The organism is Shinella sp. (assembly GCF_035998705.1).
Taxonomy (GTDB): domain Bacteria; phylum Pseudomonadota; class Alphaproteobacteria; order Rhizobiales; family Rhizobiaceae; genus Shinella.
On record NZ_DASYHH010000029.1, the window covers coordinates 57097 to 114075 of the forward strand.

50 protein-coding genes, 1 pseudogene and 1 riboswitch (2 of these 52 cut by a window edge) are annotated in these 56979 nt (G+C 64.5%); of the genes and pseudogenes, 28 read left to right on the top strand and 23 right to left on the bottom strand.

The window, feature by feature from the left end; genetic code table 11:
- The 4 genes from VGN93_RS27275 to VGN93_RS27290 all read left to right on the top strand — a co-directional run.
- Nucleotides 1-164, top strand: the 3' end of a protein-coding gene (locus tag VGN93_RS27275; RefSeq protein WP_327510104.1) for an alpha/beta hydrolase. It extends 796 nt beyond the left edge of the window; 164 of the gene's 960 nt are visible here — the last part of the coding sequence; its start codon lies off the left edge, out of view; the stop codon is at nt 162-164.
- Nucleotides 161-1105, top strand: a complete 945-nt coding sequence (locus VGN93_RS27280) for a DMT family transporter (RefSeq protein WP_319317365.1) — start codon at nt 161-163, stop codon at nt 1103-1105. Before VGN93_RS27275 ends, VGN93_RS27280 begins: the two co-directional genes overlap by 4 nt.
- A gap of 209 nt (nt 1106-1314) precedes the next feature.
- Nucleotides 1315-2511, top strand: a complete 1197-nt coding sequence (locus VGN93_RS27285) for a CaiB/BaiF CoA-transferase family protein (RefSeq protein WP_327510105.1) — start codon at nt 1315-1317, stop codon at nt 2509-2511.
- Nucleotides 2508-4157 carry a thiamine pyrophosphate-binding protein gene (locus VGN93_RS27290; protein ID WP_327510106.1) on the top strand — a complete coding sequence of 550 codons (1650 nt, stop codon included), beginning with the start codon at nt 2508-2510 and terminating at the stop codon, nt 4155-4157. Before VGN93_RS27285 ends, VGN93_RS27290 begins: the two co-directional genes overlap by 4 nt.
- 184 nt (nt 4158-4341) lie before the next feature.
- On the opposite strand, the gene VGN93_RS27295 is transcribed toward VGN93_RS27290, so the two are convergent.
- Both VGN93_RS27295 and VGN93_RS27300 read right to left on the bottom strand, forming a co-directional pair.
- Nucleotides 4342-4680: a TIGR01244 family sulfur transferase gene (locus VGN93_RS27295; RefSeq protein WP_319317357.1), complete on the bottom strand. Its 339-nt coding sequence runs from the start codon at nt 4678-4680 to the stop codon at nt 4342-4344.
- Between the two features lie 168 nt (nt 4681-4848).
- Nucleotides 4849-5703, bottom strand: a complete 855-nt coding sequence (locus tag VGN93_RS27300) for a DUF4432 family protein (RefSeq protein ID WP_327510107.1) — start codon at nt 5701-5703, stop codon at nt 4849-4851.
- A 270-nt stretch (nt 5704-5973) separates the two neighbouring features.
- Between VGN93_RS27300 and VGN93_RS27305 the strand changes: the two genes are divergently transcribed.
- Nucleotides 5974-7338 (top strand): L,D-transpeptidase family protein, encoded by a 1365-nt coding sequence (locus VGN93_RS27305; protein WP_414714190.1) that lies wholly within the window; start codon nt 5974-5976, stop codon nt 7336-7338.
- Nucleotides 7339-7603: 265 nt separating this feature from the next.
- Here the strand turns inward: VGN93_RS27305 and VGN93_RS27310 are convergent, their stop codons facing one another.
- The 9 genes from VGN93_RS27310 to VGN93_RS27350 all read right to left on the bottom strand — a co-directional run bounded on the left by VGN93_RS27310 (nt 7604) and on the right by VGN93_RS27350 (nt 18396).
- Nucleotides 7604-9127, bottom strand: a complete 1524-nt coding sequence (locus VGN93_RS27310; protein ID WP_327510109.1) for a methyl-accepting chemotaxis protein — start codon at nt 9125-9127, stop codon at nt 7604-7606.
- Nucleotides 9128-9364: 237 nt separating this feature from the next.
- Entirely contained in the window at nt 9365-10081 is a 717-nt protein-coding gene (locus VGN93_RS27315) for a ParA family protein (RefSeq protein WP_327510110.1), read from the bottom strand.
- Nucleotides 10082-10300: 219 nt separating this feature from the next.
- Nucleotides 10301-11446: an iron-containing alcohol dehydrogenase gene (locus tag VGN93_RS27320; protein ID WP_319317342.1), complete on the bottom strand. Its 1146-nt coding sequence runs from the start codon at nt 11444-11446 to the stop codon at nt 10301-10303.
- A 5-nt stretch (nt 11447-11451) separates the two neighbouring features.
- The gene (locus tag VGN93_RS27325; RefSeq protein ID WP_327510111.1) at nt 11452-12831 is read right to left on the bottom strand and encodes an aldehyde dehydrogenase family protein; all 1380 of its coding nucleotides are present in this window, start codon (nt 12829-12831) and stop codon (nt 11452-11454) included.
- A 203-nt stretch (nt 12832-13034) separates the two neighbouring features.
- Nucleotides 13035-14399, bottom strand: a complete 1365-nt coding sequence (locus tag VGN93_RS27330; protein ID WP_327510167.1) for a glutamine synthetase family protein — start codon at nt 14397-14399, stop codon at nt 13035-13037.
- Nucleotides 14400-14477: 78 nt separating this feature from the next.
- Nucleotides 14478-15533: a TRAP transporter substrate-binding protein gene (locus tag VGN93_RS27335; RefSeq protein ID WP_319317337.1), complete on the bottom strand. Its 1056-nt coding sequence runs from the start codon at nt 15531-15533 to the stop codon at nt 14478-14480.
- Between the two features lie 132 nt (nt 15534-15665).
- Nucleotides 15666-16988, bottom strand: a complete 1323-nt coding sequence (locus VGN93_RS27340) for a TRAP transporter large permease (RefSeq protein ID WP_327510112.1) — start codon at nt 16986-16988, stop codon at nt 15666-15668.
- Nucleotides 16985-17494 carry a TRAP transporter small permease subunit gene (locus VGN93_RS27345; protein ID WP_327510113.1) on the bottom strand — a complete coding sequence of 170 codons (510 nt, stop codon included), beginning with the start codon at nt 17492-17494 and terminating at the stop codon, nt 16985-16987. The genes VGN93_RS27340 and VGN93_RS27345 overlap by 4 nt, the downstream gene beginning before the upstream one ends.
- Nucleotides 17495-17631: 137 nt before the next feature.
- Nucleotides 17632-18396, bottom strand: a complete 765-nt coding sequence (locus tag VGN93_RS27350) for an N-formylglutamate amidohydrolase (protein ID WP_327510168.1) — start codon at nt 18394-18396, stop codon at nt 17632-17634.
- Between the two features lie 190 nt (nt 18397-18586).
- On the opposite strand from VGN93_RS27350, the gene VGN93_RS27355 reads away from it, so the two are divergent.
- The 6 genes from VGN93_RS27355 to VGN93_RS27380 all read left to right on the top strand — a co-directional run bounded on the left by VGN93_RS27355 (nt 18587) and on the right by VGN93_RS27380 (nt 24321).
- Complete coding sequence (locus tag VGN93_RS27355) at nt 18587-19465, top strand: MurR/RpiR family transcriptional regulator (RefSeq protein WP_414714195.1); 879 nt, start codon at nt 18587-18589, stop codon at nt 19463-19465.
- Nucleotides 19466-19569: 104 nt separating this feature from the next.
- Nucleotides 19570-20673: an ABC transporter substrate-binding protein gene (locus VGN93_RS27360; protein ID WP_413818649.1), complete on the top strand. Its 1104-nt coding sequence runs from the start codon at nt 19570-19572 to the stop codon at nt 20671-20673.
- Between the two features lie 82 nt (nt 20674-20755).
- The gene (locus VGN93_RS27365; RefSeq protein WP_319317322.1) at nt 20756-21646 is read left to right on the top strand and encodes an ABC transporter permease subunit; all 891 of its coding nucleotides are present in this window, start codon (nt 20756-20758) and stop codon (nt 21644-21646) included.
- Nucleotides 21643-22425 carry an ABC transporter permease gene (locus VGN93_RS27370; RefSeq protein WP_327510115.1) on the top strand — a complete coding sequence of 261 codons (783 nt, stop codon included), beginning with the start codon at nt 21643-21645 and terminating at the stop codon, nt 22423-22425. The genes VGN93_RS27365 and VGN93_RS27370 overlap by 4 nt, the downstream gene beginning before the upstream one ends.
- A gap of 9 nt (nt 22426-22434) precedes the next feature.
- A complete protein-coding gene (locus VGN93_RS27375) occupies nt 22435-23496 on the top strand; it encodes an ABC transporter ATP-binding protein (RefSeq protein WP_327510116.1) in 1062 nt (353 codons plus the stop codon).
- Nucleotides 23497-23601: 105 nt separating this feature from the next.
- Nucleotides 23602-23751: riboswitch (FMN riboswitch) on the top strand.
- Between the two features lie 93 nt (nt 23752-23844).
- A complete protein-coding gene (locus VGN93_RS27380; protein ID WP_327510117.1) occupies nt 23845-24321 on the top strand; it encodes a 6,7-dimethyl-8-ribityllumazine synthase in 477 nt (158 codons plus the stop codon).
- 244 nt (nt 24322-24565) lie between these two features.
- On the opposite strand, the gene VGN93_RS27385 is transcribed toward VGN93_RS27380, so the two are convergent.
- Nucleotides 24566-25357 carry a helix-turn-helix transcriptional regulator gene (locus tag VGN93_RS27385; RefSeq protein ID WP_327510118.1) on the bottom strand — a complete coding sequence of 264 codons (792 nt, stop codon included), beginning with the start codon at nt 25355-25357 and terminating at the stop codon, nt 24566-24568.
- A 195-nt stretch (nt 25358-25552) separates the two neighbouring features.
- Here VGN93_RS27385 and VGN93_RS27390 point away from each other — a divergent pair, with 195 nt between their 5' ends.
- The 5 genes from VGN93_RS27390 (at nt 25553) to VGN93_RS27415 (ending at nt 30544) form a co-directional block, all read left to right on the top strand.
- Nucleotides 25553-26629, top strand: coding sequence for an ABC transporter ATP-binding protein (locus VGN93_RS27390; protein ID WP_327510119.1), 1077 nt, complete (start codon nt 25553-25555; stop codon nt 26627-26629).
- A gap of 38 nt (nt 26630-26667) precedes the next feature.
- Entirely contained in the window at nt 26668-27831 is a 1164-nt protein-coding gene (locus tag VGN93_RS27395; protein ID WP_327510120.1) for a spermidine/putrescine ABC transporter substrate-binding protein, read from the top strand.
- 255 nt (nt 27832-28086) lie between these two features.
- Nucleotides 28087-28953, top strand: a complete 867-nt coding sequence (locus tag VGN93_RS27405) for an ABC transporter permease (protein WP_327510121.1) — start codon at nt 28087-28089, stop codon at nt 28951-28953.
- Entirely contained in the window at nt 28953-29777 is an 825-nt protein-coding gene (locus VGN93_RS27410) for an ABC transporter permease (RefSeq protein WP_327510122.1), read from the top strand. The genes VGN93_RS27405 and VGN93_RS27410 overlap by 1 nt, the downstream gene beginning before the upstream one ends.
- A 5-nt stretch (nt 29778-29782) precedes the next feature.
- On the top strand, nt 29783-30544 hold the full coding sequence (locus tag VGN93_RS27415; RefSeq protein WP_327510123.1) for an SDR family oxidoreductase: 762 nt from the start codon (nt 29783-29785) through the stop codon (nt 30542-30544).
- On the opposite strand, the gene VGN93_RS27420 is transcribed toward VGN93_RS27415, so the two are convergent.
- Complete coding sequence (locus tag VGN93_RS27420) at nt 30541-31263, bottom strand: L,D-transpeptidase (protein WP_327510124.1); 723 nt, start codon at nt 31261-31263, stop codon at nt 30541-30543. The genes VGN93_RS27415 and VGN93_RS27420 overlap by 4 nt on opposite strands.
- A gap of 164 nt (nt 31264-31427) precedes the next feature.
- Between VGN93_RS27420 and VGN93_RS27425 the strand changes: the two genes are divergently transcribed.
- Complete coding sequence (locus VGN93_RS27425) at nt 31428-32027, top strand: YdeI/OmpD-associated family protein (protein ID WP_327510125.1); 600 nt, start codon at nt 31428-31430, stop codon at nt 32025-32027.
- 34 nt (nt 32028-32061) lie between these two features.
- Here the strand turns inward: VGN93_RS27425 and VGN93_RS27430 are convergent, their stop codons facing one another.
- The 6 genes from VGN93_RS27430 to VGN93_RS27455 form a co-directional block, all read right to left on the bottom strand.
- Nucleotides 32062-33108, bottom strand: coding sequence for a GH25 family lysozyme (locus VGN93_RS27430; protein WP_319317284.1), 1047 nt, complete (start codon nt 33106-33108; stop codon nt 32062-32064).
- A 171-nt stretch (nt 33109-33279) separates the two neighbouring features.
- Complete coding sequence (locus VGN93_RS27435) at nt 33280-34938, bottom strand: urocanate hydratase (protein ID WP_327510126.1); 1659 nt, start codon at nt 34936-34938, stop codon at nt 33280-33282.
- Between the two features lie 211 nt (nt 34939-35149).
- Complete coding sequence (locus VGN93_RS27440; protein ID WP_327510127.1) at nt 35150-36238, bottom strand: DUF917 domain-containing protein; 1089 nt, start codon at nt 36236-36238, stop codon at nt 35150-35152.
- Nucleotides 36238-37509: a Zn-dependent hydrolase gene (locus tag VGN93_RS27445; RefSeq protein ID WP_327510128.1), complete on the bottom strand. Its 1272-nt coding sequence runs from the start codon at nt 37507-37509 to the stop codon at nt 36238-36240. The genes VGN93_RS27440 and VGN93_RS27445 overlap by 1 nt, the downstream gene beginning before the upstream one ends.
- A complete protein-coding gene (locus tag VGN93_RS27450) occupies nt 37509-38885 on the bottom strand; it encodes a dihydroorotase (protein WP_327510129.1) in 1377 nt (458 codons plus the stop codon). The genes VGN93_RS27445 and VGN93_RS27450 overlap by 1 nt, the downstream gene beginning before the upstream one ends.
- A 12-nt stretch (nt 38886-38897) precedes the next feature.
- The gene (locus tag VGN93_RS27455; RefSeq protein WP_327510130.1) at nt 38898-40436 is read right to left on the bottom strand and encodes an aromatic amino acid lyase; all 1539 of its coding nucleotides are present in this window, start codon (nt 40434-40436) and stop codon (nt 38898-38900) included.
- A 171-nt stretch (nt 40437-40607) separates the two neighbouring features.
- Between VGN93_RS27455 and VGN93_RS27460 the strand changes: the two genes are divergently transcribed.
- Nucleotides 40608-41765 carry a LysR family transcriptional regulator gene (locus VGN93_RS27460; RefSeq protein ID WP_327510131.1) on the top strand — a complete coding sequence of 386 codons (1158 nt, stop codon included), beginning with the start codon at nt 40608-40610 and terminating at the stop codon, nt 41763-41765.
- On the opposite strand, the gene VGN93_RS27465 is transcribed toward VGN93_RS27460, so the two are convergent.
- On the bottom strand, nt 41762-42736 hold the full coding sequence (locus VGN93_RS27465) for a GlxA family transcriptional regulator (protein WP_414714191.1): 975 nt from the start codon (nt 42734-42736) through the stop codon (nt 41762-41764). The two genes, VGN93_RS27460 and VGN93_RS27465, sit on opposite strands and share 4 nt — an antisense overlap.
- A gap of 114 nt (nt 42737-42850) precedes the next feature.
- On the opposite strand from VGN93_RS27465, the gene VGN93_RS27470 reads away from it, so the two are divergent.
- The 10 genes and pseudogenes from VGN93_RS27470 to VGN93_RS27510 all read left to right on the top strand — a co-directional run bounded on the left by VGN93_RS27470 (nt 42851) and on the right by VGN93_RS27510 (nt 55168).
- The gene (locus tag VGN93_RS27470; RefSeq protein WP_327510132.1) at nt 42851-43765 is read left to right on the top strand and encodes a 3-keto-5-aminohexanoate cleavage protein; all 915 of its coding nucleotides are present in this window, start codon (nt 42851-42853) and stop codon (nt 43763-43765) included.
- A 30-nt stretch (nt 43766-43795) separates the two neighbouring features.
- Nucleotides 43796-43976: pseudogene (locus VGN93_RS31370) on the top strand (riboflavin biosynthesis protein RibD); the annotation flags it as partial.
- A 16-nt stretch (nt 43977-43992) separates the two neighbouring features.
- Nucleotides 43993-45486 (top strand): carnitine 3-dehydrogenase, encoded by a 1494-nt coding sequence (locus VGN93_RS27475; protein ID WP_327510133.1) that lies wholly within the window; start codon nt 43993-43995, stop codon nt 45484-45486.
- Nucleotides 45487-45527: 41 nt separating this feature from the next.
- Nucleotides 45528-46688, top strand: coding sequence for an acyl-CoA dehydrogenase family protein (locus tag VGN93_RS27480; RefSeq protein ID WP_327510134.1), 1161 nt, complete (start codon nt 45528-45530; stop codon nt 46686-46688).
- A gap of 199 nt (nt 46689-46887) precedes the next feature.
- Entirely contained in the window at nt 46888-48948 is a 2061-nt protein-coding gene (locus VGN93_RS27485; RefSeq protein WP_327510135.1) for an acetate--CoA ligase family protein, read from the top strand.
- Entirely contained in the window at nt 48945-49727 is a 783-nt protein-coding gene (locus VGN93_RS27490; RefSeq protein ID WP_327510136.1) for a carnitinyl-CoA dehydratase, read from the top strand. The genes VGN93_RS27485 and VGN93_RS27490 overlap by 4 nt, the downstream gene beginning before the upstream one ends.
- A gap of 276 nt (nt 49728-50003) precedes the next feature.
- Nucleotides 50004-51593 (top strand): ABC transporter substrate-binding protein, encoded by a 1590-nt coding sequence (locus VGN93_RS27495; protein ID WP_319317253.1) that lies wholly within the window; start codon nt 50004-50006, stop codon nt 51591-51593.
- Nucleotides 51593-52702 (top strand): ABC transporter permease, encoded by a 1110-nt coding sequence (locus VGN93_RS27500; RefSeq protein ID WP_413818648.1) that lies wholly within the window; start codon nt 51593-51595, stop codon nt 52700-52702. The genes VGN93_RS27495 and VGN93_RS27500 overlap by 1 nt, the downstream gene beginning before the upstream one ends.
- The gene (locus VGN93_RS27505) at nt 52699-53526 is read left to right on the top strand and encodes an ABC transporter permease (RefSeq protein WP_327510137.1); all 828 of its coding nucleotides are present in this window, start codon (nt 52699-52701) and stop codon (nt 53524-53526) included. The genes VGN93_RS27500 and VGN93_RS27505 overlap by 4 nt, the downstream gene beginning before the upstream one ends.
- Entirely contained in the window at nt 53519-55168 is a 1650-nt protein-coding gene (locus tag VGN93_RS27510; RefSeq protein WP_327510138.1) for an ABC transporter ATP-binding protein, read from the top strand. Before VGN93_RS27505 ends, VGN93_RS27510 begins: the two co-directional genes overlap by 8 nt.
- A 192-nt stretch (nt 55169-55360) precedes the next feature.
- Here VGN93_RS27510 and VGN93_RS27515 read toward each other — a convergent pair whose 3' ends face one another.
- The 3 genes in view from VGN93_RS27515 to VGN93_RS27525 are tightly spaced (each overlapping or abutting the next) and all read right to left on the bottom strand, a layout consistent with a single transcriptional unit that may run on beyond the window.
- On the bottom strand, nt 55361-55714 hold the full coding sequence (locus tag VGN93_RS27515) for a PAAR domain-containing protein (RefSeq protein ID WP_319317242.1): 354 nt from the start codon (nt 55712-55714) through the stop codon (nt 55361-55363).
- Entirely contained in the window at nt 55711-56127 is a 417-nt protein-coding gene (locus tag VGN93_RS27520; RefSeq protein ID WP_327510139.1) for an ACT domain-containing protein, read from the bottom strand. Before VGN93_RS27520 ends, VGN93_RS27515 begins: the two co-directional genes overlap by 4 nt.
- Nucleotides 56124-56979, bottom strand: partial view of an alpha/beta hydrolase gene (locus VGN93_RS27525; RefSeq protein WP_327510140.1) — the 3' portion only. 56 nt of this gene lie beyond the right edge of the window; the window shows 856 of its 912 coding nt (coding positions 57-912); its start codon lies off the right edge, out of view — the gene reads right to left on this strand; its stop codon occupies nt 56124-56126. Before VGN93_RS27525 ends, VGN93_RS27520 begins: the two co-directional genes overlap by 4 nt.

Below are 56979 nucleotides of genomic sequence, written 5' to 3' on the forward strand. Positions count from 1 at the left end.
TGAAAAAATCACGGCTTGAGGACATCACGACGATCGTCTATCGCGGCCTGCGGCACGAAACACTGAAGGAGAGCCGGGCCCTGCGCGACCCCGCCGTCGACGCCTTCGCCGGCTGGTGCCGGCGGGTGGTGACGGAACGGCGCCGCGCACCGGAAAACGCATGACTACATCCGCCATCACGCCGCTGCGCAACGAAATCGGTCTCGGGCTCCTCCTCATGGTGCTCTCGGTGCTCATCTCGCCGATCATCGATATTTTCGCGAAACTCGCGGTCACCTCCGTGCCGGCGACCGAGATCACCTTCGTGCGCCTGCTCTTCCAGATGACGGTGCTGGGGCCGATCTGTCTGATGCGCGGCACATTGTTCGACGTGACCTGGAGGAAGACCGGGCTGCATGCGGCGCGCGGCCTGCTGGTGGCCATCACCATGATCACCTTCGTGACACCGCTCGCCGTCATGGAAGTGGCGGATGCGATCGCCATCTTCTTCGTCGAGCCGATCATCCTGACCATCCTCGGCTCGATCGTGCTGAAGGAGACCATCGGCTGGCGGCGCTACACGGCCTGCGGCGTCGGCTTCTTCGGCTCGCTGCTGGTCATCCAGCCGAGCCTGCAGGAGGTCGGCCCGATCGCGCTTCTGCCCGTCGTCTCGGCCTTTTCGCTGGCGCTGTTCTTCCTGCTGACGCGGCTCGTCTCGCAGAAGGAGGATCCCTGGTCGATGCAGTTCTATGCGGGCCTCTGGGGCGGGCTGTTCTCCGGCCTGCTGCTCGTCTTCGGCAGCGCCACCGGCATCGCCTTCCTGACGCCCGTCATGCCGGACATGGCGAACATGCTCTATATCGCCGCTGCCGCCGTCGCGGCCACCATTGCCGGCGTGCTCGGCGTCTATGCCTATCGCGCGGCCCCCGCCTCGACGCTGGCGCCGTTGCAATATCTGGAGATCGTCTCGGCCACCATTCTCGGCTGGTGGGTGTTCGGCGACCTGCCGGATGCGGTGAAATGGCTCGGCATCGCCATCATCATCGCCTCGGGCCTCTATGTCATCTGGCGCGAGCGGCAACTCAACAAGACAGCGACGACGCCGCCGGTCTCCGCGCCGATCTGAGCATTTGTTTTTGCCGCATTATCCGACGCCGAAGCGATGCCGTTTCGGCTGGAAATGCTCTGACGAAGAAACATCATGTCAGTCTCAGCCGTCATGATGTCCGGCCGGCCTCCGGCTATCGTGCCTGCCGGCTTTTTGTTATCCAAAGCAAAACGGGCGAAAAGCCCGGCGGTCGTCCGTCGCGGCGCCCGCCGAGGAGGGAGTGCACGATGGAGAAGCCGAACCTGCCGCTTTCCGGCATCCGGGTCATCGAGTTGGCGCGGGTTCTCGCAGGGCCCTGGGCCGGGCAGATGCTCGCCGATCTCGGCGCGGACGTCATCAAGATCGAAAACCCGGACGGCGGCGACGACACGCGCGCCTGGGGCCCGCCCTTCGTGACGGGCAAGGACGGTGAAAACCTTTCGGCCGCCTATTACCACTCCACCAACCGGGGAAAACGCTCGATCGCCGTCGATCTCAAGACCGAGGAAGGCCGGGAGACCGTGCACCGCCTGATCGCGACCGCGGACGTGGTGATCGAGAATTTCAAGGTCGGCGGCCTCGTCAAATACGGGCTCGACTACCGGAGCCTCGCCGAAAAACATCCGAAACTCGTCTATTGCTCGATCACCGGCTTCGGCCAGGATGGGCCTTATGCCGCCCGCGCCGGCTACGATTATATCGTGCAGGGCATGTCCGGCTTCATGTCGGTGACGGGTGCGCCGGATGGCGAGCCGATGAAGGCGGGCGTGGCGATCGCCGATATCTTCACGGGCATCTATGCCGTGACCGCCATCCAGGCGGCCCTCATCCACGTCATGAAGACCGGCCATGGCCAGCATGTCGACATGGCGCTGCTCGATGTGCAGTCGGCCGTCATGGCGAACCAGAACATGAATTTTCTGGCCTCCGGCACGGCGCCCCGACGGCTCGGCAATGCGCATCCCAACATCTCGCCCTATGAGGTGGTGCCGACGTCCGACGGCCACATCATTCTCGCCGTCGGCAATGACGGGCAGTTCCGCAAGCTTTGCGGCGTCCTGCAACTCGATGGCGTGGCCGACGACGAGCGCTTCGCCACAAACCGCGCCCGCGTCGCCAACCGCCACGAGGTTCGCCGCCTCGTTACTGGCGCAACGGCCAATGTCACCAAGGCGGAACTGCTCGATGCCTGCGAGCGCGAGGGCGTGCCGGCCGGGCCGATCAATTCCATTGCCGAGACCTTTGAGGACCCGCAGGTCAAGGCGCGCGGCCTGCGCGTCGACCTGCCGGATGCCGACGGCAACCGCATTCCGGGCGTGCGCACGCCGATCGTGTTCTCCGGGACGCCGCTCGTCTACGACCGGCCGAGCCCGAGGCTTGGCGAACATACCGATGCCGTGATGGCGGAACTGCAATCCCTCGAAGCAGGAAAGAAAAGCGCATGAAGACCGGTGGCCAGTTGATCGTCGACGCCCTCGTTGCCAACGGCGTCAGGCGCGTCGCCTGCGTGCCGGGCGAAAGCTACCTCGCGGTGCTCGACGCGCTGCATGACACGGATATCGACGTGCTCGTGTGCCGCCAGGAAGGCGGCGCGGCGATGATGGCGGATTGCTGGGGCCGGCTCACCGGTCAGCCCGGCATCTGCATGGTCACCCGCGGCCCCGGCGCCACCAATGCCTCTGCCGGCCTGCACATCGCGCGGCAGGATTCGATCCCGATGATCCTGTTCATCGGCCAGGTGCAGCGCGATGCGCGCGAGCGCGAGGCCTTCCAGGAAGTGGAATATCGCCGCGCCTTCACCGAAGTCGCCAAGTGGGTGGCTGACATCGACGATGCGCGACGCATCCCGGAATTCATCACCCGCGCCTTCGCCGTCGCCACGTCGGGGCGGCCCGGCCCGGTCGTGCTGGCGCTGCCGGAGGATATGCTGACGGACATGGTCGAAGCTGTAGAGCCGAAGCCCCACATGCCCGTCGAGGCCCATCCGGGCCGCAAGCAGGTGGAGGAACTCGCGACGCTTCTGGAAGCGGCGGAACGCCCGCTCGTCATCCTCGGCGGCACGCGCTGGTCCGAGGCCAGCGTCTCGGCCTTCACGGCCTTTGCCGAGCGCTGGTCGCTGCCGGTCGCCTGTTCGTTCCGCCGGCAGATGCTGTTCGATCACCTGCACCCGAACTATGCCGGCGATTCCGGCATCGGCATCAATCCGGCGCTGGGCAAGGAAATCCGCGAGGCGGATCTCGTCGTGCTGCTTGGCGGGCGCTATTCCGAAATGCCGTCCTCGACCTACAGCCTGATCCAGAGCCCCTACCCGCAGCAGAAACTGGTGCACGTCTATCCCGATCCCTCCGAACTCGGCCGCGTCTATCGCCCGGACCTCGCGATCTCGGCCGCGCCCGAGGATTTCGTCGCAGCCCTCGAGGATCTCGCGCCAAAAACCGCGCCCCGCTGGGCCGCCCGCACCGCCGCCATGCACCAGTCCTACCTGAACTGGTCGACCCCGCCGCAGCATGGCCCCGGTGACGTGCAGATGGGACCGATCGTCGCCTGGCTGGAGGAGAACACGCCGGAAGACACGATCTTCACCAATGGTGCGGGCAACTATGCTACCTGGGTGCACCGCTTCCACCGGTTTCGCCGGTTTGCGACGCAGGCCGCCCCCACCTCCGGCTCGATGGGCTATGGCCTTCCGGCGGCCGTCGCGGCGAAACGCCTGTTTCCCGGGCGCGAGGTCATCTGCTTTGCCGGCGACGGCTGCTTCCTCATGCATGGCCAGGAATTCGCGACCGCCGTGCGCTACAACCTCCCGATCATCACCGTTGTCGTCAACAACGGCATCTACGGCACGATCCGCATGCACCAGGAGCGCGACTATCCCGGCCGCGTCAGCGCCACGGACCTCACCAATCCGGATTTTGCAGCACTGGCCGTCGCCTATGGCGGGCATGGCGAGACGGTGGAGAAGACGGAAGAGTTCGCCGCCGCTTTCCTGCGGGCACGTGCCAGCGGCAAGCCGGCGATCATCGAGGTGAAGCTCGATCCGGAAGCAATCACGCCGACGCGCACGCTGTCGGATATTCGTAGCGGGAAGTAGCTTTTGGGGGGCGATTGCCCCTCATCCCGCTGCCGCGACCTTCTCCCCGCAGGCGGGGAGAAGGGAGATGGGGCAAGGCCCCACTCTCATAAAGCCACACATTGTATGGGAAACCGGTTCAGCATATCCCTTCGCCCCGCTTGCGGGGAGAAGGTGCCGGCAGGCGGATGAGGGGCAATCGCCCTCAGCCGCGAATGTGCTGCGTCTGTTCGTAGATCTTCGTGGAACGCATGCCCGAGCGGCAATAGCCGAGCATCGGGCGCGGCAATTCGTCGAGCGCGTCGACCATGCCGTGCACGGCTTCGGCCGTCACACCCATTGAGCCGACCGGCACATGCGCCACTTCAATGCCGAGTTCCTTCGCACGCGCGGCGATGGCGGAAAATTCCGGTTGGTCCGGCTGCTCGTGGTCGGGGCGGTGGCAGACGATGGATTTGAACCCCAGATTGGCGATCGCGTCGAGGTCCTCGACTTCGATCTGGCCGGAGACGGAATATTCGTCGTTGATCGCGCGGATATCCATGGGTGGTTCCTTTTCGAAAATGGGGCGCTCACCGTTTACGCCCGCGGCGCAGGAGCGTCAATCATGCGAAATCTAGCGTGACCGCGGCACGGGCGCGAAGCGCTTTTGTGTCCGCAATCGCATGGAAACAAAAAGCGTTTTCGCTTTTCGGGCAAAACCAGAAACGCCCTACCGGACCTCGAAGGCCAGCCCGTAACCGACGCTTTCACCGGGCGCGAAATCCGGCGCCTCGCCGGACGCGATCAGCTCCTCTCGGGGCGCAAGGCGATGCGACACGGGCTCGATGCCGAGCACCGCCGCGCCCGCCGACTGGTTCCGCCAGACCTGGAGATAGGGCAAGGTATCGGTGCGGAAACGGATATGCATGCTGCGCCCGCCAAGCGCCGCGATCGGGCCGACCGCGATCTCCGCCCAGCCGTGTTTCGCCGTCTCCGCCGCCGGCACGCAGAAGATCTTCATGTCGCCCTCGTCGAAACGCCACGGCAGGCTGCCGCCGGGCAGCATCGCACCGGTCAGCCGCGTGTTCTCGTCGAAAAGGCAGGCGCCGAAATTGATGTGGTACATGCCGAAGGGCGGCCAGGCTTTTTCGCCGCTGTTGGTGACGACATCCTCCAGCGTGATATGGCCGGTGCGCCGGTCGACGCGCCAGCGGCGGGCGAGATCGGCCGCACCGCCATGGGCAAGCGCCACGGCGACCCGCCCTTCGCACACCAGTTCGCCCTCGTCCTCCTCGATCAGGATGTCGCGCGCCGGGCTGGACGACAGCGAGCCGTGCAGCGGGTAGCGCCGCCCGTCGGCAGCCCCTTCGATCGGCACCGGATGCCGGATATGATCCGGCCCGCAGGTGAACATGAAGCCGGGCAGCGCCCTGTCGATGCGCGGATCGCCATCCGAGGGAACCTTGGAACCGGGCGCGATGTCGACGCCATCGAAGACCGCGCTGGCGATATCGAGCGCCGAGTGCGGCGTGAGGTCGAGGCGGAACGACTGTTCGGGCGTATCGGCGGTGAGGGCAAAGGGCATCCGGGGCTCCGGGAAAGGGACACTGAAAGCGGATATGCTAGGATCAAAGCCGTCGCTAAGCCATGGGGCGTGTGATCTTTCCCTGGGAACCATCGCGGCCCATCACAAGTTTTTGCCATACGCGTTGACCTTACGTTCACCATCGATTCAGATTTTCCATATTAAGGTCTGAATTGAAGTGTTCCGTCCGCGCAATATGTGCAAGCTGGCAGGTCTAGAATCGTGAATTCTATTTTTAAAACAAGCGTTTCGCTTCTTACTGCGGCATCCGTGATCGGATTCGCACTCGCGCCCGCCCATGCGCAGACCTATCTCTCGAACGATACGGTGCTGGTTTCGCCGGAAGGCGACCTGCTCGACTACATTCCCGACGATGCGCGCGTGATGCGCGACAATCGCGGTCGTACCGTCTATGTCGACGGCTGGGGCAATATCATCGCAACGGCGCAGTCCGCCGACCGCTATTTCGCCCGCGGCGATTCCCGCCCGCGGCGCGATCGCTACCGCGCGGTTCAGGGCTATCCCGAAACCAATCCCGACTACTTTCCCCCGGCGCCCGAATCCGAGTTCGGCGACGAGTTGACGACCAGCTCCGTGCCCGAGATGCGCGAGGCCCTGCCGGGCGATATCGAGCGCCAGCAACTGCCGGATACCGATTTCGGCGGCTCGCAGCCCCTGCCCGATTTCGACGGCAACGGCGGCAATGCGGCCCTGCCGGAAAACGGCGTCGACCCCAATGCGGAATTCGTGCCCGGCCCGAAATTCAAGCCGGCAATCGCCATCGGCAAGATGTCCTCGGCCGAGATCACGGCCCTTCAGGTCTTTCTCGACCGCGAGGGTTTTTCGCCGGGCGTGATCGACGGCAAGAAGGGTTCCAACGTCACCAAGGCGATCGAGGCCTGGCAGAGTGCGACGGGCGAGACGCTCGACCCGAACAATGCCGACGACATCCTGGAGCGCCTGCGCCTGTCCGGCGGCCTGGCCTTCACCACCTACGAGATATCAGCCGCCGATGCCGCCGGCCCCTATGTCGCCGCCATCCCGGAAGACTACGCCCAGAAGGCGGCGCTGCCGCACCTCTCCTTCACCTCCACGACGGAGATGCTGGCCGAAAAGTTCCATATGGACGAAGCCTATCTCAAGGAGATCAATCCCGGCGTCGACTTCACCATCCCCGGCACGATCGTCAAGGTCATCGACACCGGCGTGGCGAAAACCGGCAAGGTGGCAAAAATCCTCGCCGACAAGGGCCGCAAGCAGATTCTCGCCTATGATGCGGACGGCACGCTGATCGCCGCCTACCCGGCCAGCATCGGCTCCGCCGACACGCCCTCGCCCTCCGGCCTCGTCACCGTCGAGCGCATCGCGCTCAATCCGGGTTACACCTACAATCCGAAGATCAACTTCCAGCAGGGCGAAAACAACAAGGTGCTGACCCTTCAGCCCGGCCCGAACGGCCCGGTCGGCACCGTGTGGATCGCGCTCTCGAAGCCGACCTACGGCATCCACGGCACGCCGGAACCCTCGAAGATCGGCAAGACCCAGAGCCACGGCTGCATCCGCATGACCAACTGGGACGCGACCGAACTCGCCAAGATGACGAGCCCCGGCGTCACGGTCGAATTCGTCGACTGACGAACGGGGGTAGCCCCTCATCCGGCTGCCGCCACCTTCTCCCCGCAAGCGGGGAGAAGGGATATGACCCGCCGGCTTTTTCAATTCGCGACGTTTTGCGAGATAAATCCCCTCAGCCGCTTGCGGCAGGGTTGCCTGATGAAGGGAAACCGTCGCCCCATCCCCTTCTCCCCGTGGGAGAGAAGGGGAGAATGGCACGGTCGAATCCCATAGGCGAATGCCGTACCTCTCGCGGTTATGCAATCCTTGCAAATTGCCCGCTCAATCAGGCCGCCCGCACATAACCCGCCCCCTGGGCCGGGCGGGCCTCGCCGCTGGTGCGGAAAGCGCTGAGCTGGGCGGCGATGGAGGCGGCCTCCTGCGTCAGCGCCTGGCTGGCGGCATTGGCCTCTTCGACCATGGCGGCATTCTGCTGGGTGATCTGGTCCATGGCGTTGACCGCCTGGTTGACCGCCTGGAGGCCCGTCGCCTGCTCCGCTGTGCTGGAGCGGATGGTGTTGAAGACGGCACTGACGTCCACGACCTGCGACACGATCTGGCGCAGCGACTGCGCGACCTCGTTGACCGAGCGCACGCCGTCCTCGACCTGGCCATGCGACTTGACGATCAGGTTCTGGATGTCCTTCGCCGCGTCCGCACAGCGCTGGGCAAGAGCGCGCACTTCCGAGGCGACGACCGCAAAGCCGCGTCCCGCCTCGCCCGCCCGCGCGGCCTCTATACCGGCATTGAGCGCCAGCAGGTTCGTCTGGAAGGCGATCTCGTCGATCACCTCGACGATATTGGCGATGGCCGAGGACGAGGCCTGGATCTCGCCCATGGCGACGATCGCATGCTCCACCACCTCGCCGCCGCGCTGCGCATTGTCGCGCGCCGCCATGACGAGCGTATTCGCCTCGTTGGCGCTCTGCGCGGTCTGGCGCACGGTGGTCGTCACTTCTTCGACGGCGGCGGCCGTTTCCTCAAGGTTTGCCGCCTGCCGCTCCGTGCGCTTGGCGAGGTCGTCGGAGGCCGCCGCGATCTCCTGGGCGCTGAGATGGATCGATCCGGCACCGACGCCGATATTGCCGATCGCCTGCGCCAGCGTCGACATGGCGTGGTTGAAGTCGTCGCGCAGCGCCTCGTAGGCCTGCGGCAGCGGGCCGGTGATGCGCGCCGTCAGGTCGCCGTCGGAAATGCGCTTCAGCGCCGCGCCGAAACTGTCGCCGACGATCTTGCGCTCCTCGGCCACGACCTGCGCCTGCACCGCCTGCTGCTTGGTGACGTCGGACGTATCCATATAGACCGAGATCGAAAGATCCATGTCGAGGAACATCGCCTTGAGCAGGCTGGAGAACTGTGCGGCAAATTCTTCCGGCGTGATCTCCCGGCGGCTGAAAAGGCCCGGCTTCGGCCAGAGCGACTTCACGGATTCGGCGAGCAGATGTTCGACGATCAGCGCATAACCGCCGATATACCAGCGCGGCTCCAGCCCGATGCGCGCATGCACATGGCCGATCGTCTGCACCTTGGTGGCATAATCGCCGGTGAAATTGCCGGTCGCGATGTTCGCCCAATGGCCGATCTGCGCCTTCTTGGCGCGGTCGATATGGGCGTCGGAGGAAAACAGGCGGTTGACCTCCGGGCTCTTGCGCACGATCGCGTAGAACTTGTCGAGCGCCGGGCCGAGTTCCTTCTCGATGAAGGGTTTGAGGCTGCGCAGCCGCTTCAGGGCCGGCTCGTCGAGGCCGAGATAGTCCAGACGGCGCGCAATGTCGTGGTTCTGGCTGGCATTCTCAAGGGTCGGCTTCATGCTGCTGGTATCCTGACGGCTATGGAAATGGAAAAACAATGTCCATCGGGGCGGCAATGCCGGTCCCGCGACCCGTCATGGGTCCTGCTGGAAGCGCCGGGCCTCCATGGATCAAGCTTTCTGGTGCGATATCACTAGGTTAGCCGTGGTAAATTGTTCATTACCGGCGGCCGTGCAATCTTGCGGAATGGCTGCGCAATTGGTCGCAGCCGTTCTTGTCTTTCGTCAATTTCGGGATCAGGCCGCGCGCGGGATCGTGCGGAAGACGCCGCGTTGCGTCGCTGCGCGCTTGCGCGCCGGCATGAGGCGCAGCACTTCCTCGGCGAAGAGCCGCGCATTCTCGCGCGCCTTGTCGAGATTGCTCACCTTGGCCGGATCCATCGAATAGAGCGTGCCGCCACAGTCGAAAATATCGCGGAAGGCGGTGCGCTCGCCGATCGGCGTATCGAGCACGGTGACGCCGCGGGCCGACAGCAGCGCCTTGATCGTGCTCATGGCGCGGGTCGTCACCATGGCGTTCATGCGGGTGAGCACGACCGAATGGTTGATGCGGATGCCCGCCTTCTCGTCGAGCTGCTTCAAGAGTTCGAGGATCTGCGCGGCCCCGCGCGCATCCATCGCACAGCCCTGCACCGGGATCATCACGTGATCCGACAGGCCGATGGCGGTGGCGACGAGCGCATCGCGCGCACCGGCGAGGTCGATGATGAAATAGTCGGTCGTGTCGCGGTTCTCGCGGATATGGCACTGGATGGAGGCCATGGAGACTTCCGAGATCACGGCGATGTTGCGCTGGCGGCCGGAAATCTCGTGCCAGTGGCTGATCCAGCGCTGCGGGTCGGCGTCGAGAATGGTGACGCGATGGCCCTGGCTTGCAAGCTCCGTCGCAAGGATGAGGGCAGCGGTAGTCTTGCCCGCGCCGCCCTTGGCATTGGCAAATGTGATGACTGGCATGTCGTACCTCAAAAATGCTGCGAGCTTGGTCATCGCTCTCGTCAGGCGACCTGTGCAATGGCGCCCGCTTTCTCAAGCCTTTCAAAACATGGTTAACGAATTGGAAATATGCGCATCGCGAAGACTAAGGAGACGCGACCGGACAAGCGCGTCCGGCAATGCAGAAGCCCGGAAAACCTGCGTTTCCCGGGCTTCTGTCTATTTCTCAACGGTGAGAATTCAGATGCACTCGACGAAGAGGCGCTTGGCGGCGTCCAGCGTCAGTTCCACCGGGTTGCCGCCGGCTGTCGGGTCGACGATCGCCATGGCGGACATCTCGTCGATACGGTCCGTGCCGACGCCGAGCGCCGACAGCTTGTCCGGCACGCCGAGTTCTTCGCGCAGACGCAGCACGTAATCGAAGAAGCCGTCGAAACCGCCGGCAATGCCGAGATAGGCGGCGGCACTGGCGATCTTCGCTTCGATCGCCGGGCGGTTGAAGGTCAACACCGGCGGCATCACGACGGCATTGGTCATGCCGTGATGCGTGTTGTAGATCGCGCCAACCGGGTGCGACAGCGAGTGGATCGCGCCAAGACCCTTCTGGAAGGCGACGGCGCCCATAGCGGCGGCCGACATCATGTTGGCGCGCGCCTCGATATCCGTGCCGTCCTTGTAGGCGCGCGGCAGGTATTCCTTGACGAGGCGAAGGCCTTCGAGCGCGATGCCCTGGCTCATCGGGTGGTAGAACGGCGAGCAATAGGCTTCCAGGCAATGGGCGAAAGCGTCCATGCCGGTGCCGGCGGTGATCACCTTCGGCATGCCGACCGTCAGTTCCGGATCGCAGATCGTGACCGAGGGCAGGAACTTCGGATGGAAGATCACCTTCTTGGTGTGCGTTTCGGAATTGGTGACCACCGAAGCACGGCCGACTTCCGAGCCGGTGCCGGCCGTGGTCGGCACGGCGACGATCGGCGCGATGCCGTCGGAATTGGCGCGCGTCCACCAGTCGCCGACATCCTCGAAATCCCAGACCGGGCGCGTCTGACCCGACATGAAGGCGACCGCCTTGCCGAGATCGAGGCCCGAGCCGCCGCCGAAGGCGACGACGCCGTCATGGCCGCCGGCCTTGTAGGCCGTAACACCGGCATCGAGGTTCTTGTCGTTGGGGTTCGGATCGACATCGGCGAACATCGCCCGGCCGAGGCCGGCGGCGTCAAGGATATCGAGCGCTTGTCTCGTGATCGGCATCGTGGACAGGCCGCGATCGGTGACGAGCAGCGGCTTCTTCATGCCGACCGCCTTGCAGTGATCGGCCAGTTCCTTGATGCGCCCTGCCCCGAACTTGATGGCGGTCGGGTAGCTCCAGTTGGCGGTGATGGTCATGCTCTTCAAGCTTTCCTGAAATGGTAGGATTTCGGTCGCGTGAGATTGTGGAAGCCGATGACGGAGAGCGAGCCGCCGCGGCCCGTTTCCTTGACGCCCGTCCAGCAGAGCGCCGGGTCGAGATAGTCGGCGCGGTTCTGGAACACGGTGCCGGTCTCGAGATCGCGGGCGATGGCGGCCGCGCGGTCGCTGTCCTTCGTCCAGAGCGAGACGGTGAGGCCGTACTTGCAGTCGTTCATCAGCGCGAGCGCTTCCGCGTCGTTCTTCACCTTCATGATGCCGACGGCCGGACCGAAGGTTTCTTCCGTCATGAACTCCATCGAATGATCGACGTCGACGAGCACCTGCGGGGCGACATAGGCGCCGCCGTCATCGGCCGGGAAGAGTTTCGGGTCGACCAGCGCCCTGGCGCCCTTCGAAACCGCGTCGGCGATCTGCGAACGCACCGTCGCGGCAAAGCGCTTGTGCGCCATCGGGCCGAGTGTCGTTTCAGGATCGAGCGGGTTGCCGAGCTTGTAGTTCGATACCCAGGCGACGGACTTTTCGACGAAGGCGTCGTAGAGTTTCTCGTTGACGTAGACGCGCTCGATGCCGCAGCAGCACTGGCCGGAATTGTAGGTGGCGCCGTCCATCAGCGTGTCGACGGCGGCATCCAGGTCCGCGTCTTCCATGACGTAGCCCGGGTCCTTGCCGCCGAGTTCCAGGCCGACCGGCGTGAAGGTGCCGGCGGCGGCGCGCTCGATGGAGCGGCCGCCTTCGACGGAGCCGGTGAAGTTGATGAAATCGAACGCATTGCCGGCGATCAGCGCCGAGGTCGTGTCATGGTCGAGGAAGACGTTCTGGAAGACGTCTTCCGGCACGCCGGCCTCGTTGAAGGCGCGCACCAGCCGCTCGCCGACGAGCAGCGTCTGCGCGGCGTGCTTGATGATGACCGTGTTGCCGGCCATCAGCGCCGGGGCGATCGTGTTGATCGCGGTCATGTAGGGATAGTTCCACGGCGCGATGACGAAGACGACGCCATGCGGCTCGCGCTCGATGCGGCGTTCGAAGCGCTCCGAGTTCTCGATGACGATCGGCGCCAGCGACGAGCCGGCGATCTCGGCAACGTAGTTGGAGCGTTCGTTGAACCCCTTGAACTCGCCGCCATAGCGCACCGGGCGGCCCATCTGCCAGGCGATTTCCGGCACGATCTCGTCGGCCATCTCGTTGACGCGGGCGACACCCTTCAGGACGAGCTGGATACGGTCTTCCAGCGGGCGCTTCGCCCAGGATTTCTGCGCCTTCCTCGCGCGGGCGACGACGTCCTGTGCCGCTGCCAGCGGCAGGGACTCACGCTCGGCGTAAACCGAGCCATCCACGGGGGATATGCATTTGATCACAGTCATGATCGACTTCCTGTTGGTTCTTTCGGAATTCTGGTTTTGACGCTCCGGTTGCCCCTCATCCGCCTGCCGGCACCTTCTCCCCGCAAGCGGGGCGAAGGGGTATGCCGCACGGTTTTACCCGACCAATACCCGTCCTCAGGGCACGTCCCCTCTCCCCGCTTGCGGGGAGAGGGTTAGGGTGAGGGGCAATTCCCGAAACGCTTCTACGCTCTCTCGAAACCGCGCGCCACCTCCCAGTCGGTGATGCGGCGATCGTACTCTTCCTGCTCCCATTCGGCGGCGCGGACATAGTGTTCGATGACGTCGTCGCCGAAAGCGTCGCGCAGCATCTTGGAGTCCTTCAGCGCCGCCGCGGCGCCGCGCAGGGTCTTCGGGATCTCGCGGGCATCCTTGCCGCCATAGGCATCGCCGACAAAGGGCGCCTCGAGCTCCAGATTCTCCTCGATGCCGGCAATGCCGGCGGCGAGCAGCGCCGCCATGGCAAGGTACGGGTTGAGGTCCGAGCCGCCGACGCGGCACTCGATGCGGATGCCCTTGGTGCCCTCGCCGCACAGGCGGTAGCCGGCGGTACGGTTGTCCTTGCTCCAGATCGCCTTGGTCGGCGCGAAGGTGCCGGCGACGAAGCGCTTGTAGGAATTGATGTAGGGCGCGAGGAAATAGGTGATTTCGCTGGCATGTGCCAAGAGGCCCGCGACATAGTTCCGCATCAGCTCCGACATGCCGTATTTGGCTTCTTTATCGAAGAACTTCGCTTCCTTGCCGTCCACGCTCCACAGCGACTGGTGGATATGCGAGGAGGAGCCGGCGGAATTGTAGTTCCACTTGGCAAGGAAGGTGACGGACTTGCCACGCTGCCAGGCGATTTCCTTGGTGGCGTTCTTGATGATCGAATGCCGGTCGGCCATCGTGACGGCTTCCGCATACCGCACGTTGATCTCTTCCTGGCCGGGCGAGGCCTCGCCCTTGGAGTTCTCCACCGGAATGCCCGCACCCTGCAACCCATTGCGCAGCGCCCGCATCACGTCCTCTTCCTTGGTGGTCTGGAAGATGTGATAGTCCTCGTTATAGCCCGAGGCGGGGCGCAGGTCGCGGTAGCCGCTCTCGCGCGCGTCGTCGAAGGTCTGGTCGAAAAGGAAGAATTCAAGCTCGCTCGCCATGAAGGGCTTCAGGCCCATCGCTTCCAGCCGCTTCACCTGTTTCTTGAGGATGGCGCGCGGCGAATGCGGCACTTCCTCATGGGTATGATGGTCGAGCACATCGCAGAGAACCAGCGCCGTGCCTTCGAGCCAGGGCAGCTTGCGCAGCGTCGAGAGGTCCGGCTTCATCGTATAGTCGCCGTAGCCCGCTTCCCAGCTCGTCGACTTGTAGCCGGAGACGGTCTCCATCTCGATGTCGGTGGCGAGCAGGTAGTTGCAGCTATGCGTCTCCTCGAAGGCGCTTTCCACGAAATAGACCGCGTGAAAACGCTTGCCCATGAGACGGCCCTGCATATCGACGAGGCAGGCGAGAACGGTGTCGATGCGGCCGTCGGCAACATCCTTCTTCAGATCATCGAATGTGTAGGTCATGGTCATCGGGGTGGTCCTGGAGGTTATGGCGTCATGCCGGACCGGGCTTTGCGAGCCCGGTCCGAAGGGTTCGATCTATCAGCCGTTGACGTAGGGCGGGCCGGCCTTGTTGATGATGGCGTTGTAGTCCTCGAAGATCTTGACGACCTTTGCGGCCACCTCGCCCTGCTCGGCGATTTCTTTCCAGAACACCTTCGCCGCATCTTCGACAGGCTTCCATTCGGCAGCCGGGATGCTGGTGAGCTTCAGCTTCGTGCCTTCGGCGCGCAGCTTCGCCTCGCCGCCCCAGTACCACTGGTCGCGGTAGTTGTTGCCGGCTTCGATGGCCGTCATGACCAGCTTCTTCAGGTGGTCGGGCAGTTCCGCCCACTTCTTCTCGTTGACGAAGAAGGAACCGATCCAGGCGCCGGAGATATTGTTGGTCAGGAAGTGGTCCGTCACATCGGCCCAGCCTACCGTGTAATCCTCGGTGATGCCCGACCAGGCCATACCGTCGAGTTCGCCTGTCTGCACGGCAACCTGCGCGTCTTCATAGGGGATCGTGACCGGCACGACGCCGAACTGGCCGAGGAACCGGCCGGCGGTCGGGAAGGTGTAGAGGCGCAGCCCCTGCATGTCGGCGAGAGACGTGATCGGCTTCTTCGTATTGAAGTGGCAAGGGTCCTGCCCCGAGGACGAGAGCCAGACGACGCCGCCGACCTTTTCATAGGCCGTTTTCCAGATGTCGCCGAGGCCATACTGCTTGAAGAGCACCGGCACATCGAGGATCTGCTTGGTGGCCAGCGGGAAATAGCCACCGAACACGGCGACTTCCGCCGGCGAGGCCATGGAATCGTCGTCCGAATGCACGGCATCGATCGTGCCGGCCTGAAGCGCGCGAAACAGTTCGCCGGTCGGTACGATCTGGTCGGCAAAGTAGAGCTCGATCTCCAGCTCGCCCTTGGCGGCCGCGTTGATCGCATCGATGATCGGCTTGGTAACGTGCTCACCGAGTGCGGCGCCGGCATAGGTCTGGAAGCGCCACTTGATGGCGGTCTGCGCTTTCACGACGGCAGGCGTTGCAAGCGTCACGGCACCGGCTGCCCCGATCGTCGCGGCACCTGCCCTGGTAAGAAACTGTCTTCTGTTGGTCATATCTTTATCCCTCTGGTTATCATTCGGTTTTGCCGGGAACGGCCGTTCATCCCGGTCGGTCAATGGTCTTTTCTTCTGCCCGGCCTCATTACTCCCGTGGAAACCCGGCGATTGCCGCCGCCGGGTATCGATTTATTTTGCGTAGAAATTGTACGGCAACCACGTCGCTATCTCCGGAAAGCACCCGATGATGATCAGGCTCGCGAGCATGATGCCGACAAAGGGCCAGATCGACCTGTAGATATCCGTCATGGTGATGCCGGGCGGCGCCATGGCGCGCATCATGAACAGGTTGTAGCCGAAGGGAGGCGTGATGTAGGCGATCTGGCAGGTGATCGTGTAGAGCACGCCGTACCAGACGAGATCGAAGCCGAGCTTCTGCACGAGCGGAATGTACAAGGGGGCGACGATGACGAGCATCGCCGTGTCGTCCAGGAACATGCCCATGATGAGGAAGGACAGCTGCATCAGGACCAGCACCTGCCATGGCTCGAGGCCGAGGTCGCCGAGAAAGAAGCGCTCGATCGACTTGACCGCGCCGAGCCCGTCGAAGACCGCGCCGAAGCAAAGCGAGGCGATCAGGATCCACATGAACATGCATGTGATGCCGAGCGTCTTCTGAAGCACGTCGTTCCAAAGCCGCGTGGTCAGTCGACCGCGCCACCAGGCAACCAGCGCCGAGGAAATCGCACCGACAGCCGAGCTTTCGACAAGACTCGTGATACCGCTCAGGAACAGCGTCATCATAAGCGCGAAGATGCCGAGCGGCAGGATGCCTGCCGTCAGCAGCTTCAGCTTCTCGGCCAGCGGTACGTTGCGCTCTTCCAGCGGCAAGGCCGGTCCCAGCGACGGATTGATGCGGCAGCGAATGTAGACGTAGATCGCCATCAGCAGGGCCATGAGCAGGCCCGGGAAGACACCGGCAAGCCAGAGCTGCCCGACGGGAACACGAGCGATCATGCCATAGAGAACGAGCACGATGCTTGGCGGAATGAGGATGCCGAGCGTCGAGCCGCCCTGCACGACACCGGTCGTCATCACCTTGTCGTAGCCGCGACGCAACAGTTCCGGCAGCGCGATCGTCGCACCGATGGCCATGCCGGCGACCGATAGCCCGTTCATGGCGGATATGATGACCATCAGGCCGATGGTACCGAGCGCCAACCCCCCGTTGATCGGCCCCATCCAGACGTGGAACGCCTTGTAGAGGTCTTCGGCAATGCCCGATTCCGAAAGCATATAGCCCATGAAAACGAACATCGGCACCGTCAGCATCGGGTACCATTTGACGAGCTTCATGGCCGAGGCGAAGCCCATTTCCGAGCCGCCCTCGCCCCACAGCAGGAACGCCGCGATGACGCCGACGAAACCGATGACGGCAAAGACGCGCTGCCCTGTGAGCAGCAGCACCATCATTGCCGCAAACATCGTTATTGCGATAAATTCATAACTCATGCGAATGGCCTTCCCCGAAGCTCGGCGATATCCTTGAAGAGCGCCGAGGTGGCCTGCGCCAGCATCATCACGATGCCGAACGTCATGATAATCTTGATCGGCGCCATGTACGGCGCCCACGCGGTGAAGCTCTTTTCCTTGAACTGGATGGCATAGGTCGTGCTGGCAATGCCGCCATAAAGCATGAAGCCGAGGAACACGATCAGCGCTATGCAGGTGACCGTATCGAATGCGGCGCGCCGGCGGATCGACCAGTCGCTGTAGAACAGGTCCATGCGCACATGATCGCTGGTCTGCATGGCGAAGGCGCCGCCGAGCATATAGTAGGCCGCCATGGTGAACTGCGCCGACTCCAGGGTCCAGTTCGCCGGCAGATGGAATGCCTTTGAAAGGGAGGAATAGAGCAGAATCGCGAACATCGCGAAAATCAGATACATGGCAAAAATGCCGACCCGCCGGTTGAACGTGTCGACGAAACGCACATAGCTCTTGATGAATTCAGGCATGACCCTCGCCTTCTTTTATAGCGACGGCATCCTTAGCCGGGCCAAGCCTCCGATATTTCAACGCAAGCATCCGCTTGGCCTCTCCAGTTTGTGTTCATTTGCGTCTCCGCAGACGTTCGTTCCCCAGGTCGATCTTTTTATTTTACGGCGGGCAGGCTCTCGAGGAGCAGTCCCGCCAGATAGTCGGCCACGACCCCCTGGCCGGCTTCGTCTTTTATGAGGTCGTTACGGACCTCGATCATCACATTGGGCAGGCCGTTTGCGAGGCCGTGCTCCTTCAGCGTATGCGTCACCCCGTCTTCGGGCCCGTAAGGCTCGTTGCGGCGGGTGTCGTAGAGGCTTTTTTCGCCGGCCGCGGAAAGCATGGCATCGGCCAGCCGCGTATCGGCATCGTGCAGGATGCCGATCTCGACGTCGCGCGGCTTGCCGAAATAGACCGGCGTGAAACTGTGCACGGTCACGATGACCGGTGGCCGCCCCTCCGCGATCCGGCTTTCCACGAGGCGGCCGAGCCCCTTGCGGAACGGCAGGTAGAGCGCCTCGGTGCGGGCGTCCCGCGCCGCCTGGTCGAGGCCGGCATTGCCCGGCACCTCGAAGACCTCGCTCTTTTCCGGCATGGCGGCCGGCGATTCGGGCGGGCGGTTGCAATCATAGACGAGGCGCGAGAAACGCTGGAAAACCAGCGTTGCGTCCAGGCTCCTGGCCATCAGGCGCGACACGGCGAGCGCACCCGGATCCCAGGCGATATGGCTTGCGAGCGCTTCCTCCGTAAGGCCGAGCGTACCGAGCGCCTTCGGAAGCAAGCGGGATGCATGCTCGCAGACGAGGATCACCCGGCCTCGCGCGGCACTGTTTTCCAGGGCGACGGGGTCGCCCTCTTCTCCAGTCAGAATTCCCATCAGGCCTGATCCCCTCGACCGGCTCTTGTCATTTCTGAAGAGAATTCTTCACAGTTTTATCCATGTCAACGGTCGAATGAAAAAATCTCTTCAAAAAAACATTTGACTTGAATTGTGACAGTGCGTTTTATCTTGAAAAGCCCGGCGAAAGACCGGGGCGCAGGGGAAGAATTTGACGCTTAACCAAGCATCCATGACGGTGTCGGATGTGATCCATGCTCATTTCGCCACGTTGACGCGTGCCGAAAAACAGCTGGCCGCATCGCTGCTCGACAATTATCCCGTCTCCGGCCTCGGCTCCATCACGACGGTCGCGGAAAACGCCGGCGTGTCGACCCCGACGGTTGCCCGCATGGTGCAGAAGCTCGGTTTCCGCGGCTTTCCGGATTTCCAGGCCCGCCTGCACCATGAGCTGGAAGCGACGCTTTCCAGCCCGATCAGCAAACACGACCGCTGGGCGGCCAACGCGCCGGGCACGCATATCCTGAACCGCTTCGCCGATGCGATCATGAACAACCTGCGCCAGACGCTGTCGCAGGTCGAGACCGCCGAGTTCAACGACGCCAGCGCCCTCCTCGCCGATCGCCAGCGCAGCATCTACATCATCGGCGGCCGCATCACCAAGGCGCTCGCCGACTACCTCTTCACCCATTTGCAGGTCATCCGCCCGCACGTCACCCAGATCGCCGCCAATCCGAGTTCCTGGCCGCATTACGTGCTGAACATGAAGGCGGGTGACGTGCTCGTCATCTTCGACATCCGCCGCTACGAGCAGGAAATGGAGACGCTCGGCCGGATCGCCCGCGAGCGCGGCGTCGAGATCGTGCTCTTCACCGACCAGTGGGCCTCGCCCGTCGCCAAGGTCGCCGCGAAGGTTTTTCGCGTCCATATCGAGGCGCCGTCGGCCTGGGATTCGTCCGTCGTGACGCTTTTCATCGTCGAGGCGCTCATCGAGGCGGTGCAGAGTTCGGGCTGGGAAGAGACCAGCGATCGCATGAAGACGCTGGAGGGCCTCTTCGAGGCCAGCCGGCTTTTTCGAAAACCCCGGCCGGAGGTCTCTGGCAAACCTTGACAGACGTACGAAAAAACCGAAACAAAACTGTCACATAAGCTTCATCTGTCGCCAGTATCAGCTTCGCCGAAGTTGACTGACTCACAACAAGGAGAACACCCGTGATGTCACATATGAGACGCCTGCTTTCGCTCTCCACCGCAATGGTGGTTGCGTCCTCCTCGTTCGCCTTCGCAGAGCCGAGCGCCGAGCTCATCGCTGCCGCCAAGGCCGAGGGCATGCTGACGACCATCGCGCTGCCGCACGACTGGTGCGGCTACGGTGACGTCATCGCCTCCTTCAAGGCGAAGTACCCGGAAATCCAGGTCAACGAACTGAACCCGGACGCCGGCTCCGCCGATGAAATCGAAGCCATCAAGGCCAACAAGGACAACAAGGGCCCGCAGTCGCCTGATGTCATCGACGTCGGCCTCGCCTTCGGGCCGCAGGCCAAGGCAGACGGCCTGATTCAGCCGTACAAGGTCTCCACCTGGGACGAAATCCCGGACACGATCAAGGACGCCGAGGGCTACTGGTACGGCGACTATTACGGTGTGATGTCGTTTCTCGTGAACAAGGACCTCGTGGCCAACACCCCCAAGGACTGGGCTGACCTCCTGAAGCCGGAATATGCCGGGCAGGTGGCTCTCGCAGGCGACCCGCGCGCTTCGAACCAGGCGATCCTGGCCGTTCTCGCCGCCGGCCTCGGCAAGGGTGCGAAGTCCGGCAAGGAAGCCGGTGAAGCAGGCCTCGCCTACTTCGCCGAGCTGAACAAGGCCGGCAACTTCGTACCGGTTATCGGCAAGTCCGGCACGCTCGCCCAGGGCTCGACCCCGATCGTCGTGGCCTGGGACTACAACGCGCTCGGCTGGGCCAAGACCCTCAACGGCAACCCGCCGACCGAAGTCGTCGTTCCGTCGTCGGCCGTTCTCGCCGGCGTTTACGTCCAGGCGATCTCCGCCTTCGCGCCGCACCCGAATGCTGCGAAGCTGTGGATGGAACACCTTTATTCCGACGACGGTCAGCTTGGCTGGCTGAAGGGCTATTGCCATCCGGCGCGCTTCAACGCCATGGTCAAGGCCGGCAAGGTTCCGCAGGAACTGATCGACGCCCTGCCGCCGGCAGAGTCCTATGAAAAGGCCTACTTCCCGACGCTCGAGGAAGTCGACGCCAACAAGGCCGCCGTGACCGGCGCCTGGGACGGCGTCGTCGGCGCGAACGTGCAGTAAACACCAATCCCGCGTCGCCCCGGCCCACATCCGGGGCGACGTCTGGGTATGCCAATGACGGCAACCCCATGAGGCAATCCTGATGTCTTCAGACAGTTCAGCCGCCACCCGTCCGACACGGGCGCCCTTCCGGCTCCCGTTGCATTGGCTCGGCGCGGCGCCGTTCGCGATCTTCGTTCTGCTGTTCCTGATCATGCCGACGATGCGCATCGTCGTCGGAGCCTTCCAGACGCCCGATGGCAGCTTCACCTTCGAGAACATCCGGGGTCTTTTCACGCCGTCCATTCTCTCGGCCTACTGGATTTCCATCAAGATCAGCATCGCGTCCGCCCTGCTCGGCTGTTTGATCGGCTTTTCCGTCGCCGCCGCGGCGGTGCTCGGCGGCCTGCCGGCATGGATCCGTGGCCCGCTGCTGACCTTCTCCGGCGTTGCCTCCAACTTCGCCGGCGTGCCGCTCGCGTTCGCCTTCCTCGCGACGCTCGGCCCGGTCGGCCTCCTTACGGTTTTCCTGAAGACGCAGATCGGCATAGACCTGCGCGCACTGGGCTTTAACATCCTCTCCTTCTGGGGCCTGACGGTCACCTATCTGTTCTTCCAGATTCCGCTGATGATCCTTATCATCACGCCGGCGCTCGACGGCCTCAAGCGCGAATGGCGAGAAGCCGCCCAGATCCTCGGTGCGACCAACGCGCAATATTGGCGAATGGTCGCCTTCCCGATCCTGCTGCCATCCTTCCTCGGCACGCTGGCGCTGCTCTTTGCCAATGCGTTCGGTGCCGTCGCGACGGCAATCGCGCTCACCGGCTCCTCGCTCAACATCGTGCCGATCCTGCTTTTCGCGCAAATTCGCGGCGACGTCCTCGGCAATCCTCATCTCGGCTATGCGCTCGCCTTCGGCATGATCGTCGTGACCGGCATCGCCAACACGATCTACATCTGGCTTCGCGCCCGCAGCGAAAGGTGGCTGAAATGAAGAAGTTCTGGGCCTGGGGCGCCCTTATCTTCGGGCTGCTTTATTTCATCCTGCCACTCGTCGGGATGACCAATTTCTCGATGAAGATGCGCCGCGGCGTCTATTCGCTCGATGCCTACGCAGTCGTTCTCGGCGATCCGCGTTTCCAGGAAACGTTCACCTACTCGATCCTCATGGCGCTCGCCACCATCGTCTTCGGCGTCCTGCTGGTGGTCCCGACTGCCTACTGGGTCCGCCTCAAGCTGCCGGGCCTGCGTCCCTACATCGAATTCATCACGCTACTGCCGCTCGTCATTCCCGCCATCGTCATCGTCTTCGGCTATATCCGGCTCTACAACACATCGAGCTGGCTGCCGCTGACCGGCACGACGACCGGCACGAACATTCTGCTGATGTTCGGCTATGCGACGCTGGCGCTGCCCTACATGTACCGCTCGGTCGACACGGGCCTTCGATCCATCGACATCGCCACGCTGACCGAAGCCGCCCAGAGCCTCGGGGCAGGCTGGACGACGATCCTCGCGAAGATCATCCTGCCGAACGTGCTGGTGGCGGTGCTTTCCGGCGCCTTCCTGACCTTCGCCATCGTCATCGGCGAGTTCACCATGGCCGCCCTGCTCAACCGGCCGGCTTTCGGCCCGTACATGCAGTTGCTCGGCGCCAACCGTGCCTATGAGCCGGCAGCGCTTGCGGTCATGTCCTTCGCTTTGACCTGGGGCTGCCTTGGCCTGATCCAGCTTGTTTCCCGTTTCCAGAAGGGCGCGCAAAGCCCCGCCTAAGGACCTTTCATGAGCTTCCTCGACCTCACCAGCATCCAGAAGTCCTTTGGCCCCGTACAGGTCGTCAAGGATTTCAACATGGCCATCGAGAAAGGCGAGTTCGTCTCCTTTCTCGGCCCGTCGGGCTGCGGCAAGACCACGGTCCTGCGCATGATCGCCGGCTTCGAGACCCCCTCGGGCGGCACGATCACCATCAACGGCAAGAGCCAGGCGCACCTGCGCCCCAACCAGCGCAATATCGGCATGGTGTTCCAGGCCTACGCCCTCTTCCCGAACATGAACGTCGCCGAAAACGTCGCCTTCGGCCTCAAGATCGCCGGCAAGCCGAAAGCCGAGATCGACGCCCGCGTCAAGGAAATGCTCGGCCTCATCAAGCTCGACCACCTCGCCGAACGCTACCCCTACCAGATGTCCGGCGGCCAGCAGCAGCGCGTGGCGCTCGCCCGCGCGCTTGCGCCCAAACCGCAGGTCCTGCTGCTCGACGAGCCGCTCTCCGCACTCGACGCGAAAATCCGCGTGTCGCTGCGCGAAGAAATCCGCATGATCCAGCAGCAGCTCGGCATCACCACGGTCTTCGTCACGCACGACCAGGAAGAGGCCCTGTCGATCTCCGACCGCATCGTCGTGATGAATGCCGGCAAGGCCGACCAGATCGGCAAGCCGGCAGAAATCTACAACCGCCCGGCCACCCGCTTCGTCGCCAACTTCGTCGGCACGCTGAACCTGATCGAGGCGACGGTCGCCGACCCGGCGACGAACCGCATCACCATCGGCGACCAGGGCGTGACGCTGCGCGAGCCGCTGGGCAACGTGAAAGCCGGCGATACGATCTCGCTGGCACTGCGCCCGGAAGCCGGCTCGATTGCACCGGATGCCAAAGGCGACACGGCGCTGACCGGCGAGGTCGTCTCGTCCAACTTCCTCGGCTCGGTCATCCGCACCCGCATGAAGGTCGGCCCCGCCGTCATCTCCTTCGACATGTTCAACAGCCCCGGCCTCGTGCCGCCGGCCGTCGGCGAGACGGCCACGCTGCGATTCACCGCCGGCGATCTTCTGATCATCCGCGACTGAGTGGTTCATTCCACGCTTCCGCCGCCGCGTGGAAAAATCTGTCGTGATTTGCGTGTTTTCCGTCGCCTCGGGATTTGATCTCCGGGCGGCGGCCGGCTAATCTCCCATCGTTCTCAGGGCGGGGTGAAACTCCCCACCGGCGGTATCTGGAGCGATTCAGGAGCCCGCGAGCGCCTTCCGCCCCAAACGGAAGGGTCAGCAGATCCGGTGCGATGCCGGAGCCGACGGTCATAGTCCGGATGGAAGAGGGCAAGCAGGAGGCACTCGTCGAAAGACGGGTTCCGGGCTTCCTGCGTGTTCGCCCAAGGGGATCATTGAAAAATGGCTCAACCCTTGAAAGGCCTAGACATGAATGCGAATGCAACCCCCGTCTCCCGGATCGCCGTCATCCGTGCCCGCTGGCACGCCGGCATCGTCGATCAGGCGGTCAACTCCTTTGTTGCCGAATGGGCAGCACTCGGCGGCCGCGCAGAAGACGTCGACATCATCGACGTGCCCGGCGCGCTCGAAATCCCGCTGCACGCCCAGCTCCTCGCCCGCACCGGCCGCTATTCGGCCATCCTCGGCGTGGCACTTGTCGTCGACGGCGGCATCTACCGCCACGATTTCGTCGCCGGCACGGTGGTCGACGCCATCGTCCGCGTCGGCCTCGACACCAACGTGCCGGTGCTCTCCGCCGTGCTGACGCCGCACAATTTCCAGGAATCCGAAGCCCACATCGCCTTCTTCCGCGACCACTTCGTCCTCAAGGGCAAGGAAGCCGCCAATGCCGCGCGCCAGATCATCGACGCACGGGCGCAGGTGGCGCTGGCGACCGTTTCCTGAATCGACGTCTCAACGAGCGGAATCAGTCCGGCAGCTTGAGACGGCAAGTCATTGAAAAGATTCGACGGAGCCCGGCAGCAATGCCGGGCTTTTTGTGCGTCGGCAAAGCCCCCTCATCCGCCTGCCGGCACCTTCTCCCCGGTGGGGAGAAGGGGAAAACGAGACGTCGCATCCTTTCTCTCCTTCTCCCCCACGGGGAGAAGGTGGCCCGAAGGGTCGGATGAGGAGGTGTCCGCCACCGTTGCTAAGACTGAAGGTTCTTCAAATAGATCGACAGCAACTGGATCTGCGACGAAATCCCGAGCTTGCGGTAGACGTTGCGGCGGTGGACCTTCACCGTGCCGGTGGAAATGTCGAGTTTCAGGCCGATCGATTCCGACGAATGCCCCTGCAACACCAGTTCGATGATCGAGGCCTCGCGGTCCGTGAGGTTGAGCTTGCGCCACACCCGGTCCGCCTCGCTCACCGGCTCGGCACGTCGCCCGCGCCCCGGCCCGGCAAAGCGCCCCGCAAGATCGCCCCAGGCACGGCGCACGAAGGCGGCGACGAAGGGTTCGGCATCGTTGAGCAGGGCAAGCTCAGGGGCCGGGAAGACGCCGGTCTTTTCCCGGCGCATCAGCGACACGACCACCGTCACCCCATCCGCCGTCGGCACGAAGAAACCCAGCTCCTCGGCAAGCCGGGTCTGCGAATAGTAGGAGCGGAAATATTCGCTGGAGAAGAACCGGTCCGGCGCCAGTTCCCGCATGCGAAAGACGCCGGCCTTGCCCGCGCGGGTCGTGTGGTAGAACGGATCGAGCAGGTAGGGGCCGGCCTGGTAAAGCGTCACGAAAATGTGGTGATCGTCGGCATCGAAGGTGCTGAAGAGGTCGATCGGCCGGGCCTTGTCGCGATAGGCGAAGATGACGATGTCATCGAAGCGCACGAGCGCGCGCATCAGGGCCAGCAGCGTTTCGCCGGTCTGCCGGTCCGTGGCGTCCGATTGGCCTGTCCAGTCGGCCAATGTGCGAAAAAGTGCCGTGAAATCGACCCGCATGGCGTTTTCGCTCCCCGATTTCGCTTGCAGCGGCCGTTTTTCGCCGCTCGTGAGATATACTCCTCCCACAGCCGATTTACGGATAAAATACCTCTCTCGGGGTATATACCGCCCACCGGCGGCTGACTAGCATTCCCCCGACGGTGGCCAAAGCGGCAGAGATCGCTGAGAGACCAACAACCGCAGGGAACAGACGTGATATCCGCCCCAACGAACGACATCGAGTTCCGTTCGGTGACCAAGCGCTATGGCGCGGTGACCGCGGTCTCCGACATCAATCTCACCGTGCCCAAGGGCGCCTTCGTCGCCCTTCTCGGGCCGTCCGGCTGCGGCAAGACGACGTGCCTGCGCATGATCGGCGGCTTCGAGCAGCCGACGGAAGGCGAGGTGCTGATCGCAGGCAATGTGGCCAACGGCGTGCCCGCCTATCGCCGCCCGGTCAACATGGTCTTCCAGCAATATGCCCTCTTCCCGCATTTCGACGTCGAGCAGAACGTCGCCTACGGGCTGAAGCAACTGCGGCCGCGGCTGCCGGCGGCGGAAATCTCCCGCCGCGTCGGCGAGGCGCTGGAAATGGTGCGCCTCTCCGGTTTTTCGAAGCGCCGCATCCATGAAATGTCCGGCGGCCAGCAGCAGCGCGTGGCACTCGCCCGCGCGCTCGTCAACAAGCCCTCCGTGCTGCTGCTCGACGAGCCGCTCGCAGCCCTCGACAAGAAGCTGCGCACCGCCATGCAGATCGAGCTGCAAACGCTGCAACGCGACCTCGGCATCACCTTCGTGCTCGTCACCCACGACCAGGAGGAGGCGCTCTCGATGAGCGACCTCGTCTGCGTGATGAGCGCCGGCAGCATCCGCCAGCTCGCCACCCCGCAGGAGGTCTACGACCGTCCCGCCGATCTCTTCGTCGCCGATTTCGTCGGCAAGACCAACCGCTTCGACGGCACGATGGAAGCCGGCGGCATGGTGCGCCTGGGCAATGGTTCGGCGCTCGCCTCCGGGCGAACGGACATCGCGCCCGGCGCCGTCACCGTGGCGCTCCGGCCGGAGGCGATCCGCCTCTCCCGCCAGGCTGGCGCCACCACGCTGGAAGGCACCGTCACGCATCGCATCTTCCTCGGCTCGGCCGCCGAATATTCCGTCGCCGTCGATGGCCTCGGCGACTTTCTCATCACGGCCGAACGCCAGAGCCAATCGGAAAACGACCTCGTCGCACCGGGCGAGCGGGTCGCAATAAGCTTCGATCCCGGTCAAACGCATATCTTTCCGGCCTGAGGGAAACAGGCCCGTCACGACAACAAGGGAACAGTGTGATGTCCAAATGGTTCAGAGAGAATGCCCCGATCAGTGCCCGTGATCTGACGGAAGAATTCATGCGCCTGAAGCGCGGTTCGGTCACCCGCCGCCACTTCCTCGGCGTCACCGGCCTCGGCCTTGCCGCCGCGGTGCTGGCCCGCCAGCCCGGCCTTTTCAATTCCGCAGCCTACGCGCAGGAAGACCTCGGCTCGACCATGTCGCTCGCCACCTGGCCGAACTACCACGATCCCGCGACCTTCGAGGCTTTCACGGCGGCGACCGGCGTTGCGGTCGAGGTCAATGTCTTCGGCTCGAACGAGGAAATGCTGGCGAAGCTCCAGGCCGGCGGCACCGGCTGGGACCTGTTCGTGCCGACCAACTACACGATCTCCACCTATGTCAGCCTCGGCCTGATCGACCCGATCGACCTTACCAAGGTGCCGAATTTCGACCCGAAGACCCAGAACACCCGCTTCACCAACGAAGGCACCGTCGACGGCAAGGTTTTCGCGCTGCCGAAGAACTGGGGCACGACGGGCATCGCGTTCAACTCCGACAAGGTGAAATCGCCGGTCACGAGCTGGAAGGACTTCTTCGAGGTCGCGATGACCGAGGCCGACGGTCGCGCCATGGTGCACGACTACCAGCTCACCACCATCGGCAACGCCCTCGTCTCGCTTGGCTTCTCCTTCAATTCGGTGAAGCCGGAAGAGCTTGCCAAGGCCGAGGAACTGCTGATCAAGGTCAAGCCGCATCTCTACGCCATCAACAGCGACTACCAGCCCTCCATGCGCGCCTCGGACGCCTGGATGACCATGTGCTGGACCAATGACGGCGCGCAGCTCAACCGCGACATCCCGGAAATCCAGTTCGTGCTGGGCACGGACGGCGGCGAGATCTGGTCGGATTTCTACGCGGTGCCGACAAGTGCCGCCAACAAGCCGGCCGGCTATGCGCTGCTCAACTTCCTGATGGACCCCCAGAACGCCGTGAAGGAACACGTCGCCAACGGCGCGCCCACCACCGACAGCCGCGTGCTCTCGCTGCTGCCCGCCGAGATCACCGGCAACAAGATCGTCTATCCGGATGAAGCATCGCTGACCCCGCTGGAATTCGGCGCGGCCGTGACGCTGACCGATCCGGCGCGTGCGGAACTGATGGCGCGGTTCAAGTCGGCGTAGGGAACGGCACACCTCTGCCCCCCTCTGCCCTGCCGGGCATCTCCCCCTCAAGGGGGGAGATCGGCAAGGTGGGAGGACACTGCTCAACTGCGACGTTGAAGATTGGCGAAACGGTGCTCCATCCAATCTCCCCCCTTGAGGGGGAGATGCCCGGCAGGGCAGAGGGGGGGTATGCCAGTCGCAACGTTTTCCTTCTCCTCGCAGCCAAGGCGAAGGTGGCCGGCAGGCCGATGCATGCGCAACAGGACCAAAACAATGCCCCTGACGATGACGACAAAGAGACGGCTGGTGACGACGGCGCTGCTGGCGCCGGCGTCCGTCTGGCTGTTCGTCTTCCTCGTGCTGCCCTTCATCGCCATGGTGGTCTTCTCCGTCGGCGAGCGCGGACCGGCGGGCGGTTACCAGGCGGCTTTCACCCTTGCCAACTATGCAAACCTCCCGGCCCGATCCGCCGCCTACTGGAACACGCTGATGCTGGCGCCGGTCGGCGCCTTCGTCTGCCTCGTCGTCGCCTATCCGACCGCCTATTACCTCGCCGTCAAGGCGAGCTCCCGCTACCGGCTGCTGCTGGTCTCGCTGGTCGTCGTCCCCTTCTGGACGAGCCTCCTCGTGCGCACCTATGCCTGGATGTACATTCTCGGCTCGCGTGGCATTCCCAACCTGCTGGACATGATCGGCATCGAAGACGTGCGCCTGCTCAACACGCCCGGCGCCGTGCTGCTCGGCATCGTCTATGGCTACCTGCCGCTGATGATCATGCCGATCTATGTCAGCCTCGAAAAACTCGACCGGCGCCTGCTGGAAGCCTCGGCCGATCTCGGCGCCAAACCCGTCTCGACCTTCTTCTCCGTCACGCTCCCGCTGTCGCTGCCGGGCGTCATGACCGGCGTGGCGCTCGTCACCATCCTGCTGCTCGGCGAATACCTCATCCCGCAGCTCTTGGGCGGCGGCAAGGTGTTCTTCATCGGCAATGCGCTGGTCGATCTCTTCCTGCAATCGCGCAACTGGCCCTTCGGTTCGGCCATCGCCGTCACGCTCGTCGCGGTCGTCGTCGTGGTGCTGATGGTCGCCATGCGCATCGCCTGGCGGATTTCCGGCACGCGACAGGTGGATCTCGTCTGATGCGCGCGCTGATCACCTCCGTCTACCTGTTCCTCTACGCGCCGATCGCGCTGGTCGTGCTGTTCTCCTTCAATGCGGGGCGCAATGCGAGCGAGTTCACCGGCTTTTCCGCGCAATGGTACGGCAAGGCGCTCGCCAATCCGTTCCTGATCACCGCCCTCCAGAACAGCCTGATCATCGCCGTGGTCAGCGCCACGCTCGCCGCCGTCTTCGGCACCATGGCGGCGCTGGGCCTCGAACGGCTGGGCAGCCGCGCCCGCGCCGTCTTCGATGGCCTGCTCGCCGCCGCGATCGTCGTGCCGGGCGTCGTCATCGGCATCGCGACGCTGGTGGCGCTCGTCGCCGTGTTCGGGGCGATCAATCCGGCCATCGCCGCCATCTGGCCCGGTGAGAAACCGCCGCAACTCGGCCTCGGCTATGGCTCGATCATCGCCGCGCACGGCCTGTTCACCATGGCGCTCGTCACCATGATCGTGAAGGCGCGCATCGCAACGCTTGGACGCGATATCGTCGAAGCCTCGGCCGATCTCTACGCGACGCCGCTCACCACCTTCCGCCAGATCGTGCTGCCGCAGATCCTGCCGTCGGTGCTCGCCGGCTTCCTGCTTGCCTTCACCTTCTCCTTCGACGATTTTATCGTGGCCTTCTTCGTCGCGGGCTCGAAGACGACGCTGCCGATCTACGTCTTTGCCTCGATCCGCCGCGGCGTGACGCCGGAGGTCAATGCGATCGCCACCATGGTGCTGGTCGCCTCGCTCATGCTTATCGTGATCGCCCGCCTGCTGATGCGGGAGAAAACCAGAAAAACGCCTGCCGGGGAGTGAGACCGATGATCCTGAAGAACCGTGTCGCCATCGTCACCGGAGCGGGCTCCGGCATCGGCCGGGCCGGCGCGCGCATCATGGCGCGCGAAGGCGCCACCGTATGCGTCGCCGATCTCGACGAGACACGCGCCGGCGAAACCGTCGATTTCATCAAGGCGGAGGGCGGCAAGGCGGAGGCGGTCATCGTGGACGTCACCGACGACGTGGAGCTGAAGATGGCGATCGCCGCCGTGCTCTCACGCCACGGCCGCATCGATATCCTGCACAACCATGCCGGTGCGCAGGTGGCCGGCGATCTCGAAAGTGTGCCGCTCGACGGGTTGGATCTCTCGTGGAACCTCAATGTGCGCGCCCACCTGATGGCAGCCCGCCTCGTCATGCCGGCCATGAAGGCGCAGGGCAAGGGCGTCATCCTCAACACCGCCTCCTCCTCCGGCGTGCTCTACGACCGCGAGATGATCGCCTACACCACGACGAAACACGCCGTCATCGCCATGACCAAGCAGATGGCCGGCGACTATGCGCGCCACGGCGTGCGCGTCAACGCGCTCTGCCCTGGCTGGGTCGACACGCCCTTCAACCGCCCCTTCATCAGCCAGATGGGCGGGCGCGAGGCGATCGAGGCCTATATCAAGGAAAAGGTGCCGATGGGCCGCTGGGCGGATGTCGAAGAGATCGCCGAACCGATCCTCTTCCTCGTCTCCGACCGGTCAAGCTACATGACCGGCCAGATTCTCGTGGTCGACGGCGGCGAGACGGTGACCTAGACGCCGACCGCTTTTCCCATCGCCCCCTGGTGCACGACGATGCGGGCGTGGTAGCCCACGCGTTTGTAGAGATCGAGCACATCCTGGTTGATCAGCCGCACGCAGCCGGACGACGTCGCCTTGCCGATCGACGCCCATTCCGGCGAACCGTGCAGGCGGTAGAGCGTGTCCTGACCGTTCTGGAAGATGTAGAGCGCCCGTGCACCGAGCGGGTTCTTGATGCCCGGCTCCATGCCGCCGTTCTCGACGGAATATTTGGCGAGGCTCGGCGTGCGCGCGATCATGTCGGCCGGCACCTTCCAGCGCGGCCAGGGCTGGCGCCAGTGGATGATGCCCTCGCCTTCCCAGGCAAAACCGTCGCGGCCGATGCCGACGCCGTAGCGCATCGCCGTGCCGCCCGGTTCCACCACGTAGAGGAAGCGGCCGGGCGTATCGACGACGACCGTGCCGGCCGGCTCGCCTGTCGGATCCTTGACGCGCTGGCGGTAATATTTCGGGTCGATCTGCGTGTAGGGAATAGCCGGGATGACGTGGCCGCCGTCTTCCACTGCGGCGTAGCGCGCCTCCAGCTCCTCCACCGTCGCCGGCACGATGGGATAGCTGACCGTCTTGGGAACCGGTGCGACCTTTACCGATGTCGACGTGGTCGCGCAGCCCGCAAGCGTCGCGGCGGCGCCCAGAAAAAACGCGCGGCGCGACAATGAGCAAACCGTAGGCATTCTCGATATGAACTCCAATGGGGGAAACGGGTTGGTACCGATGGCTAGCCAAAGCGGGAGCAGGCTGGCAAGAAGCGGAGGCATCACATCTTCGGCATACCCGTTCATTCGGGACCGGCAGATGCAAAGCGGCCACGCCCAACGGCAGATCAGGGGAAAACGAGATGGCGCCTGTGGACATCAATCCCGCTCATGTCCGGGAATTTCCAGACCCTGAAAGCTTCTACCGCTGGCTAGCCGAGAACCACGACACGGCGCCGGAAGTGTGGATCAAGATCCACAAGCGCGGCTCGGGCCTCCAGTCCATCACGGCGGAAGAGGCGATCGAGGTGGTGCTCTGCTGGGGCTGGATCGACGCCATCCGCAAGGGGCTGGACGAGAAGAGCTTCTTCCAGCGCTACTGCCCGCGCGGGCGCAAGAGCGTGTGGAGCAAGAAGAATGTCGATACGGTCGGCCGCCTGGTCGACGAGGGCCGCATGACCGAGCATGGCCTGAAGCACGTCGCAGCGGCGAAGGCGGATGGCCGCTGGGACAAGGCCTATGGCAGCGGCAAGGACCTGAAAATTCCGCCGGACCTGCAGGCGGCAATCGACGCGGACCCCACCGCCAGGGACATGCTCGGTAGGCTCACCGAACAGAACCGCTTTGCCCTCGCCTTCCGCATGCACAACATCAAGACGGACGCCGCCCGCAAGCGGAACATCGAGGCCTTCGTGGATATGCTCAAACGCGGCGAGACGATCTACCCGCAGAAGCAGAAGTAGACCGTCCCGATCGTCTTGAGGATCTCATCGGCAATCAGTCGCGGCTGGCCGTTCTGGTACCGGACTGGCCGTTCAGCCAATTGTGCCAGTCGCTCTCGCTGCCGGCAAAGACGTTGAGGTCGATCTTCCCCGTGACCCCATGCGACAGGCCGGACCCCGAATATTGCCAGAACATCCAGCGGCGGTTCGGGTAGCGCTTCGAGGGGTGTGCGGCGACCGAGCGCAGCCAGAACGGATGGTTCTTGAGTTCACCCGACAGGTTGTCCTCGTAGAAATCCGGCGCCGTATAGATGATCGGCCGCTTGCCGTAATGGCGTTCCAGAATGTCGGAGAAGACCTGGATCTTCTCGACATATTGCGCGCGTGTGAGACGCTTCTTGCACTTCGATTCGCCATTATATTCGGCATCGATCACCGGCGGCAGCGCATCCGGATCCTTCGGCACGTTGCGGATGAACCATTCGGCCTGCGAGCTTGCAACGCGGCACCAGTAGAAGAAGTGGTACGCACCACGCCGGATACCGGCTTCCTTGGCCCGCCGCCAGTTCTTCTGGAACATCGGGTCAAGGTGGTCGCCGCCGTCGGTCGCCTTGATGAAGGCGAAGTTGGCGCCCTGCGTGCGCAGTTTCATCCAGTCGATATCGCCCTGCCAGCGCGACACGTCGACGCCGTGCACCTGGTAATGCCGCGGCGCGCGCTTGCCGAAATTGATCGGATGCGCATCGCGAAACTGCTGGCTGTAGATGCGCGACCGCTTCTTCGAGCGGCCTTCGGAGGGCGTTTCGACGGCCGTCAGCGCCTCTTCCGGCCGTTCGGAGGGAATTGCCGATTGTTTGGTGACGCTCTCGAAAACGTTGGAATCCGCGCCGGGCCCGGCCCAGGCGAGCATTTCGGCGCCGTCCGCCGTCACCTTGCTTTCGCCGACCGCGACGTCCGGAACGGGATTGCCGCCCTTGGAAACGGAGCTCGTGATTTCCGCCGACGGCTTGATCGACAGCGCCGCCGTGGGATTCGAGCTCGACGCACAGCCGGCCATGGAGGCGCAGCCGAGGAGGATCGCTGACAGGATCGAAAGACGCATTGGCACTCGCACGCAAAACTAACCGAAGGCCCGCCCTTTCGACACAGGGACGGAATTACTAACGGAAGATTACCGCGAAATGTTAAATGCGAGGTTTACGGAGGACTCGACATTTCAGGTACTTAGCGCCGGGAGCTATGACGGGCCTTCACGAACGCGTTATTGGTCAGGTCAGATCCGCACGTAGCCGATGCCCTTCTTGTCGATCTCGTCGAGCGACTCGTCGTAACCGGCATCCGCATAACGGATCACACCGAGCGAGGTGTCGTTCGTCAAGGCGTGCTCAAGCCGTTCCGCCCCCTCTTCCGTGCCGTCGGCGACCAGCGTCACGCCGCAGCTCGTCATGTAGCCGGCATACCCGCCGCCGCCGGAATGGATGACGACGAGGTCGGCCATGGAGGAGGTGAGCAGCATGGCATCGAGCAGCGGCCAGTCGGCGATGGCGTCCGAGCCGTCCTTCATGCGCTCCGTCATGATGTTCGGATGCGCCATGGCCCCGGCATCGAGATGGTCGCGCGAGAACGCGATCGGCCCCGCAAGTTCGCCGGCCGCGACCAGCTTGTTGACGGCCAGCGCCAGCGCCGTCCGCTCGCCATGGCCGAGCCAGGCGATACGTGCCGGCAGCCCCTCGAAGGGTACGTTTTCGCGCGCCAGCCGGATCCAGTTGGTGACGATCCGGTTGTCCGGAAACATTTCTAGCACCAGATCGTCGATCCGCGCGATATCGCTCTCCTCGCCGGACAGCGCCATCCAGCGGAACGGCCCGATGGCGCGCGCAAACAGCGGCCGCAGATAGGCTTCGGTGAAGATCGGAATATCGAAGGCATTGGCGACGCCGCCTTCCCGCGCCTGCGTGCGGATGAGGTTGCCGTTGTCGAAGACCTCCGCGCCGCGCTTCTGGAACGCCAGCATCGCCGAGACATGCTCGACGATCGAGGCCCGGCTCGCCGCCATCAACTGCCCCTGCCCGTCGTCGCGCAACCCCTTCACCTGGTCGAGGCTCATGCCCTTCGGCACATAGCCGTAGACGAGGTCATGCGCCGAGGTCTGGTCGGTGACGATATCCGGCACGATGCCGCGCCGCGCGATCTCCGGATAGATTTCCGCCGCATTGCCGACGAGCCCGATCGAGGTCGCCCTCTTCTCTTTCACCGCCTCATCGATCATCGCCAGCGCCGTATCGAGATCCGGCGCCACATGCTCCAGATACCCGACCGCCTTGCGCGCCGCCGCGCGCGCCGGATCGATATCGACGCAGAGGATAGCGGCCCCCGCCATGCGTCCGGCAAGCGGCTGCGCGCCACCCATACCGCCAAGGCCGGCGGTCAGGATGAAGCGCCCGGCAAGGCTGCCGCCAAAGCGTTTCTCCGCAATGCGCATGAAGATTTCATAGGTGCCCTGGATGACGCCCTGGCTGCCGATATATTGCCAGGCGCCGGCCGTCAGCCCGCCCCAGCAGATCAGCCCCTTGCGCTGGAGTTCATAAAACACCTCCGCCTTCGCCCATTGCCCGACGATGTTGCAATTCGCCATGATGACGAGCGGCGCCTTCGCATGGGTCTTGAGCAGCCCGACCGGCTTGCCGGACTGGATGACCAGCGTCTGGTCCTCGTCCATCTCCGTCAACGCCTTGACGATCGCCCGATGCGCCGCCCAGTTGCGCGCCGCCTTGCCCAGCGCCGCATAGACGATGAGATTGTCCGGATCCTCGCCAACCGACAGCACGTTTTCCAGCAGCCGCAACAACCCCTCCTGCCGCCAGCCCTTGGCGCGCAGCACCGGGCCGCTCGGGATCGGATAGTTCGGATGGCGTGGGTTCGGTTTCGGCATGGTCGTCTCCTCAGATCGGTTGTTCCGGGGGGCTCACCCCCCTCTGCCCTGCCGGGCATCTCCCCCTCAAGGGGGGAGATCGGCCAGAGGCGATTACATCACTTTATTCGCACGCGTTGCCGTTGATCGAGTGGCTGCCACAAGTCGATCTCCCCCCTTGAGGGGGAGATGCCCGGCAGGGCAGAGGGGGGTGTCAAACACACCCTTGCCACTAGGCCAGGGCGTAACTCACCAGATCGATCCCCATCGCCTTCTCCACCGACGGATAGACGGTAGGATCGAGCACGCTGGAGGCGAGCGGGATGATGGTTTTCGGCACATGCAGCACGAAAACGGTCATGCCGACCTCGAGCTGCCCGACACTGAGCGGCTCGCCCTCCGGCGACAATGTGGTGATGACATCCGGGAAGGTGGCAAGGCGTTTGCCCGCGGCCGATTCCACCGCCATGTACTCGTTCATCACATGCAGCACCGAGGCGCTGTCGCCCGTGCCGAGCGTCACCGTGCCGATGTCGAAGGCTTCCTTGGTATAGACCACCGACTTGCCAGTGATCGTGCCTTCGGAAAGGATCGCGCCGCCCGTCGTCCTGACGATCGCGTCGATGATCGCGGAACCACCCTTGCCCTCCGCCGCGAGGATCGCCTCGCCGAGTGTCAGCGCCAGCGAGATGCCGCCGAGCGCCGCGTTCTTGCGGACATAGGAGGCGCGCAGCGGGTTGCGGCAGGAGGCGATGAAGCCGCCGGACATGTCGGATGCGGTGCGCAGGATCGGCGAGATCTTTGCCGTCGCGCCGCGCACGACGAGTTCGATATAGCGGTTCTCGTCGCGGTTGCCGCCGACGGCCGTCTGGATCATCTGCTCCGGCGAGCCCGCCATGCCGATCGAGCCCATGTCGCCGGTCGGGTGGGCACGCATGTCGCCGACGGCATCCAGCACCTTGGTGCCGAGGATAGCCGAGGGTAGCCAGCCGTTCAGCGTCGAGGACTTGCCGTTCTGGCCGACCATCAGCGCCGCGACCTTCTCGCCGAGCGCCTCCTGCAAAAGCTCGACGGCCTTCACATAATCGACGCCGCGCATTTCCCAGGGCGTGGTCGAGGCCGGAGCGCCGATGGCGGCCGCCGTCGCCACCCAGTCATCATCGGAGAGTTCATCGATGGAGACCAGTTCCGGCTTGCCGATCGACACCGCGGCAAGCCCAAGCATGCGGCCATGATCCGCCCAGCCGCCGCCGCCGGCCGCATAGACCGAGCCGCCCTTGACTGCCGCCTCGACGTCTTTTTCCTTTAGAATCCGGCCCATCAGACGTCCTCCTGACTCAAGATCTTATCCAGCTGAATCACTGCGTTAAAAAGCACCGCCGCGCCGAGCGCGATGTCGTCCGTCTCGGCAAATTCTTCAGGCGCATGGCTGCGCCCGCCAAGGCAGGGCACGAAGATCATCGCCGAGCGCGTCACCCGCGCCATCCAGGCCGTGTCGTGACCGGCACCGGATGCCATGCGGCGATGGCTGGCGCCCGCGACCTCGCAAGCGGCATCCAGCACGTCGAGCAGCAACGGATCACCGGGTGTCGGCGGGTTGTCGGAGATGCGGCGCGGTGTCTCGATGACGGTGCCCGTCTCGCGTGCCAACTGTTCGGCCATCAGGCCCACCGATGCCGCGAAAAGGTCCATCGCGGTCCGATCCTCCGCCCGCGCATCGATCAGCAGGCGCGCGCGGGAGGGCACGACATTGGCGGCATTCGGCTCGATGGAGAATTCGCCGACCGTCGCGGTGAAATGGCTCGGCCCGTCGGAAAGCGATTTCGCCAGCGCCTCGATACCCGTCACCAGCCGCGCGGCCGCCGCGAGCGCATCGGCACGATTGCCCATCGGCGTCGTGCCGGCATGGTCCGCCCGGCCCTGCACGATGATCTCTATACGCGTGATGCCCGCGATTGCCGTCACCACGCCGATGTCGCGCTTTTCGGTTTCCAGCACCGGGCCCTGCTCGATGTGCAGTTCGAGAAAGGCGGCGATATCCTTGCGCGCCTCGACGGCGATGCGCGCCGGATCGCCGCCGGCATCGCGAATGCCCTGCTCCAGCGTCAGCCCATTGCTTTCGCGCGAAAACCAGTCCTCCGGCAGCACACCGGCCATGCCGCGGCTGCCGATGCAGGAAACGCCGAAGATGGAGACTTCCTCGGCCAGGAAATCGACGACCTCCAGGTCGTGGTCCAGTTCGATGCCCTGGTCGGCGAGCGCCCGGGCCACTTCCAGCGCCACCGCCACGCCGGCGATGCCGTCATAACGCCCGCCATCCGGCACCGTGTCGGAATGGGAGCCGAGCATGATCGTGCCGAGGCCGGGCTCCCTGCCTGGCCGCCTGGCGACGAGATTGCCCGCGGCATCCACGCGCGTCTCAAGCCCCGCGGCCTGAAATTTTTCGAGAAGAAAATCCCGCCCCGCCGGGAACAGAGCGGTAAAGGCACGCCGCGTATAGGGCCGACCGGGCTCGGTGAGCCGGGCAAGGCCGTCGATCACATCCTGTATGCGGGCGGGATCGACCGGCAGATTGGTTTTCGGCGCGGCCATCAGGCGCAGCCCGAGACGAGCGTCGGCAGCGGGCGCACAAAGGCGCCGGTGCCGGGCTCGGCCAGCACCTTGGCGCCGTCGAAGGCGAGCTTGCCGCGCAGATAGGTGGCGGAAATGCGCCATGGCAGGCGAATACCGTTATAGGGCGACCAGCCGACGACGTTGTGGCCGCTAGCTGCAGCGTCATAGGTGTACGGCTCCGGCGTCAGCACGGTAATGTCGGCATCCTTGCCTGCCTCCAGCGCGCCCTTCACATGATCGAGCCGGAAATGGCGGGCCGGGTTGAGCGTCATCAGCTCGGCGGCGCGGGTCAGCGGAATGCCGCGCTCCAGCGCACCCTTGACGAAGAGCGGCACCATGACCTCCAGCCCCGGCACGCCGGAAGCATTCGCCAGCATGTCCGGATTGGTCTTGCGGTCCTCCGACCAGCTCACATGGTCGGTGGAAACGAGCGTGACATTGCCCTCGGCGACATGGCGCCACAGCTTTTCCACCTCGGCGCGCGGGCGGATCGGCGGGTTGATCTTCGCCTTGCCGCCGAGCCGGGCGACGTCGTTCTCCTCGTCGAGCGTCAGGTAGTGGATGCAGCACTCGATGGTCGCGCGAAAACCTTGGGCGCGATAGGCGGAGGCGATCTCGTAACCGCGGCCGAGCGAGCAATGCACGACATGGGCCGGGCAGCCAGTTTGCGCACCGGTCTCGTAGATCTGGTTGGAGGCGAGCAGCTCCGTCAGCGGCGGGCGCGACAGGCCGTGCGCGCGATAGTCGGTGATGCCCGCGGCCTTGACCTTGGCGATCGCAGCGCGCACCGCCTCGTCATCCTCGTTGTGCACCCCGGCGGTCAGGCCGGTGGACGCGATGGCGCGGAAGCAGTCTTCCAGCAGCGCCGCCGGGATGCGCGGAAACCGCTTCGGATCGGTGCCGAAGGTGGAGAACTTGAAGGCGGCGACGCCGGCCTCGACCATCTCGCCGATGCGCGCCGGGCCCTCTTCCGGATCGACCGTACCATAGAGCGCGAAATCGACGCGGGCCTGTGGCGAGGCATGGTCGACCTTGATTTTCACGGCCTCGGCCGAGCAGACGAGATTGCCCTCGTCATAGGGCATGTCGACGATGGTCGTGACACCGCCGGCCGCCGCCGAGCGCGTCGACCAGATGAAATCCTCCTGGTTCTTCTGCGACAGCGAATGCACCTGCGCGTCGATGGCGCCGGGCAGGATCAGCGCCCCGGAAAGGTCGTGCCGTTCCCTGGCTGCCGGCATCGCGCCCTGCCCGACATGCACCACCTTGCCATCACGGACGGCGACATGGCCGCCCTCGACGATGCGGTCGGCGAGCACCACGGTGCCTTTCAGAACGAGATCGAAATCGGCCATCGGGTTCTCCCGTCAGAGTTTTAGGGCGAAGAACGTGTCGACGCCCGCCATCGGCGCCGCCTCGACGAAGGCGGCCAGTGCCTCGGGGCTTGCGAGATCGCGGTCGAGCGCCTCGATCTCGGCGGAAAGCGGCCGGTCCTTGCGGTAGAACGGGCTTACTGCCCGCGTGCGCGCATAGGCAACGGCCACCACGCCCTCGACATTGTCGCCGGCAAGGTCGATCGCCTGCGCCGACAGCATCGCTTCGAGGGCGGCAAGCTGGCGCAGGTCGCGCACCTGGCTTTCCATGCGCTCGACGATCAGCGGCAGGAAGGTCGCCTCTTCTTCGAGGCCGCCGGCAACGACGATCGACTGGGCCGAAATCGGCACGGCCAGCGACTGGATGCGCATGTAGAGTTCGACGGCAAGCTTCAACAGCGGGCCGAAACCCGTCGCCGCCTCGCCGGGCGCGACAAGATTGACCGGCAGGTTGCGGCGAACACCATTCGCCAGGAGCACGCAGCGGTTCAGCACGTTGCGGGCGAGATGGGCAAAGCCCGTCTGCGCGGCCTCGACATAGAGCGTGGTCGACAGCGGCAGCGAGCCGCCGGAGGCCATGACGTGACTGTCCATCACCACCGGATTGTCATCCGACTGCGCCGTCGCCTCGACGATGCGCTCGGCAGCGAGCAACAACGTATCGAGGCAGGCGCCGAACACCTGGGCGGTCATGCGCAGGCTGAGCGGATCGTGGATGGCCGAGGGCTTTGGCCAATGACCGGAGGAAGCCTGTTCCTCGAACCAGGTGCCGGCCAGCGCCTCGCCGTGGGCGGACAACCTTGCGGCCACCCGCCACGGATCGGCCGAGGCGCCGAGCGCCAGCGACGAGAGCAGGCCCGTCACCATGAGATTGCGGATGGCCTTCGCCGCCTCGCGCACCACATTGGCGGCGGCGGCATGAGAAATGGCGTTGACGCTGAGCGCCGCCAGCGCGTCGCGCGGCTGCATGCGGTACGGTTCCAGACCGGCGCGCGTCAGCGCCTCCATGGCCGGCAGGCGCTCGCCGCCATACCAGGCCTCGCCGTCGCCGGTTATCACCGAGGCGATCTGCCCCATCAGGCCGATATCCGCGCAGCCCATCGAGCCATGCCGGCGCACGACGGGCACGACGTCCTTTTCGAGCAGCGCAAGGAAGGCGTCGATCAGCTCCGGGCTGCAACCGGAATAGCCGCCGAGCGCTGTGTTGACGCGGATCGCCATCGCCTTGCGCACGATCGGCAGGGTGAAGGGCTCTCCGGTGCCGAAATGGTGCGCCCTGACAAGGTTGCTGTTGAACTCCATCAGGTCGTCGGCCGTCCAGAGCTTGTCCTTCATCGAGCCCACGCCGGTATTGGCGCCGTAGATCGGCAGGCCCGTAGCAAGACGATCCGTGATGACGAGGCGTGACGCGCCGACGCGGCCCATGCCGATCTCGCAGGCGACCGGCCGCCGCGTGCCGGCGCCGATCGCCTCCAGCGCTGCGAAGTCGAGCGGTTGACCGGTGAGATAGAGCGTATCGGCGGAAGCGAGCATGTTTGGAAGCCTGTTTTTCAAAGCAATTCCAGAAAAAGTGTGAAGCGGTTTTTCGTCCGGAATTGCGTAGAAACTGAAAATGGATGTTATGCGCATCGCGGCGCAAACAGATATCCCAAAATCCGTACGGTCCATGTTATGAACTGAACGGAGCACCGAAGGACCGCACCCTTGGATCTGTCCACCCTCTGCCTTGTGCACAGCATTCTCGAAGAACGCGGCATCCGCAGGGCAGCCGCCGCAATGGGCCGCCCGGCCTCCAGCGCCAGCGCCGCACTCCGGCGCGTCGAGGCCAGCCTGTCCATGCCGCTGGTGCGCCGCGACGGCCAGGCGCTGGTGCCGACGCTGGAGGCCGAAACGCGCCTGCCGCGCTTTGCGGAGATCGCGGAGGCCGCCGCCGCCCTTGCCGCGCTCGGTGAGGGATCACGCGATGCGATCTCGCTCTCCGCCCTCGCCCGTTTCGCCACCGTTGCCAGAACCGGCAGCATCAACGGCGCCGCCAAAAGCCTCGGACTTGGCCAGCCGCAACTCACCCGCCAGCTCAGCCATCTGGAAGACGCGCTCGGCTGCAAATTGCTGGAGCGTTCGGCGACGGGGATCAGCTGCTCGCCGGCCGGCCTCGAAGCGCTGGCGCTTGCCGAGCGCATCGGCGCGGCATGGGAGGCGCTGTCGGCCGCCTCGGCGGAACGCTTCCGCCGCAGCGCCGCCACATGGCGGCTCGGCACGATCATCCCCTTCGGCCATGAAAGCGAGATCGCCGCCATGCTCGCGCGGCTGACGGTCGAATGGCGGGCGGCGCGGCCCCGCCAGCCGCTCTTCCTCTCCTCCACCACGGCGGACGACCTGGTCTCCGGCCTGAAGACCCGCCGCTTCGACCTGATCCTGCTCGACACCGACCACTACCCCGCCGAATTCGAGGGACAACTGATCGGCCGCTCGCAACTGGCGCTCGCCGGCCCGCGCTCGCTGGACGAGGCGGAGCGGCAGGATTTCGCGGCCCTGCTGCGGCGCTATCCCATCGCCGTGCCGAGCCCGCGAAGCGGCCTGCGCCAGATGACGGACCGCTTCCTTGAAGCGACGCTGACACCGGCAGAACGGTCACGCCTGACGCTGGTCGAGGTCGATTCCATCCCCGTCATCATCAATCTCGTGCTCCGCCACGGCCATCTCTCCGTGCTGCCGGAACATTCCGTCGCCAACATCAACCCGCCGCCGACGCTGCTGCCGCTTTATCCGGCCTATCAACAATCGCTGAGCCTCGTCTGGCCGCGTGATGCGCTCTCCCGGCAGGCAGCCGAAACGATGCTGCCTTTGCTCGCGAAGAGCTAACCCTTCGCCCCGGCCCGAAGCCGCCGCCGGGTCTCCGTCGGGCTTTCGTGATAATGCGCCCGGTAGCTGCGCGAGAAGGCGGAGGAGGAGTTGAAGCCGGTCAGCGCGGCGATGTCGGCGAACTCGGCTCTGGTCTCGATGACCTTTCGCCGGGCCGCATTGAGCCTGAGCGCCAGATAATGCTGGTGCGGCGCCACGCCCATCGATTCCTGGAACAGGTCCTGCAAATGCCGCGCGCTGATGCCGACGCGTTTGGCAAGCCGCGCCAGCGTCAGCGGCGCATCCACCGTCTCCTCCATCAGCCGCACCGCCTGGCTGACCCGCTGGTCGGCGACGCGCATATTGCCGAGCGCCGGCACCTGAAGCAGGCCGCCGGTGCGCTCGTGCTCGTAGATGAAGAGCCGCGACACTTCGAGCGCCAGCGAATAACCCTGCCGGCGACGGATGATCTCCAGCATCAGGTCGAGCGTCGGCAATGAGCCGCCCGTCGTGATGCGCTTGCCGTCGATGACATAGCGCTCACGCACCACGCCGATCTGCGGAAAGGCGGAGGCGAATTCCTCCATGTCCTCCCAGTGGATCGTCACCGAATGGCCGTCGAGCAGGCTTGCCTGCGCCAAGAGCCAGCTGCCCGATTCGATGCCGGCCATCATGCTGCGATAGCGCGCCGTCTGCGAAAGCTGGCGCCGCAACAGAGGCGTCGCACTCATCTGCCATTGATAGGAGGAAAGCACGAAAAGCGGCTGGGTCTCCTTTTCCGGCCGGAACAGGCCATCGACCGGCACGGGAATGCGGCTGCGCGTCTCGATCGGCTGGCCATCCGGCGAGAAGATGCGCCAGCAGTAAAGGTCCTGCCCGGAGATGCGGTTTGCCGCGCGCAAGGGCTCGATAACCGAGGCGACGAGGATGAGGTTGGTCTCGGGCAGAACGAGAATGTCGATGTCGAGTGTCTCGGAGGATGGATCCAGCATGGCGAAAGCATGCGTGTTCACCTCTCGAATTGTCAAGGATAGATCCGAAAAGTGAAAGCACTGCGCCTCCTCTTGGCTCGTAATGTCCCCCATAAGAATTCTGGGAGAGACCACATGCCCTTAGCCATGAACCGTGATGTCTTCATCACCTGCGCCGTCACCGGCTCCGGCGACACCGCCGGCAAATCGCCCCACGTGCCGCGCTCGCCCAAAGAGATCGCCGAATCGGCGATCGACGCCGCCAAGGCCGGTGCCGCCGTCGTGCACTGCCACGTCCGCGATCCGGAAACCGGCGCGCCGAGCCGCCGCAACGATCTCTACCGCGAAGTGACCGAGCGCATCCGCGACGCCGAGGTGGACGTGGTGCTGAACCTCACCGCCGGCATGGGCGGCGACATGATTTTCGGCAATACCGAACAGCCGCTGCCGCTGAACCCCAACGGCACGGACATGGTCGGCGCCACCGAGCGCGTCAGCCACGTCGCCGAATGCCTGCCGGAAATCTGCACGCTCGATTGCGGCACGATGAACTTTTCGCTCGGCGACTACGTGATGACCAACACGCCGTCCATGCTGCGCGCGATGGGCAGGATGATGACGGACCTCGGCGTGCGGCCGGAAATCGAGGCCTTCGACACCGGCCATCTGTGGTTCGCCAAGCAGCTCGTCGAGGAAGGCGTCATCGAAGACCCGGTTCTCATCCAGCTCTGCATGGGCATTCCGTGGGGCGCGCCCGACGACCTCAACACCTTCATGGCGATGGTCAACAACGTGCCGTCGTCCTGGACCTTCTCCGCCTTCTCGATCGGCCGCAACGCCATGGCCTATCCGGCCGCGTCCGTGCTTGCCGGCGGCAATGTCCGCGTCGGTCTTGAAGACAACCTCTATGTCGGCAAGGGCCAGCTCGCCACCAATGCGCAGCTCGTCGAAAAGGCCGTCAACGTCGTCGAAAGCATGGGCGCGCGTATCATCGGCCCGGCTGAAGTGCGCGAGAAGCTGAAACTGACGAAGCGGGCGCCGCGGGGCTGACGGGAACGAAGCGTTGAGGGGGGAAGGTGTCTACCCCCCTCTGCCCTGCCGGGCATCTCCCCCTCAAGGGGGGAGATCGGCAAGAAGCCGGCTCCCTGTCTCAACCGCGACGTTTGCAATGGGCAAGGCATTGCCCCATCCGATCTCCCCCCTTGAGGGGGAGATGCCCGGCAGGGCAGAGGGGGGTGCCGCATCTGAACATCAGGAATTATGAAGGCAGTATCCTTATGACCAAAATCAACAAGGCAGCCTGTATCGGCGGCGGTGTCATCGGCGGGGCCTGGGTCGCGCGTTTCGCGCTCGCCGGCATCGACGTCAATATTTTCGATCCGCATCCGGAAGCCGAGCGCATCATCGGCGAAGTGATGGCCAACGCCGAGCGCGCCTATGGCATGCTCACCATGGCGCCGCTGCCGCCGAAGGGCAAAATCACCTTCTGCAAAAGCTTGGAAGACGCCGTTCAAGACGCTGACTGGATTCAGGAAAGCGTGCCCGAGCGGCTGGAAATGAAGCGCGGCGTCATCACCCAGATCGACGCCGCCGCGAAACCCGACGCCCTGATCGGCTCCTCCACCTCCGGCCTGATGCCGACCGATCTCCAGCGCGACATGAAACACCCCGAACGCCTGTTCGTGGCGCATCCCTACAACCCCGTCTACCTGCTGCCGCTGGCCGAGCTCGTCGGCGGCGAGAAGACCAGCAAGGCGACGCTCGAAGCCGCCAAGGCGAAGCTCGCGCCGATCGGCATGAAGGGCGTGATCATCAAGAAGGAGATCGAGGCCTTCGTCGGCGATCGCCTGCTCGAAGCCGTCTGGCGCGAGGGCCTCTGGCTGATCAAGGACGACATCTGCGACACCGAGACGCTCGACGACGTGATCCGCTATTCGTTCGGCATCCGCTGGGCGCAGATGGGCATGTTCGAGACCTACCGCATCGCCGGCGGCGAAGCCGGCATGCGCCACTTCCTCGCCCAGTTCGGCCCCTGCCTCTCCTGGCCCTGGACCAAGCTCACCGACGTCGTCGATCTCAACGACGAACTGGTGGAAAAGATCGCCCGGCAGTCGGACGACCAGTCCGGCGCCCGCGGCATCCGCGATCTGGAGCGCATCCGCGACCAGAACCTCGTCGGCATCATGCATGCGCTGAAGGCCGGCGACGACGGCAAGGGCTGGGGTGCCGGCAAGCTGCTCGCCGAGTTCGAGGAACACCTCTGGTCGAAGGCCGGCAAAGCGAGGGTCGAAGTCTCCGCCGCCGAGCCGCTGCGCCTCGTCGACACCAAGGTCAACGCCGCCTGGGTCGATTACAACGGCCACATGACCGAGCACCGCTATCTCCAGCTCTTCGGCGATACGATGGATGCGCTGCTCAGGCTGATCGGTGTCGACTTCGCCTATGTCGAGGCCGGCCACAGCTACTACACGGTGGAAACCCACATCCGCCATCTCGGCGAGGCCAAGCTCGGCCAGGCGCTCTATACGACGCTCCAGCTTCTCTCCTCCGACAACAAGCGGCTGCACTTCTTCACCCGCATCCATGACGCGGCGACCGGCGATGTCATCGCGACCGCCGAGCAGATGGCGCTGCATGTCGACAGCAAGGCCGGCAAGAGCGTCGACGCTCCGGCGGACGTGCTGGCGAAGATTGCCGAGATTGCTGAAGCCCATGCCAGGCTGCCGGCGCCTGAGGGTGTCGGCCGGCATGTCGGGCAGAAGCATAAGTGACGGCGCGCGTTGCGTGACAAGAATACGGGGAGGATTTTTCCATGAATTTCGCATTGACCGACGAACAGCAGATGATCGTGGACACGGTCCGCTCCTTCGTCGAAACGGAAATCTATCCGCACGAAAACGAGGTCGAGCGCACCGGCCATGTGCCGCCGGAACTCGGCCGGGAAATCGCCCGCAAGTGCAAGGACATCGGCTTCTTCGGCTGCAACATGCCGGAAGAGGTCGGCGGCGCCGGCCTTGACCATGGCTCGTTCACCCTCGTCGAGCGCGAGCTTGGCCGCGGCTCCATGGCGCTCACCGTCTTCTTCGGCCGCCCCTCCGGCATCCTGATGGCCTGCAACGACGAGCAGCGCGAACGCTACCTGCTGCCCGCCGTCAGCGGCGAAAAGTTCGATGCGCTCGCTATGACCGAGCCGGATGCCGGCTCCGATGTGCGCGGCATGAAATGTTTCGCTCGACAGGACGGCGACGACTGGATCGTCAACGGCACGAAACACTTCATCAGCCACGCCAACATCGCCGATTTCGTCATCGTCTTCATCGCCACCGGCGAGGAAGACACGCCGCGCGGCAAGAAGAAGCTGATCACCTGCTTCCTCGTCGACCGCGGCACGCCCGGCTTCGAAATCCGCGACGGCTACGAGTCGGTCTCGCACCGCGGCTACAAGAACTGCATCCTGAATTTCGACGATTGCCGCTTGCCCTCCGCCCAGATCCTCGGCGAGGTGCACAAGGGCTTCGACATCGCCAACGACTGGCTGTACGCCACCCGCCTCACCGTCGCCGCCACCTCCGTCGGCCGGGCGCGGCGCGCCTTCGACTACGCGCTGAACTACGCCGCCGAGCGCAAGCAGTTCGGCAAGCCGATCGGCGCGAACCAGGGCGTCTCCTTCAAGCTCGCCGACATGATCACCGAGATCGACGCCGCCGACCTCCTGACGCTGTCGGCCGCCTGGCGCCTCGACCAGGGCCTGCCGTCGAACCGCGAGATCGCGTCGGCAAAGGTCTACGCCACGGAAATGCTCGCCCGCGTCACCGACGAGGCGATCCAGATTTTTGGTGGCATGGGCCTGATGGACGACCTGCCGCTCGCCCGCTTCTGGCGCGATGCGCGTGTGGAACGCATCTGGGACGGCACCTCGGAAATCCAGCGGCACATCATCAGCCGCGACCTGCTCCGGCCGCTGGGGGCGTGAGGATGGCAGGTTTTGCCCGTATTACCCCCCTCTGCCCTGCCGGGCATCTCCCCCTCAAGGGGGGAGATTGGCTAGAGGCGCGAACCTTGCTCAAATTGCAGCGCCAAAGAGGGGCTGGACGTCGCTCCATCCAATCTCCCCCCCTGAGGGGGAGATGCCCGGCAGGGCAGAGGGGGGTAGCCGCGTGGGAGATATCCCCATGACCCGCCCCCTCGACCGCCTCATCCGCCCGAAATCCATCGCCGTCTTCGGCGGCAAGGAGGCGCGCCGCGTCATCTTTCAGTGCGACAAGATGGGTTTTTCCGGCGAGATCTGGCCGGTGCATCCGCGCGAGGAGGAAATCCTCGGGCGCAAATGCTACCGCTCCGTCGCCGACCTGCCGGGCGCACCGGATGCCTCCTTCGTCGGCGTCAACCGCGAACTGACCATCAGCATCATCCGCGACCTCTCGGCGCGCGGCGCCGGCGGCGCGGTGTGTTACGCCTCCGGTTTCCGCGAGGCCGTCAGCGAGCTTGCCGATGGCGACGACCTGCAGAAGGCGCTGGTGGAAGCGGCCGGCGACATGCCGATCCTCGGGCCGAACTGCTACGGCTTCATCAACATGCTGGACGGCGCGCTGCTCTGGCCCGACCAGCACGGCATGCTGCGCATCGACAAGGGCGTCGCGGTCCTCACGCAGTCCTCCAACATCGCCTGCAACATCTCCATGCAGCAGCGCGGCCTGCCGCTCGCCTATATCCTGACCGCCGGCAACCAGGCGCAGACGGGCCTCGCCGACCTCGCCTGCGCCGTGCTGGAAGACCCCCGCGTCACCGCGGTCGGCCTGCATATCGAGGGTTTCGACAGCCTTGAATCGCTGGAGCGTCTTGCCTTGCGGTCCCGCGAGCTGAAGAAGCCGGTCGTGACGCTGAAGGTCGGTAAATCGGAGCAGGCGCAGCTCGCCACCGTCTCGCACACCGCCTCGCTCGCTGGCAACGATGCGGTCTCCTCCGCGCTGCTCGCCCGCCTCGGCATCGGCCGGGTCGAAACGCTGCCCGAACTGCTCGAAACGCTGAAACTGCTGCATGTCGCAGGTCCGCTTACAAATTACGACATCTCGTCGATGAGTTGCTCCGGCGGCGAGGCCTCGCTGATGGCGGATGCCGGGGTGAAGCGGAAGGTCAATTACCGCGAACTCAAGCCGGAACAACGCCAGCCGCTGCGCGAGACGCTCGGCCAGATGGTGACCATCTCCAACCCGCTTGACTACCACACCTTCGTCTGGGGCAACCGCGAGAAGCAGACCGCTGCCTTCTCGACCATGATGCAGGGCGGCTATGCGCTGAACCTCGTCGTGCTCGATTTCCCCCGCCTCGACCGCTGCGACGCCGCCGACTGGATCACCACCTGCCACGCCGTCATCGATGCGTCGAAGGCGACCGGAGCGAATGCCGGCATCGTCGCCAGCATGGGTGAAAACATGCCGGAAGCAACGGCCGAGATGCTGATGCAGAACGGCGTCGTGCCCTTCTACGGCATCGAGGAGGCGCTCGCCGCCGCCGAAGCCGCCGCCGGCATCGGCGAGACCTGGGCAAAACCCCTGCCCGCGCCGCTGCTGAAGACCGCGGCCGGCGAAGGCGAAGCCGTCACCCTCACCGAACATGAAGCCAAACAGGCCCTCGCCGCGCACGGCCTGCCGGTGCCGAAAGGCGTCACCGCCGAATCCGCTGAAGAGGCGGTCAGGGCCGCAGAAAGCCTCGGCTTCCCCGTCGTGCTCAAGGGCCTCGGTGTCGCGCACAAGACCGAGGCCGGCGCCGTGAAACTCAACCTCGCCAGCCGCGACGCCGTGTTCGATGCGGCCAACGCCATGGCGGGCGTCGCCTCCGGTTTCCTCGTCGAAAAGATGGTCGGAAAACCCGTTGCCGAACTCATCGTCGGCGCGATGCGCGATCCTGTCGCCGGTCCGGTCCTGACCATCGGTGCAGGCGGCATCCTCGTCGAACTGCTCGAAGATTCCGCCATCCTGACCTTGCCGACCGACGACAAGGCGATCCGCGAGGCCATCGCCGGGCTGAAGATTTCGAAGCTTTTGGACGGTTATCGCGGCGGTCCGAAGGGCGATATCGACGCTCTTGTCGCCGCCGTCGCATCAGCGGCATCCTATGTCGTTTCAAACGCTTCAATAATCGAAGAACTGGACGTTAATCCCGTAATGGTGCTGCAAGCCGGCGACGGTGTCGTCGCGGCCGACGCGCTGATCCGTCTAAGGAAAAACCCATGACCGGACCGATCCTGCAACGCCGCGAAGGCGGCATCCTGGAAGTCACGATCGATCGCCCGAAGGCCAACGCCATCGACCTCGTGACGAGCCGCCTCATGGGCAAGATCTTTGCCGATTTCCGCGACGACGACAGCTTGCGCGTCGCCATCATCACCGGCGCGGGGGAAAAATTCTTCTGTCCGGGATGGGACCTGAAAGCCGCGGCCGCGGGGGACGCGGTCGACGGCGATTACGGCGTCGGCGGCTTCGGCGGTTTGCAGGAGCTGCGTGATCTCAACAAGCCGGTCATATCAGCCGTCAACGGCATCTGCTGCGGCGGCGGGCTGGAAATCGCACTCTCGACCGACCTGATCCTCGCCGCCGAACACGCGACCTTCGCGCTGCCGGAAATCCGCTCCGGCACGGTGGCGGATGCCGCCTCGATCAAGCTGCCGAAGCGCATCCCCTACCATATCGCCATGGACATGCTTTTGACCGGCCGCTGGCTCGACGTTGAGGAGGCGCATCGCTGGGGTTTCGTCAACGAAATCCTGCCGGCAGACAAGCTTCTGGATCGGGCATGGGAGCTCGCCCGCCTGCTCGAAAGCGGCCCGCCGCTGGTCTATGCCGCCATCAAGGAAGTGGTGCGCGCCGCCGAAGGCGAGACGTTTCAGACGACCATGAACAAGATCACCCGCCGGCAGTTCAAGACGGTGGACATTCTCTATTCCAGCCAGGATCAGCTGGAAGGCGCACGCGCCTTCGCCGAAAAACGCGATCCCGTCTGGAAGGGACGATAGCGGCCGCGCCCCTGCATCGGGCGCGGCCTGCGACCTTCCATAAGCTTGGCTTGTGGAAGAACAAGATAAATTAGGGCGTTACAGACGCCCTGCATTTGCATAGCTTTATGGACCAAGGCCGCTGCTCGGCAGGAAGAGGAGGCTTCCGGGAGACGAGAACAGGCACCGCCACCGTCACAAAAGTCAGACGGGAGGTTGCCATGGAGGCCAAAAACAGAAATTCTGCCAATCACAATAACAATTGCCCACTTCAGGGCCAGCAAAGGGAACAGGGGAATGACTGACTACACCAAATACCTCACCAGCCAGGTCACGCTCGGCAAGATGAACCGCCGCGAATTCATGGGCCGTGCCGCTGCATTCGGCATCACGCTCGCCGTCGCCGGCACCATGTTCGACACCGCTGCCAAGGCGCAGGAGCCGAAGCGCGGCGGGGCTCTCAAGCTCGGCCTCGAAGGCGCTGCCGCGACCGATTCGAAGGACCCGGCAAAGGCGCTCTCGCAGTTCATGTTCGTCGTCGGCCGCAACTGGGGCGACATGCTCGTCGAATCCGAGCCGCTGACCGGCACGCCGGTGCCGGCGCTTGCCGAATCCTGGGAACCGTCCGCCGATGCATCGACCTGGACCTTCACCATCCGCAAGGGCGTGAAGTTCCACGACGGCAAGGAACTGACGGTCGACGACGTCATCAAGACCCTGCAGCGCCATACCGACGAGAAGTCGGAATCGGGTGCGCTCGGCGTCATGAAGTCGATCAAGGAAATCAAGGCCGACGGCGACAAGCTGGTGCTCGTGCTGACGGAAGGCAATGCCGACCTGCCGCTGCTTCTGACCGACTACCACCTCGTCATCCAGCCGAACGGCGGCCTCGACGATCCGAACGCCATGATCGGCACCGGCCCCTACAAGGTCACCAGCTTCGAAGCCGGCGTGCGCGCCACCTTCGAGCGCAACGCGGACGACTGGCGCCAGGACCGCGGCTTCGTCGATACGATCGAAATGATCGCGATGAACGACGCAACCGCCCGTATCGCAGCCCTTTCCTCCGGCCAGGTGCACTATATCAACCGCGTCGATCCGAAGACCGTCGACCTGTTGAAGCGTGCGCCGACCGTGGAAATCCTCTCCACTTCAGGCCGCGGCCACTACGTGTTCATCATGCATTGCAACACGGCGCCGTTCGACAACAACGACCTGCGCCTCGCCCTGAAATACGCGATGGACCGTGAGACGATGCTGGAGAAGGTGCTCGGCGGCTACGGCAAGGTCGGCAACGACTTTCCGATCAACGAGACCTATGCCCTCTTCCCGGAAGGCATCGAACAGCGCGCCTATGACCCGGACAAGGCGGCCTTCCACTACAAGAAGTCGGGCCACAGCGGCTCGGTCCTGCTGCGCACGTCCGATGTCGCCTTCCCGGGCGCCGTGGACGCTGCCGTTCTCTACCAGGAGAGCGCCAAGAAGGCCGGCATCGAGATCGAAGTGAAGCGCGAGCCCGGCGACGGCTACTGGTCGAACGTCTGGAACGTCCAGCCCTTCTCGACCTCCTACTGGGGCGGCCGTCCGACGCAGGACCAGATGTACTCGACCGCCTATCTCTCGAAGGCCGACTGGAACGACACGCGCTTCCTGCGCGAAGACTTCGACAAGATGGTGCTCGAGGCCCGCTCGGAACTCGACGAGGCCAAGCGCAAGGACATGTACCGCACCATGGCCATGATGGTGCGTGACGAGGGCGGCCTCATCCTGCCGATGTTCAACGACTTCGTGAACGCCTGCGGCAAGACCGTGAAGGGCTACGTGCACGATATCGGCAACGACATGTCGAACGGCTATGTCGCAACCCGCGTGTGGCTCGACGCCTGATGACCGGCGGCGGACCGGCGCACGGTCCGGAGCTGACAGCAACGACGACTGCGGGCGAAGCCCCGCAGTCTGTCGGCGTTGCCGGGTCGGTTGCGTCCACTGGAACCCCCTTCAACGACGGAAACCCTTCGTTCTGGGCGAAATTCAGCAAGAGCAGCCCCCTCGCTGCGCTCATCCTGCAACGCCTCGCCCTCAGCGTGGCGCTGCTCTTCGCCGTGTCCCTGATGATCTTCGGGGGCGTGGAAGCCCTGCCCGGCGACTTCGCCACGACCTATCTCGGCCAGTCCGCCACGCCGCAGGCGATCGAGAACATCCGCAAGGATCTCGGCCTCGACCAGCCGGCCACCACCCGCTACGTCAAATGGCTCGGCGGCGCCATCCAGGGTGATTTCGGCAATTCCTGGGCCTCGAAAAACTCGGTCAGCGAGCAGATCGGCAAGCGCCTCGGCAATTCGCTGTTCCTCGCCTTCTTCGCGGCCATCATCTCCGTGCCGCTCGCCGTCGGCCTCGGCATGCTGGCGGTGCAATATCGAAACCGGCTGCCCGACAAGATCATCAACGTCATCTCGCTTGCGGCGATCTCGTTGCCTGAATTCTTCGTCGGCTACCTGCTGATCCTGTTCTTCGCGGTGCAGATGGGCGTCGCGACCTTCCCCGCGACGGTCTATGAATCGATGACCATCGGCCAGCGCCTCTCCGCCATCGCACTGCCCACGGCAACGCTGGTGCTCGTCGTGCTCGCCCATATGATGCGCATGACCCGGGCCGCGATCCTCAACGTCATGTCGTCGGCCTATGTGGAGACGGCCGAACTCAAGGGCCTCGGCAGCCTTCGCGTCATCGCGAAACATGCGGCACCGAATGCGCTGGCGCCGGTCATCAACGTCATCGCGCTCAACCTCGCCTATCTCGTGGTCGGCGTCGTCGTCGTGGAAGTGGTCTTCGTCTATCCCGGCATGGGCCAGTACATGGTCGACGCCGTGACGGTGCGCGACATGCCGGTGGTGCAGGCCTGCGGCCTGATCTTCGCCGCCTTCTACATCTTCCTCAACATGTTCGCCGATATCCTTGCGATCATCGCGAACCCCAGATTGAGGCACCCGCGATGAGACTTTCCTCCATTCCCGTCAGCGCCTGGGTCGGCATATTGGGCATCGCGCTCTCCCTCTTCTGCGGCGTCTTCGCCCCCCTCATCGCCCCCTATGGCGAAAGCCAGATCGTCGGCTCCGTCTGGCAGCCGATGGGCGGCGATTACCTGCTCGGTACGGACAATCTCGGCCGCGACCTGTTCTCGCGGCTGATCTTCGGCGCCCGCACCACCATCTTCGTTGCGCTGGCGGCAACCGTGCTGTCCTTCTCGCTCGGCATGCTGCTCTCCTTCATCGCGGCGGTGACGGGCGGGTTGATCGACCAGGTCTTCTCGCGCTTCAACGACCTGATGATGGCGATCCCGACGCTGATCTTCGCGCTCGTCGTGCTCGCCGTGCTGCCGCAGCAGCTCTGGATCCTCATCCTCGTGATGGCGGTCCTCGACTCAACGCGCGTCTACCGTATCGGCCGCGCCGTGGCGCTCGACGTGGCCGTCATGGAGTTCGTCGAGGCGGCGCGTCTTCGCGGCGAAGGCACGGGCTGGATCATCTTCCGGGAGATCCTGCCCAACACGCTCTCGCCGCTCTTGGCCGAATTCGGCCTGCGCTTCGCCTTCTCCATCCTGTTCCTCTCCACCCTCTCCTTCCTCGGCCTCGGCATCCAGCCGCCGGCAGCGGACTGGGGCGGCATGGTGAAGGACAACAAGGACGGCATCATCTTCGGCATTTCGGCCGCCCTCATTCCGGGCGGTGCGATTGCGGGGCTCGCCATCTGCGTCAACCTCGTCGTCGACTGGCTGATGAAACGCACCTCGAGCCTCAAGGGAGGGCGCGGCGATGCCTGAATCTTTGCCTAAGAATGATCTGCTTTCCGTCAAGAACCTGAAGATCGAGGCCACGAGCTACCCGCCGGGCGAGCCGCCGCGCACCGTCACCCTCGTCGAGGGCGTGTCCTTCGACGTCGAAAAGGGCAAGGTGCTCGGTCTCATCGGCGAATCGGGCGCCGGCAAGTCGACGATCGGCCTCACCGCGCTTGCCTATGGGCGCGGCGGGGTGCGGATTACCGGCGGCGAGGTGCTGCTCAACGGGCAGGACCTGCTGAAGCTCGGCCCCAACGGCATCCGCAAGGTGCGCGGCGCAAAGGTCTGCTACGTCGCGCAATCCGCCGCAGCGGCTTTCAACCCCGCCCACCGGCTCGGCGAACAGGTGATCGAGGCCTCGCTGAAACACGGCATCATGAGCCGTGCGGACGCGGAAAAGCGCGCGCTCTACCTGTTCAAGGTGCTCGGCCTGCCGAACCCCGAAACCTTCGGCCAGCGCTACCCGCACCAGGTCTCGGGTGGCCAGCTCCAGCGCGCCATGACCGCCATGGCGCTCTGCCCCAATCCCGAACTCATCGTCTTCGACGAGCCGACCACCGCGCTCGACGTGACGACCCAGATCGACGTGCTTGCCGCCATCAAGCACGCTATCGAGGAGACGCATACGGCAGCACTCTACATCACCCACGACCTTGCGGTCGTGGCGCAGATCACGGATGACATCCTCGTGCTCCGGCACGGCAAGATGGTGGAATACGGCTCGGTGAAGCAGATCATCGAGGCGCCGACGCAGGACTATACCCGCGCGCTGGTCAACGTGCGCGGCACCAAGCGCGAAGAGGCGCCCGACCAGTCGGACACGCTTTTGAAGGTGGAGAATATCACGGCCGGCTATTCCAACGGCTTCAAGGTGCTGCAGAACGTTTCCCTGCACCTGCCGAAGGGCCAGACGCTGGCGGTGGTGGGCGAATCGGGCTCGGGAAAATCCACCCTTGCCCGCGTCATCACCGGCCTGCTGCCGCCGCAGGAGGGCACGATCAGCTTCGACGGCAAACCCTTGCCGAAGGCACTGAAGGGCCGGTCGAACGACGAGCTGCGCCGCGTCCAGATGATCTACCAGATGGCCGACACGGCGATGAACCCGCGCCAGACGGTGCGCGACATCGTCGGCCGTCCGCTCACCTTCTACTATGGCATGCGCGGCGCCAGGAAGACCGAGCGGGTGAAGGAACTGCTGGAGCAGATCGAAATGGGCGGCCGCTTCGCCGACCGTTATCCGGCAGAACTCTCCGGCGGCCAGAAGCAGCGCGTGGCGATCGCGCGTGCACTTGCGGCCCAGCCGGAACTGATCCTCTGCGACGAACCGACCTCCGCCCTCGACCCGCTGGTGGCCGAAGGCATCCTGAAGCTGCTCTTGAAACTCCAGGACGAGACCCACGTCTCCTACATGTTCATCACCCACGACATCGCCATCGTGCGCGCGATTGCCGACAGCGTGGCCGTGATGCACCGGGGAAAACTCGTCCGCTTCGGCCCGAAATCGAAGGTGCTCTCGCCGCCCTTCGACGACTACACCGACCTGCTGCTGAAATCGGTTCCCGAAATGGAAATCGGCTGGCTGGAGAAGGTGCTGACGACCCGCCGCATGGAAAGCGCCGGCAACTGAACAAAGCGGGCGGGTGACTTTGTCACCCGCCACTGACGCCTGTCAAAAGCCCGAAAACCTCTCCTCCGTCATCCTCGGGCTTGACCCGAGGACCCATCACTCGACGCAAAGAGTGGATCCTCGGGTCAAGCCCGAGGATGACGGAGAGGATGGGGTTGGCCTTGCCAACAAACTCCGGTGGGCTTCAATCCCTCAATTCTGCGTGCAGGTCACATCCCCGAGCCGGCTGGCGGATCCGCCTTCGACGCTCACCGTCTCATCGCCCCGCGCCGTGCAGTTACCCTTCTCGCCGACGCCCGAGCGGAACTTCACCATGGGCTGGCCCTCGATCATGACGCTCGACACGATCTCGTAGAGCTCCGGCGGGCAGTTCACCACGTCGGACAGGCGAAGCGCCGGCGCGCCGCCGATGAAGACGCTTTTTGAGCCGGAGAGCGCGCAGGCCGGAATGGGCACCGCCGCATCCTCGGCAAAGGACAGCGACGGCCCCGCCGCAAACATCCCGAACGCCAGGGCGACACCGGCAAACCGCAGAACCTTCATCATGCTTCTCCCTTTTCACGCGCCGCACGGGACAAGGCCCGCAAGGTTTCGAGCGCCCGTTCGGCATCCCGCTCCGGCACGAATATATGGTCGTGATGGTAGCCGGCAACCACGTTGGCGCTGATGCCGTCCACGGTCAACGCCGTGGCGAAGGCCGCCGTCAGGCCGACGGCCTCCAGCGAGGAATGCACGGTTAGCGTGATCATCCGCATCGGCGGGCTGGCGGCAAGGCCTTCGGCAGAATCTGCCGGCAGGATCAGCGTGATGCCCTCCTCCTCCCGAAAAAGCCCGATCGGCCCGCGCGACAGATGCGCCGCAAGCGCGCCGGCCGGCACGCTGGCATAGACGAAGCTGCCCTCCACCAGCGCGGGCTCCATGGTGGCGAGCAGCACGTCGAGATCGGCAACGGCGCTCATGGCTGTACCATCCTGCGCACGGCATCGCACAGCGCCGCAAAACCGGCCTTCGCCCCCTCGCTCATGAAGCGCGCCCGGAGCCAGGCATGGATCATCTGCTTCTCCTCACGAAATTCCACCGGCACACCGGTGAGCACGAGGCGCGCCGCGTAGGCCCGCGCATCGTCGCGCAACGGATCGAAAAAAGCGCCGGTGATGAAGGCGGGCGGCAGGCCGGCCAGGTTTTCCGACCGGAGCGGAAAGGCGTGCACGTCATCCTCCGGCGCCTTGTAGATCTCGCGGTAATATCCGACATCGGCCGTCGAAAGCCCCGGCGCCTCGGCCATCTCCGCATAGGAGCCCGACACGAGATCGCCGCCGAGGCCCGGATAGATCAGCGCCTGCCCGACAATGCCCTTCAGCCCCTCGTCGCGCGCCCGCAATACGATGCCGGCCGCAAGATTGCCGCCCGCGCTGTCGCCGATGACGACGACGGGATGCGGCTCCCGCAGCAGGTCGATCAGCACGGCCCAGCAATCGTCGAAGGCGGCGGGCCAGATGTGTTCCGGCGAAAGCCGGTAATCGACGGAGACGAGCTCGGCCCCCGCCGCCTCGGAAATCGCCGCGCAGATCGCATCATGGCTCTCGAGCGAGCCGACGACGAAACCGCCACCGTGAATGTAGAACAGCCGCGTCTCGGTCGACACCGTGGCCGGCCGGTAGCGGCGGACCGGGATACGCTTCGCGACAAGCCCGTCGGCCTTGACCATGCCCGCCGGTGCCGGCGCATCGAAGACGGCGCAAAGCGCATCGTACCAGGCGCGCTGCTGGGTGATATCCGCGTCGACGGCATCGGCTGGATAAAAATCCTCG

Excerpts from the sequence above, each read along its gene's own strand:
- VGN93_RS27325 (WP_327510111.1), bottom strand. The coding sequence starts at position 12,831 with ATGACTGTGATCAAATGCATATCCCCCGTGGATGGCTCGGTTTACGCC.
- VGN93_RS27425 (WP_327510125.1), top strand. The coding sequence starts at position 31,428 with ATGGCGCCTGTGGACATCAATCCCGCTCATGTCCGGGAATTTCCAGAC.
- VGN93_RS27445 (WP_327510128.1), bottom strand. The coding sequence starts at position 37,509 with ATGGCCGCGCCGAAAACCAATCTGCCGGTCGATCCCGCCCGCATACAG.
- VGN93_RS27510 (WP_327510138.1), top strand. The coding sequence starts at position 53,519 with ATGCCTGAATCTTTGCCTAAGAATGATCTGCTTTCCGTCAAGAACCTG.
- VGN93_RS27485 (WP_327510135.1), top strand. The coding sequence starts at position 46,888 with ATGACCCGCCCCCTCGACCGCCTCATCCGCCCGAAATCCATCGCCGTC.
- VGN93_RS27290 (WP_327510106.1), top strand. The coding sequence starts at position 2,508 with ATGAAGACCGGTGGCCAGTTGATCGTCGACGCCCTCGTTGCCAACGGC.
- VGN93_RS27465 (WP_414714191.1), bottom strand. The coding sequence starts at position 42,736 with ATGCTGGATCCATCCTCCGAGACACTCGACATCGACATTCTCGTTCTG.
- VGN93_RS27395 (WP_327510120.1), top strand. The coding sequence starts at position 26,668 with ATGTCCAAATGGTTCAGAGAGAATGCCCCGATCAGTGCCCGTGATCTG.
- VGN93_RS27415 (WP_327510123.1), top strand. The coding sequence starts at position 29,783 with ATGATCCTGAAGAACCGTGTCGCCATCGTCACCGGAGCGGGCTCCGGC.
- VGN93_RS27515 (WP_319317242.1), bottom strand. The coding sequence starts at position 55,714 with ATGATGAAGGTTCTGCGGTTTGCCGGTGTCGCCCTGGCGTTCGGGATG.
- VGN93_RS27420 (WP_327510124.1), bottom strand. The coding sequence starts at position 31,263 with ATGCCTACGGTTTGCTCATTGTCGCGCCGCGCGTTTTTTCTGGGCGCC.
- VGN93_RS27490 (WP_327510136.1), top strand. The coding sequence starts at position 48,945 with ATGACCGGACCGATCCTGCAACGCCGCGAAGGCGGCATCCTGGAAGTC.
- VGN93_RS27480 (WP_327510134.1), top strand. The coding sequence starts at position 45,528 with ATGAATTTCGCATTGACCGACGAACAGCAGATGATCGTGGACACGGTC.
- VGN93_RS27405 (WP_327510121.1), top strand. The coding sequence starts at position 28,087 with ATGCCCCTGACGATGACGACAAAGAGACGGCTGGTGACGACGGCGCTG.
- VGN93_RS27520 (WP_327510139.1), bottom strand. The coding sequence starts at position 56,127 with ATGAGCGCCGTTGCCGATCTCGACGTGCTGCTCGCCACCATGGAGCCC.
- VGN93_RS27355 (WP_414714195.1), top strand. The coding sequence starts at position 18,587 with ATGACGGTGTCGGATGTGATCCATGCTCATTTCGCCACGTTGACGCGT.
- VGN93_RS27285 (WP_327510105.1), top strand. The coding sequence starts at position 1,315 with ATGGAGAAGCCGAACCTGCCGCTTTCCGGCATCCGGGTCATCGAGTTG.
- VGN93_RS27320 (WP_319317342.1), bottom strand. The coding sequence starts at position 11,446 with ATGACCATCACCGCCAACTGGAGCTACCCGACCGCCATCAAGTTCGGG.
- VGN93_RS27300 (WP_327510107.1), bottom strand. The coding sequence starts at position 5,703 with ATGCCCTTTGCCCTCACCGCCGATACGCCCGAACAGTCGTTCCGCCTC.
- VGN93_RS27375 (WP_327510116.1), top strand. The coding sequence starts at position 22,435 with ATGAGCTTCCTCGACCTCACCAGCATCCAGAAGTCCTTTGGCCCCGTA.
- VGN93_RS27295 (WP_319317357.1), bottom strand. The coding sequence starts at position 4,680 with ATGGATATCCGCGCGATCAACGACGAATATTCCGTCTCCGGCCAGATC.
- VGN93_RS27440 (WP_327510127.1), bottom strand. The coding sequence starts at position 36,238 with ATGGGCCGGATTCTAAAGGAAAAAGACGTCGAGGCGGCAGTCAAGGGC.
- VGN93_RS27360 (WP_413818649.1), top strand. The coding sequence starts at position 19,570 with ATGTCACATATGAGACGCCTGCTTTCGCTCTCCACCGCAATGGTGGTT.
- VGN93_RS27435 (WP_327510126.1), bottom strand. The coding sequence starts at position 34,938 with ATGCCGAAACCGAACCCACGCCATCCGAACTATCCGATCCCGAGCGGC.
- VGN93_RS27310 (WP_327510109.1), bottom strand. The coding sequence starts at position 9,127 with ATGAAGCCGACCCTTGAGAATGCCAGCCAGAACCACGACATTGCGCGC.
- VGN93_RS27365 (WP_319317322.1), top strand. The coding sequence starts at position 20,756 with ATGTCTTCAGACAGTTCAGCCGCCACCCGTCCGACACGGGCGCCCTTC.
- VGN93_RS27335 (WP_319317337.1), bottom strand. The coding sequence starts at position 15,533 with ATGACCAACAGAAGACAGTTTCTTACCAGGGCAGGTGCCGCGACGATC.
- VGN93_RS27345 (WP_327510113.1), bottom strand. The coding sequence starts at position 17,494 with ATGCCTGAATTCATCAAGAGCTATGTGCGTTTCGTCGACACGTTCAAC.
- VGN93_RS27470 (WP_327510132.1), top strand. The coding sequence starts at position 42,851 with ATGCCCTTAGCCATGAACCGTGATGTCTTCATCACCTGCGCCGTCACC.
- VGN93_RS27430 (WP_319317284.1), bottom strand. The coding sequence starts at position 33,108 with ATGCGTCTTTCGATCCTGTCAGCGATCCTCCTCGGCTGCGCCTCCATG.
- VGN93_RS27410 (WP_327510122.1), top strand. The coding sequence starts at position 28,953 with ATGCGCGCGCTGATCACCTCCGTCTACCTGTTCCTCTACGCGCCGATC.
- VGN93_RS27280 (WP_319317365.1), top strand. The coding sequence starts at position 161 with ATGACTACATCCGCCATCACGCCGCTGCGCAACGAAATCGGTCTCGGG.
- VGN93_RS27385 (WP_327510118.1), bottom strand. The coding sequence starts at position 25,357 with ATGCGGGTCGATTTCACGGCACTTTTTCGCACATTGGCCGACTGGACA.
- VGN93_RS27505 (WP_327510137.1), top strand. The coding sequence starts at position 52,699 with ATGAGACTTTCCTCCATTCCCGTCAGCGCCTGGGTCGGCATATTGGGC.
- VGN93_RS27455 (WP_327510130.1), bottom strand. The coding sequence starts at position 40,436 with ATGCTCGCTTCCGCCGATACGCTCTATCTCACCGGTCAACCGCTCGAC.
- VGN93_RS27450 (WP_327510129.1), bottom strand. The coding sequence starts at position 38,885 with ATGGCCGATTTCGATCTCGTTCTGAAAGGCACCGTGGTGCTCGCCGAC.
- VGN93_RS27330 (WP_327510167.1), bottom strand. The coding sequence starts at position 14,399 with ATGACCTACACATTCGATGATCTGAAGAAGGATGTTGCCGACGGCCGC.
- VGN93_RS27340 (WP_327510112.1), bottom strand. The coding sequence starts at position 16,988 with ATGAGTTATGAATTTATCGCAATAACGATGTTTGCGGCAATGATGGTG.
- VGN93_RS27370 (WP_327510115.1), top strand. The coding sequence starts at position 21,643 with ATGAAGAAGTTCTGGGCCTGGGGCGCCCTTATCTTCGGGCTGCTTTAT.
- VGN93_RS27500 (WP_413818648.1), top strand. The coding sequence starts at position 51,593 with ATGACCGGCGGCGGACCGGCGCACGGTCCGGAGCTGACAGCAACGACG.
- VGN93_RS27475 (WP_327510133.1), top strand. The coding sequence starts at position 43,993 with ATGACCAAAATCAACAAGGCAGCCTGTATCGGCGGCGGTGTCATCGGC.
- VGN93_RS27315 (WP_327510110.1), bottom strand. The coding sequence starts at position 10,081 with ATGCCAGTCATCACATTTGCCAATGCCAAGGGCGGCGCGGGCAAGACT.
- VGN93_RS27495 (WP_319317253.1), top strand. The coding sequence starts at position 50,004 with ATGACTGACTACACCAAATACCTCACCAGCCAGGTCACGCTCGGCAAG.
- VGN93_RS27380 (WP_327510117.1), top strand. The coding sequence starts at position 23,845 with ATGAATGCGAATGCAACCCCCGTCTCCCGGATCGCCGTCATCCGTGCC.